This window comes from Mycobacterium sp. NGS29 (genome assembly GCF_059812965.1).
The window spans coordinates 57,117-114,787 of record NZ_JCALDR010000009.1; the positions used below are offsets into that span (position 1 = coordinate 57,117).

At 68.1% G+C, this 57,671-nt stretch carries 40 protein-coding genes and 1 pseudogene (2 of these 41 cut by a window edge); 22 read left to right on the forward strand and 19 right to left on the reverse strand.

Annotated features, from left to right (window positions below; genetic code table 11):
* Both AC5Y5Z_RS14310 and AC5Y5Z_RS14315 read right to left on the reverse strand, forming a co-directional pair.
* Positions 1–140, reverse strand: the start of a protein-coding gene (locus AC5Y5Z_RS14310; RefSeq protein WP_463826492.1) for a YbaB/EbfC family nucleoid-associated protein. Its footprint begins 211 nt before the window's first position; only the first 140 of its 351 coding nucleotides appear in the window; it begins with the start codon at positions 138–140; its stop codon lies off the left edge, out of view.
* Entirely contained in the window at positions 137–481 is a 345-nt protein-coding gene (locus AC5Y5Z_RS14315) for a hypothetical protein (RefSeq protein ID WP_499925730.1), read from the reverse strand. Before AC5Y5Z_RS14315 ends, AC5Y5Z_RS14310 begins: the two co-directional genes overlap by 4 nt.
* A 185-nt stretch (positions 482–666) precedes the next feature.
* On the opposite strand from AC5Y5Z_RS14315, the gene eccA reads away from it, so the two are divergent.
* The 3 genes from eccA to AC5Y5Z_RS14330 all read left to right on the forward strand — a co-directional run bounded on the left by eccA (position 667) and on the right by AC5Y5Z_RS14330 (position 4,386).
* Positions 667–2,502 (forward strand): type VII secretion AAA-ATPase EccA, encoded by a 1,836-nt coding sequence (gene eccA / locus AC5Y5Z_RS14320; protein WP_499925732.1) that lies wholly within the window; start codon positions 667–669, stop codon positions 2,500–2,502.
* Between the two features lie 140 nt (positions 2,503–2,642).
* Positions 2,643–4,082 carry a MinD/ParA family ATP-binding protein gene (locus tag AC5Y5Z_RS14325; RefSeq protein ID WP_499925912.1) on the forward strand — a complete coding sequence of 480 codons (1,440 nt, stop codon included), beginning with the start codon at positions 2,643–2,645 and terminating at the stop codon, positions 4,080–4,082.
* Positions 4,083–4,164: 82 nt separating this feature from the next.
* Complete coding sequence (locus tag AC5Y5Z_RS14330) at positions 4,165–4,386, forward strand: hypothetical protein (RefSeq protein ID WP_463826489.1); 222 nt, start codon at positions 4,165–4,167, stop codon at positions 4,384–4,386.
* On the opposite strand, the gene AC5Y5Z_RS14335 is transcribed toward AC5Y5Z_RS14330, so the two are convergent.
* The 6 genes and pseudogenes from AC5Y5Z_RS14335 to AC5Y5Z_RS14360 form a co-directional block, all read right to left on the reverse strand.
* Positions 4,383–5,933, reverse strand: coding sequence for a class I adenylate-forming enzyme family protein (locus AC5Y5Z_RS14335; protein WP_499925734.1), 1,551 nt, complete (start codon positions 5,931–5,933; stop codon positions 4,383–4,385). The two genes, AC5Y5Z_RS14330 and AC5Y5Z_RS14335, sit on opposite strands and share 4 nt — an antisense overlap.
* Complete coding sequence (locus AC5Y5Z_RS14340) at positions 5,930–6,874, reverse strand: acyl-CoA dehydrogenase family protein (RefSeq protein ID WP_499925736.1); 945 nt, start codon at positions 6,872–6,874, stop codon at positions 5,930–5,932. Before AC5Y5Z_RS14340 ends, AC5Y5Z_RS14335 begins: the two co-directional genes overlap by 4 nt.
* Positions 6,871–8,028 (reverse strand): acyl-CoA dehydrogenase family protein, encoded by a 1,158-nt coding sequence (locus AC5Y5Z_RS14345; RefSeq protein ID WP_463826486.1) that lies wholly within the window; start codon positions 8,026–8,028, stop codon positions 6,871–6,873. The genes AC5Y5Z_RS14340 and AC5Y5Z_RS14345 overlap by 4 nt, the downstream gene beginning before the upstream one ends.
* On the reverse strand, positions 8,025–8,474 hold the full coding sequence (locus tag AC5Y5Z_RS14350; RefSeq protein WP_499925915.1) for an acyl-CoA dehydrogenase family protein: 450 nt from the start codon (positions 8,472–8,474) through the stop codon (positions 8,025–8,027). Before AC5Y5Z_RS14350 ends, AC5Y5Z_RS14345 begins: the two co-directional genes overlap by 4 nt.
* A gap of 15 nt (positions 8,475–8,489) precedes the next feature.
* Positions 8,490–9,110, reverse strand: a pseudogene (locus tag AC5Y5Z_RS14355) (acyl-CoA dehydrogenase family protein); the annotation flags it as partial.
* Complete coding sequence (locus AC5Y5Z_RS14360; protein WP_499925738.1) at positions 9,107–10,156, reverse strand: acyl-CoA dehydrogenase family protein; 1,050 nt, start codon at positions 10,154–10,156, stop codon at positions 9,107–9,109. The pseudogene AC5Y5Z_RS14355 and the gene AC5Y5Z_RS14360, both read right to left, overlap by 4 nt.
* A 69-nt stretch (positions 10,157–10,225) precedes the next feature.
* Here AC5Y5Z_RS14360 and AC5Y5Z_RS14365 point away from each other — a divergent pair, with 69 nt between their 5' ends.
* Positions 10,226–11,083: an LLM class flavin-dependent oxidoreductase gene (locus tag AC5Y5Z_RS14365; protein WP_499925740.1), complete on the forward strand. Its 858-nt coding sequence runs from the start codon at positions 10,226–10,228 to the stop codon at positions 11,081–11,083.
* Here the strand turns inward: AC5Y5Z_RS14365 and AC5Y5Z_RS14370 are convergent.
* Both AC5Y5Z_RS14370 and AC5Y5Z_RS14375 read right to left on the reverse strand, forming a co-directional pair.
* Positions 11,040–11,774, reverse strand: coding sequence for an SDR family oxidoreductase (locus AC5Y5Z_RS14370; protein WP_463826482.1), 735 nt, complete (start codon positions 11,772–11,774; stop codon positions 11,040–11,042). The genes AC5Y5Z_RS14365 and AC5Y5Z_RS14370 overlap by 44 nt on opposite strands.
* Positions 11,771–12,592, reverse strand: coding sequence for a FadR/GntR family transcriptional regulator (locus AC5Y5Z_RS14375; RefSeq protein ID WP_463826481.1), 822 nt, complete (start codon positions 12,590–12,592; stop codon positions 11,771–11,773). The genes AC5Y5Z_RS14370 and AC5Y5Z_RS14375 overlap by 4 nt, the downstream gene beginning before the upstream one ends.
* Positions 12,593–12,679: 87 nt before the next feature.
* On the opposite strand from AC5Y5Z_RS14375, the gene AC5Y5Z_RS14380 reads away from it, so the two are divergent.
* From AC5Y5Z_RS14380 to AC5Y5Z_RS14415, 8 genes are all read left to right on the forward strand, one after another.
* Positions 12,680–15,088, forward strand: coding sequence for a CaiB/BaiF CoA-transferase family protein (locus AC5Y5Z_RS14380; protein ID WP_499925917.1), 2,409 nt, complete (start codon positions 12,680–12,682; stop codon positions 15,086–15,088).
* A gap of 11 nt (positions 15,089–15,099) precedes the next feature.
* Positions 15,100–15,291: a ferredoxin gene (locus tag AC5Y5Z_RS14385; protein WP_463826480.1), complete on the forward strand. Its 192-nt coding sequence runs from the start codon at positions 15,100–15,102 to the stop codon at positions 15,289–15,291.
* Between the two features lie 96 nt (positions 15,292–15,387).
* The gene (locus tag AC5Y5Z_RS14390) at positions 15,388–16,518 is read left to right on the forward strand and encodes an aromatic ring-hydroxylating oxygenase subunit alpha (protein WP_463826479.1); all 1,131 of its coding nucleotides are present in this window, start codon (positions 15,388–15,390) and stop codon (positions 16,516–16,518) included.
* Positions 16,519–16,526: 8 nt separating this feature from the next.
* Positions 16,527–18,092: an AMP-binding protein gene (locus AC5Y5Z_RS14395; protein WP_499925744.1), complete on the forward strand. Its 1,566-nt coding sequence runs from the start codon at positions 16,527–16,529 to the stop codon at positions 18,090–18,092.
* Positions 18,093–18,120: 28 nt separating this feature from the next.
* Positions 18,121–18,543, forward strand: a complete 423-nt coding sequence (locus tag AC5Y5Z_RS14400; protein WP_499925746.1) for a nuclear transport factor 2 family protein — start codon at positions 18,121–18,123, stop codon at positions 18,541–18,543.
* Between the two features lie 368 nt (positions 18,544–18,911).
* Positions 18,912–26,768: a PE family protein gene (locus AC5Y5Z_RS14405; protein WP_499925748.1), complete on the forward strand. Its 7,857-nt coding sequence runs from the start codon at positions 18,912–18,914 to the stop codon at positions 26,766–26,768.
* A gap of 17 nt (positions 26,769–26,785) precedes the next feature.
* Positions 26,786–27,322 (forward strand): FAS1-like dehydratase domain-containing protein, encoded by a 537-nt coding sequence (locus AC5Y5Z_RS14410; protein WP_499925750.1) that lies wholly within the window; start codon positions 26,786–26,788, stop codon positions 27,320–27,322.
* Complete coding sequence (locus AC5Y5Z_RS14415) at positions 27,315–27,782, forward strand: MaoC/PaaZ C-terminal domain-containing protein (protein WP_499925752.1); 468 nt, start codon at positions 27,315–27,317, stop codon at positions 27,780–27,782. Before AC5Y5Z_RS14410 ends, AC5Y5Z_RS14415 begins: the two co-directional genes overlap by 8 nt.
* On the opposite strand, the gene AC5Y5Z_RS14420 is transcribed toward AC5Y5Z_RS14415, so the two are convergent.
* Complete coding sequence (locus AC5Y5Z_RS14420) at positions 27,771–29,237, reverse strand: aldehyde dehydrogenase (protein ID WP_499925754.1); 1,467 nt, start codon at positions 29,235–29,237, stop codon at positions 27,771–27,773. The two genes, AC5Y5Z_RS14415 and AC5Y5Z_RS14420, sit on opposite strands and share 12 nt — an antisense overlap.
* 83 nt (positions 29,238–29,320) lie before the next feature.
* Here AC5Y5Z_RS14420 and AC5Y5Z_RS14425 point away from each other — a divergent pair, with 83 nt between their 5' ends.
* Positions 29,321–30,628, forward strand: coding sequence for a lipocalin-like domain-containing protein (locus tag AC5Y5Z_RS14425; RefSeq protein WP_499925756.1), 1,308 nt, complete (start codon positions 29,321–29,323; stop codon positions 30,626–30,628).
* 12 nt (positions 30,629–30,640) lie between these two features.
* Here AC5Y5Z_RS14425 and AC5Y5Z_RS14430 read toward each other — a convergent pair whose 3' ends face one another.
* Positions 30,641–31,783, reverse strand: coding sequence for an aromatic ring-hydroxylating oxygenase subunit alpha (locus tag AC5Y5Z_RS14430; protein WP_499925758.1), 1,143 nt, complete (start codon positions 31,781–31,783; stop codon positions 30,641–30,643).
* A 75-nt stretch (positions 31,784–31,858) separates the two neighbouring features.
* On the opposite strand from AC5Y5Z_RS14430, the gene AC5Y5Z_RS14435 reads away from it, so the two are divergent.
* The 5 genes from AC5Y5Z_RS14435 (at position 31,859) to AC5Y5Z_RS14455 (ending at position 45,823) form a co-directional block, all read left to right on the forward strand.
* Positions 31,859–32,722, forward strand: coding sequence for a MerR family transcriptional regulator (locus AC5Y5Z_RS14435; protein WP_499925760.1), 864 nt, complete (start codon positions 31,859–31,861; stop codon positions 32,720–32,722).
* Positions 32,723–32,902: 180 nt separating this feature from the next.
* Positions 32,903–33,622, forward strand: a complete 720-nt coding sequence (locus AC5Y5Z_RS14440; protein WP_463826468.1) for a DUF1906 domain-containing protein — start codon at positions 32,903–32,905, stop codon at positions 33,620–33,622.
* Between the two features lie 528 nt (positions 33,623–34,150).
* Positions 34,151–43,372 carry a fatty acid synthase subunit beta domain-containing protein gene (locus AC5Y5Z_RS14445; RefSeq protein ID WP_499925763.1) on the forward strand — a complete coding sequence of 3,074 codons (9,222 nt, stop codon included), beginning with the start codon at positions 34,151–34,153 and terminating at the stop codon, positions 43,370–43,372.
* 19 nt (positions 43,373–43,391) lie between these two features.
* Complete coding sequence (gene acpS / locus AC5Y5Z_RS14450) at positions 43,392–43,784, forward strand: holo-ACP synthase AcpS (RefSeq protein WP_463826466.1); 393 nt, start codon at positions 43,392–43,394, stop codon at positions 43,782–43,784.
* A 599-nt stretch (positions 43,785–44,383) separates the two neighbouring features.
* Positions 44,384–45,823, forward strand: coding sequence for a PE family protein (locus tag AC5Y5Z_RS14455; protein WP_463826465.1), 1,440 nt, complete (start codon positions 44,384–44,386; stop codon positions 45,821–45,823).
* A 51-nt stretch (positions 45,824–45,874) separates the two neighbouring features.
* Here AC5Y5Z_RS14455 and AC5Y5Z_RS14460 read toward each other — a convergent pair whose 3' ends face one another.
* From AC5Y5Z_RS14460 to macS, 3 genes are read right to left on the reverse strand one after another with little or no spacing between them, the layout of a single operon-like run.
* Positions 45,875–47,737, reverse strand: coding sequence for a DUF2339 domain-containing protein (locus AC5Y5Z_RS14460; protein ID WP_499925766.1), 1,863 nt, complete (start codon positions 47,735–47,737; stop codon positions 45,875–45,877).
* A 60-nt stretch (positions 47,738–47,797) separates the two neighbouring features.
* A complete protein-coding gene (locus AC5Y5Z_RS14465; protein ID WP_499925768.1) occupies positions 47,798–48,454 on the reverse strand; it encodes a response regulator in 657 nt (218 codons plus the stop codon).
* The gene (gene macS, locus AC5Y5Z_RS14470) at positions 48,447–49,589 is read right to left on the reverse strand and encodes a MacS family sensor histidine kinase (RefSeq protein WP_463826462.1); all 1,143 of its coding nucleotides are present in this window, start codon (positions 49,587–49,589) and stop codon (positions 48,447–48,449) included. The genes AC5Y5Z_RS14465 and macS overlap by 8 nt, the downstream gene beginning before the upstream one ends.
* Before the next feature lie 120 nt (positions 49,590–49,709).
* On the opposite strand from macS, the gene AC5Y5Z_RS14475 reads away from it, so the two are divergent.
* The gene (locus AC5Y5Z_RS14475; protein ID WP_499925771.1) at positions 49,710–51,053 is read left to right on the forward strand and encodes a dipeptidase; all 1,344 of its coding nucleotides are present in this window, start codon (positions 49,710–49,712) and stop codon (positions 51,051–51,053) included.
* A gap of 59 nt (positions 51,054–51,112) precedes the next feature.
* Here the strand turns inward: AC5Y5Z_RS14475 and AC5Y5Z_RS14480 are convergent, their stop codons facing one another.
* Positions 51,113–52,351, reverse strand: a complete 1,239-nt coding sequence (locus AC5Y5Z_RS14480) for an HNH endonuclease signature motif containing protein (protein ID WP_499925773.1) — start codon at positions 52,349–52,351, stop codon at positions 51,113–51,115.
* Positions 52,352–52,411: 60 nt separating this feature from the next.
* Positions 52,412–52,885 carry a thioredoxin-dependent thiol peroxidase gene (gene bcp / locus AC5Y5Z_RS14485; RefSeq protein WP_499925775.1) on the reverse strand — a complete coding sequence of 158 codons (474 nt, stop codon included), beginning with the start codon at positions 52,883–52,885 and terminating at the stop codon, positions 52,412–52,414.
* Positions 52,886–52,965: 80 nt separating this feature from the next.
* Between bcp and AC5Y5Z_RS14490 the strand changes: the two genes are divergently transcribed.
* Entirely contained in the window at positions 52,966–53,193 is a 228-nt protein-coding gene (locus tag AC5Y5Z_RS14490) for a DUF3618 domain-containing protein (protein WP_463826458.1), read from the forward strand.
* Positions 53,194–53,198: 5 nt separating this feature from the next.
* Here the strand turns inward: AC5Y5Z_RS14490 and AC5Y5Z_RS14495 are convergent, their stop codons facing one another.
* Positions 53,199–53,972, reverse strand: a complete 774-nt coding sequence (locus AC5Y5Z_RS14495; RefSeq protein ID WP_499925777.1) for an SDR family oxidoreductase — start codon at positions 53,970–53,972, stop codon at positions 53,199–53,201.
* Positions 53,973–54,063: 91 nt separating this feature from the next.
* On the opposite strand from AC5Y5Z_RS14495, the gene AC5Y5Z_RS14500 reads away from it, so the two are divergent.
* The gene (locus AC5Y5Z_RS14500) at positions 54,064–54,948 is read left to right on the forward strand and encodes a LysR family transcriptional regulator (protein WP_463826457.1); all 885 of its coding nucleotides are present in this window, start codon (positions 54,064–54,066) and stop codon (positions 54,946–54,948) included.
* A gap of 124 nt (positions 54,949–55,072) precedes the next feature.
* Here AC5Y5Z_RS14500 and AC5Y5Z_RS14505 read toward each other — a convergent pair whose 3' ends face one another.
* Positions 55,073–56,809 (reverse strand): DUF3556 domain-containing protein, encoded by a 1,737-nt coding sequence (locus AC5Y5Z_RS14505; protein ID WP_499925779.1) that lies wholly within the window; start codon positions 56,807–56,809, stop codon positions 55,073–55,075.
* A 362-nt stretch (positions 56,810–57,171) separates the two neighbouring features.
* Between AC5Y5Z_RS14505 and AC5Y5Z_RS14510 the strand changes: the two genes are divergently transcribed.
* Positions 57,172–57,671: the 5' portion of an ABC transporter ATP-binding protein gene (locus AC5Y5Z_RS14510; RefSeq protein ID WP_499925781.1), read on the forward strand. The gene runs 205 nt beyond the window's last position; only the first 500 of its 705 coding nucleotides appear in the window; the start codon lies at positions 57,172–57,174; its stop codon lies off the right edge, out of view.

Below are 57,671 nucleotides of genomic sequence, written 5' to 3' on the forward strand. Positions count from 1 at the left end.
AGGCCGTTGACTTCAGCGCTTACCGCGCGGTCGCGACTGGTCACCCGCGCCGAAATCGTCTTGGACTGCTCGGTCATCGACTGCAACAGGTCGCGCTGCTTGATGGCCCGCGCGATCACCGATTGGGCCAGGCTGGTCATACCGGCCTCAGCCAGGTCGTCGGGTTGTCGTCGTCCTCGTCGCCGAACAGCTCGAGCTCGGCGCGCGCCAGGTCGTCCTCGGTCGGCAGACCGATCTCGCGCAGTACCGAGGGGGTGAAGCCCTTGTCCACCAGGCTGCGTCGGTAGGCCACCTGAGACCGCAGTGCCGACAGCTGGCACAACGCCAGGATCTCGCCGGCCAACTCCTGCGGCGGTCTGGCCAGTTCACTGCGGTCGATCTTGAGCGCCGTCGGGAGCCCGCGTTCGGTCGTGACGACAGCGATGGTGCCGGTGCGAGACCGAACCGGTCGCGCTCGCTGTTGCGGATGTTCCGGGGGCACGTGTCCTCACATTAGGCGCGATATTGAAACCCGTCAGATCGGTACAATAACTTCCTATCGCCAGGTGTGGGGGAAAGGACGTTTTGTGCTTATTTGTGCGGTCCGTCATCCGCACCACCGGCAGCGGTCTCATTCGCGCGACTTTCGCCTAGCTCGTAGTCGCTAGTAGTAAGGACATCAAGCAGATGCCTGGCACCAGGGATGCCCAGCGCGTCTTCGACGCCGGTGTGTTGTCGTTGGGCATTCCCGTCAACGGACTGGAAGTCGACCGCGATGTGCAGTACGCGGCCCTGGCGTTCACACGTGCCACCGAGCACGATCCGCAGATGAGCGACGCGTGGTTGGGACGTGCCGCCGCCGGTGACACCAGCAGCGAGGTGATCTACAACCTCTGGCGCACCAGCAAGGACAACCTGTACCGCGAGCAGCGTCGCCTCGGGCTGCCCCGGCACGCGCTGGCCGGCCGCTTCCAGACCGGGTTGTACCTGGACTACACGCTGAGCACGCTCACCGAGGTGTGGCTGGGCTACGCAGCCAGCATGATCGCCGGCAAGGACTACGACGAGGCCGAGCGGGTGCTCGACGAGCTGGACACCATGCGACGATCCATGCCCGACGGCGACGCCGATTCCGCCGAGATCTGCGCCTACGTGCGGGCCGTGCTGCACTTCACCACCCAGCGCTGGCCCGATGTGCTTGCCGCACTGGCTAATTCGGCCTCGTTCAGCGACGACTACATCGCGGCTGGAGCACACCTGATGGTCGGTTCGGCGTGCGCGCAGATGGGCTTGTTCGGTGAAGGCATCCGGCGCCTCGACCAGGCGATCGACGGTCCGATTCCGGCTGCCGGCCGGGCCGCCGAATTCTGCAAGGGCCTCACGCTGCGCGAGATGGGCAAGGAGGCCGAAGCCCGGGTCATCTTCGAGCGGATCTACAGCGAAGAGCCGGGATTCGAAGCCAACGCGTCGGCGCTGCACGATCCCAAATTCCGGCTCATCATCACCAGCAAAGACGACATCGACTCCCGCACGGACAAGTGGGATCCCGGCACCGCCCGCAGTGCCCGGGAAGTCGACGTCGAGAGCATGAACGAGCGCAGCAACGAGTACCTGCGCGCGGCGCAGCAGGAGCTGGACCGGCAGATCGGTTTGACCGACGTCAAGCTGCAGGTGGCCAAGCTGCGGTCGGCCGCCAAGCTGGCCAAGGTCCGCGAAGGCAAGGGCCTCAACGCGGCTGCGCGCAGCCTGCACCTCGCCTTCACCGGACCACCCGGAACCGGCAAGACCACGATCGCTCGCGTGGTGGCCCAGGTTTACTGCGGATTGGGACTGCTCAAGACGCCCGCCGTGGTCGAAGCCAAGCGCGCCGATTTCGTCGGAGAACATCTGGGCAGTACGGCGATCAAGACGTCGGCGCTGATCGACACCGCGATGGACGGCGTGCTGTTCATCGACGAGGCCTACACGCTGATCCAGACCGGGCTGGCCGGCGGCGACGCCTTCGGCCGGGAGGCGGTCGACACGCTGTTGGCGCGGATGGAGAACGACCGCGACCGGCTAGTGGTGATCATCGCCGGCTACGACGCAGAGATCGACCGCTTCCTGGCCTCCAACGAGGGGATGGCCTCGCGGTTCACCAAACGGATCCGGTTCAATTCCTACACCCCGACCGAGCTGGGCGACATCGGCCGGCTGATCGCCAAGACCCGCGACTCTGAGCTCACCGAACCTGCTTACGAGGAACTGGTGACCGCCTGCACGGTGCTCTACGACAGTCAATCGGCCGACGACTCCGGGCAGTTGCGCCGCGATGTCGATCTGGTGGGCAACGGGCGGTTCGTCCGCAACGTGATCGAAGCGGCCGAGGAGGAGCGGGAGTACCGGCTCAGCGAGCGCCCGGACGTCAGCGTCGAAGATCTCGACGAGACCGAACTGATGCGCATCGAGCTCGGCGACATGCGCGCTGCGCTGGGAAATGTGTTGGGCATGTCCACCGGCCAGCTGACTTCGAGAACGCGATAGTGAGCCAATCCGACGCACCCAGGACCGGGTTCAAGCGCAGCAGTGACGCGGACACCAATCCCATCCCCGTACAAGCAATTCAGGCCAAGCTGGCGGAGGAATCCGACGGATCGGACGTCGACGAGGCGCCGCCGGGACCGATGTCGGCAGGCACCAAGGTGATGACTTTGCCGCCCGCGCCGCCGGCAGAACCGGAAGTGTCGGAGCCGGAGTCGTCGGAACCGCAGCCGTCGGAACCGGAGTCGTCGGAACCGGAGTCGTCGAAAACCGAGTTGTCGGAACCGGAACCGAAGGCGCACTCAGAGCCTGAGGCCGCGCCGGATCCAGCGCCGCCGCGTCCCGGCCCGATGGCGCAGAGCACGGCCGTCTTCCGGTTGCCGCCCCAGCCGCGGGTGCGCCCGGGTCCGCCGCGCCGGCCCGCTGCGGGCGCAGAGCCGCCGGTGGCACCGCCGGTGCGTCCGGCCCCACTACCCAGGCGGCCGGTGCCGCCGCCGGTGGCCGCACCGCCGCCCGCCGTCGCCCAACAGCCGGCCCAACCCTCCGCGGACCCCAGGCTGCAGCCGCCCGCATCCCCGCCGGTCGCGACACCGTTCACCCGCGCCGCCCCCAGCGCACCGGTTCCGCAGCCGGGCGTTCCCGACCCGCGCATCCCGTCGCACACCGATCTCGGACTGGTGCGCCGCGCCCGGCCGTTGCCGCAGCGCGGCTGGCGCAGGGTGGTGCACCGCTTCACCGGTCTCAACCCCGGCGAATCCGAACTGGAGAACACGCGCCAGAAGCTGGTGGCGCGGGTGAGTCAACCGGTGCGCGGCGACTACAGCATCGCGGTGTTGTCGATGAAGGGCGGTGTCGGCAAGACCACGACGACCGTCGGATTGGGGTCCACTTTCGCTGCCATCCGCGGCGACCGCGTCATCGCCGTCGACGCCAACCCTGACTTCGGCACCCTGGCACAGCGCGGGCCTGATCAGAGTAGGTCCACAGTGCGGGACCTGTTGTTGGACGACAACATCTTTCGGTATTCCGACATTCGCAGACACACGTCGCAGAGCACGAGCCGGCTGGAAATCCTTGCCTCCGAGCGTGATCCGGCGACTTCGGAAGCGTTCTCCGACGCCGACTACCGCGTGGTGATTCGGCTGCTGCAGCGGTTCTACAACCTGATCCTGACCGACTGCGGCACCGGCCTGGTGCATTCGGCGATGTCGGCCGTCCTCGATGAAGCCGACGCGATCGTGTTGGTCGCCTCGCCCGCCATCGACGCCGCCCGCAGCGCGTTCGCAACCCTGGATTGGCTGGAGCATCACGGTCGGGGGCATCTGGTCCCCAACGCCACGGTGGTGATCAGCGCCGCACGCCCCGGCAAAGCGTCGGTGGATCTGGACAAGCTGGCCGCCCAGTTTCTGACGCGTATCCGGTCGGTCCATGTCATCCCGTTCGACGACCACCTGGCACAGGGGTCCGAGGTGGTGCTGGACCTGATGGCCAACCGGACCCGCCAGGCGTTTCTCGAGCTGGCCGCGTCTATCGCCGACGGATTCGCCGATACCAAACGCAGTGATCGGATGTCGCGCGGCTGAGCCCGGGGGGATTCAATGCCGCGCCTGAGGTGCGGCGCTCTGATATAGCCATCAGGACGCCGTGGAATGAGCAGGGGGTGCCGTGAAAGCCGTGGTCGTAACACTCGTCGAGTTGCTCGTGATCATCGTCGCCATGGCGGCGTGGGTGTTCGTGGACGCCAGAGCCCATGCCGGACGCGGCCGTCCGATCATCTCGTCATACGGCTCGCTCCAACTGAACACGCCGATCGCGTGGTTCCTGGCCTGCCTGGTCATGTGGGAGACGTTCTTTCCGCTCTACCTGGACACTCGGGCCTTCACCTAGCAGCTGTCAGTGGCAGTGTGGTTCACCGGAACACCGGCGTCACCGCCCTCGCGCGCCGCGATCAGCGCCGAGCGATTCACCTTCGTCGCCGCGGTGCGGGGCATCTCGTCGACGAACTCGACGGTCTTGGGGACCTTGTAGGGGGCCAGACGGCTCTTGGCGTAATCGATCACCTGCTGCTCGGTCAGCGGCTCGCCGGCATGGGCCGATACCTGTACGACGGCGTGCACCCGGCGGCCCCACTGCGCGTCGGACAGACCGATGACGACGACGTCGGCGATGTCGGGGTGCCCGGAGAGGGCGGATTCCACTTCCGCCGGGAAGACGTTGGCCCCACCGCTGACGATCATGTCGGCGCGCCGGTCGGTGATGTACAGGAAACCGTCCTCGTCGAGATGGCCGATGTCGCCGGCGGAGCGGAAGCCGTCGTCGGTGGACGGCAGCGGTGGTGCGCCGCCCAGGTAGCGGTATCCTGCGCTCATCGCCGCCCGCAGGTAGATGTCGCCTTCCTCGCCCGGTCCCAGCGGCTTCTTGTCGGCGCCGAGAATCCGGATTTCGGTGTCGCGGAAACCACGTCCCACGCTGCCCGGGTGCGTCAGCCACTCGTCGCCGCGTAGCGCCGTGAGTCCAAGATTCTCAGTCATGCCGTAGGCGGTGATGATCTGCTCGGGGCTCAGCAATTCGAACCAGGTGCGCAACAGTGCCGGCGGCATGACCGCGGCGCCTTGCAGGATGAACACGACGCTGGACAGGTCGCGCTGCCGGATGTCGGGCAGCGCTGCCACCCGCGCCAGCATGGTCGGGGTGGCGGTGAAATTGGTGATCCGGTAACGCTCGATGGTGTCCACAAACAGTGGCGCGTCGAACTTTTCGAGGATCACCAGGCGGTCGCCGCCCAGCAGCATCAGAAAGGTCGCGAATCCGTTGGTGTGATACATGGGAGCCGGAACCATGATCCGCTGCGGCTTGGCCACCGGTGTCCAGTTCGACAGGAACGGCTCACCCTGCTGCGGAATCCACAGCGACGGCGCCAGGTTGAGGATGACCTTCGGCACTCCGGTGGACCCGCTGCTGCAGATCCCGTTCGCGGTGGGGGAAACGGCTGTGGGCAGCGGGCTTTGGGATTCGGCCGCGGCCACTGCGTCGAGTTCCCACCGGCTGGTGTCGTCGACCACGACAACCGGGTCGATCACTTCGCGCACCCGGTTACGTTCCCATTCGGGCAGATCCCAATGCATCGGGATCGGAACGGCGCCGATCTTCCAGCAGCCCAGCGTGGCCAGCACCAGGTGCACCGAGTTCGGAATGGCAATGGCGACAAAGGAACCGGTCCCGGCACCGCGGGCGGCCAGTGCACGTCCCCATTGGTTGGCGCGGGCGTCGAGTTCGCCGAAGGTCAGCGTTTCCGCGCTGCCGTCCAGCGCGACCACCGTCACCGCCGGGTCATCGTGCTGCTGCTCGGCCAATTGCTGGAGCTTGGTGCTGAAGGGGACGCCGTCGGCGAACGGGTTGACGGGCGCATCCGACGGTGCGGGCTGGGTGGTCATGCCGAGGCCCGCTCGCTGAACAGCGTTTCGAAGTGTCCCTCGCGCACATCGGCGATCAGCCGCAGGCTCAGCGCCTCCGGCCCCGCGGGCAACCGGATCAGCGGTTGGGTATGCCGGTCGAGCACGCTGACGTCGGATTCGTCACAGAATCCCAGCGCCCCGAGCAGTTGGTGCGCAGTGCGCAACACCTGCCGTGCGGTTTCGGCGGCCTTGAGCCGCAGTACCAGAGCGTCCGCCGAAAGAGTCCGTATGGCAACCGATTCCGGTCGGCAGATGGTGTACTTGGCCAGCTCGTGCAGTCCGCGCACCCCGACCGATGCATCCGCGACGGCGAATCGGACCGACTGGAAGTCCGCCAACGGCTTGCCGAACTGCACCCGGGCCTGCACATGCTCGGTGACGATGTTCAGCGCCCGCTGCACCGCCCCCAGAATCCGCCATGATCCCAGCACGAGATGAAGGTTAACGTCGGCGGCCGGCACGGTTTCGCCGGGTCCCTCGCACGCGCTCAAGGTCGCCGGCACCAGGAAGGGGCCGAGCTTGGCACCCGCGCGGGTTCCCGGCCGGGCGTGGTAGCTGTTGCCGTCCAGATCGGCGGCGATCCAGGTGCCCGCCAGATCGCCGTGGTCGATGCGCGCAGCCGCGGGGTCGACCAGCGCCAGCCGGGCGCCGTCGATCGCCAGCAGTTCCTCGACGAGCGGGTAAGGCAATGCCACCGCCCCGGCGACCTGGCACAACACCGCGGCAGCCAGCAGGTCGTCGGTCCCCGACCGCACGTCGAGGTCGAATGCACCGAGTTCGGCCAGAGCGTCGCGCGCCGCATGGCGGACGGTGTCGTCGGTTTCGGCGCGCAGTGCCGCCTGCGGCCCCCCCAACCGGGTCAGCCGCTTGGCGGCGACCGCTGCGAAATCGGCGATATCCTGCGGCAGTTCGGTATTCACCGGCGCTCTCCCAACACGTCGCGGGCCACCATCATGCGCTGGACTTCGATGGTGCCCGAGGCGACGGTGGCGGCCTGCGCATAGCGCCAATGGTCGTCGACCGCGCCGTGCAGTGCGGCGGTGGCGCCGCTGTCCAGCGCCGTGGGTCCCAGCACATCGAAGAGCAGCTCGGCGACCAGTTGATCGCAGGTGGTGGTGGCGATGCGGGCGGCGCTGGCCGCGGCGCCGGCCTGCGGATCGTCCTGCAGCGACACCGCGCGGTAAGCCATCAGCCTGGCCACCCGCAGATCGACGAGCGCCCGCACCCATCGGCTGCGGATCGATTCCGGTAACCGGTCCCAGTCATCGCCTAGCGCGGTCTGCATGCGGTCCAGCAGGGCCTCGCAGCGGGCGTAGCGCGCGATGCCGACGCGTTCGAACGCCAGCGCCTCGCGCATCACCCGCCAGCCGTCACCGGGCTCACCCAGGATGTCGTCGTCGGATGCCGGCACCCCGTCCAGGAACACCTCGTTGAGGTGATGCGGCCCGAGCATCGACGGGATGCCACGCACGGTGAATCCTTCGCGGTCCATCGGAATCAGAAACAGGCTGAGGCGCTTGGGTTTCGGCGCATCCGGGTGGGTGCAGGCCGCCAGCACGCACCACGACGCCATCCGGGCGTAGGAGGTCCACACCTTCTGCCCGTCGATGCGCCAACCGGTGCCGTCCGGCACGGCGCGGGTGCGCAGTGAGGCGAGGTCGGTCCCGGCTTCCGGCTCGGAGAATCCCTGACACCAGATCACCTCACCGGATGCGATGCCGGACAGGTGTTTTGCCTTCTGCTCGGCCGTCCCGTGCCGCATGATCGCCGGACCGACCCAGTTGATGCCCATGTACTGCGGTCCACGCGGCTCGTAGTTGGCCCACATCTCTTCACGCAGCACGGTCTGCTGCCAGATCGAACCGCCACCGCCGCCATGTTCTTTCGGCCACGCCAGCGCCAGCAACCCTTCGGACGCCAACAGCTTGCAGAACGACTCGGTGGTCGCCAGGTCGTCCGGATCGTCGGTGCAGGCGCCGAGAAAATCTTCCGGAATGTGGTCGGCTATCAACTGGCGCAACCGATTTCGCAGCTCACCGGCGTCGTCACCGAGATCGTAGTCCATCGTGGTCATCCCTTCGGCAGCCCGAGCACCCGCTCGGCGATGATGTTGCGTTGGACCTCGGAGGTCCCACCGTAGATGGTGGCGGCCAGCGCATCCTGGCGTTCGAACAGCAGGTCCGGGTCCGAGCTCGAAGCCGGACCGGCCGCGGCTGCGCTCAACTCCCAGACCCGTTGCAGCGTCAGCGATCCGAGGAGTTTCATGGTGTCGGCCTCCGGGCTGGGCCGCCCGGCGAGTTCGTTGGCCAGGGCGCGGTAGCCGGTGGCCCGCAGCGCCTCGGCGTCGGCGTGCAACCTGCCCAGTTCGGTGTGGACGTCCGGGTTGTCGCCGATGGAGGCCAGCCCGCGTTTGATCTCGACCCAGTTCATGATCCAGATCATCTGCCGCTCATGGTGTAACGACGCCAGCGCGACATTCCAGCCGCCGTTGCACGGACCCAGCAGGTTGGCTGCCGGCACCTCGACGTCGTCGAGGAAGACCTCGCAGAACGTCTCGTCGGAGATCGAGGCCATCCGGATGGTCTCGATCCGCACCCCCGGTGACTCCAGGTCGAGGATCAGGCAGGAGATGCCGCGGTGCTTCGGCGCGTCCGGGTCGGTGCGGGCATACAGGGTGCACCACCGCGACAGGTGGGCCTGGGTGGTCCAGATCTTGTGGCCGTTGACCCGGAACACCTCGCCCTCGCGCACGGCACGGGTGCGCAAACCGGCGAAATCGGACCCGGCCTCCGGTTCGGACATGCCCAGGGCCCACCATTCGTCGCCGCGCAACGCGGGAACCAGCAGGCGCTCGATCTGTTCGGGCGTGCCGAACTGGCGGATGCCCGCCGCCGCAACGTTGGGCCCGGCGATATTGGGTAGCTTGGGCGCACTGCGCAGTGCCGCCTCGATGCGGATCTCCATGGCGTCGCGCAGGCTCAGTGAGCGCCCGCCGTGCTCGCGCGGCCAGGTGGGTTGTATCCAGCCGGCCTCGAAGGCGGCCCGTTGATAGTCGCGCCGCAGCGCTATGTCCCAGCGGTACTCCCGATAGCGGTCGTGATAGTCGCCGGGCAGAAAATCGGTCAGCCACGCACCGAATTCGTCGACCACCGTCATGGCGCGCCTCCCGCCAGACGCCGGCCCACCTCGGTGTACAGCGCGCGGCTGTCACCCAGCAGCGACGCGTTCTGCCAGGCGTGCCGGACGAACAAGTGCGCGTCGTGTTCCCAGGTCTGACCTAGCGCGCCGTGCACCTGGACCGCTGTGCGCGCGCACTGGGCGGCGGCATCCGCGGCCGCCGCTTTGGCCATGGCCGCCGCGGTCCAGGAGGACGACCCGGCGGCGGCGTAGGTGAGGCTGCGGGCGCGCTCGAGGCTGACGTAGTTGTCGGCGAGCGCGTGCTTGATGCCCTGGAACGCGCCGATCGGGGTGCCGAACTGCCGCCGCGTCCTGGCGTGCTCGACGGACCGCTGCAGGGCTGCGCCCGCTACCCCGATCAGGTCGGCGGCGACCGCGACCAACGGTGCGGCCAGGGCGGATTCGATGCTGTCGACGGGTGCGACGGCCGCCGGTGCCGCGTCGATATCGGCGTCGGCGACGGGTTGGGCGGGATCGGTGGACTCGCCGGCCCGGATGGTCACCCCCTCACCGGCGCGCACCACGGCAGCGACCGGCCCGTCGTCGGAGGTCGCCAGTGTGACGATCAACTCCGCGCGGGAACCGTGCGGTATCGCGACCGCCCGTCCGTGCACGCGGCCGTCCTGAAATGTCATCGGTGCGCCCGGTAGCCGCACACCGGGGGAGTGCACGGCCAGGGTCGCCACTACCCCGGAGGTGATCTGCGCCAGCATCTCGTCGACTGCGGGACCCGCGGCACGCAAAACCCCTGCGGCCAGCCCGACCCCGCACAGCAGCGGCACGGGCGCGAGCGCCGCGCCGCACTCCTCGAGGACCACCGCGAGCTCGACCGGACCGAATTCACCGTCGGAGTCACGCGCTGCCAGTTCGGTCCAGCCGAGGTCGACGACCGTCTTCCACAGGACACGCCACCGTTCGGGGTCATCGAGGGCCTGCCGGGCGGCATCGGGCGGGCACTCGGTGCGCAGGATGGCGCGCACGGTGTCGCGCAGCGACAACTGCTCCGACGTCAGACCAACATCCATAAGACCCCTAACATAACAAAAATAGTAAACTAGCGACCCACGCGCAAACGGACATGGTGAGGTGGTCGGATGGTGGAGTGGTACCTGTTTCTGCCGCAGGTTCGGCTACCGGTGGCCGACATCGTGGACCGGGCGAAGCATGCCGAGGCCGGCGGGTTCGATGGGATCGCTTTCATCGATCATCTCGAGGCGCCCGGGCAGCCGGGTGAAAACATCTGGGAGGCAATGGGCGTCGCCGGCTGGGTCGCCGCGAAGACGCAACGGTTGCGGGTCGGTCATCTGGTGCTGTGTGACGCTTTCCGGCATCCGGCGGTGCTCGCCAAACAGGCCGTCACCCTGTCCGAGGCGTCGGAGGGCCGATTCGAACTGGGCCTCGGGTCCGGATCCTGGCCTGCGGAGTTCACCAAATTCGATGTCGGTCAGCAGGATCCGGTTGCCCGGGTCGAGCAGCTCGGGCGACACCTGGGACTGATCAAGCAGTACTGGGCCCGGGACCAGCATCCCCGGCCTACGTACCCGATACCGCTGGTCCTGGGTGGCAGCGGCCCGCGGATGATGAAACTCGTTGCTGAACACGCGGATTGGTGGAACCTGCAGGCAAATCACCTCGACCGGCTGGCCCGGCTGTCCGACGCCACCGGCTCGGCACGGATATCGGTCCAGCAGATGGTGGGCTTCGTCCGCTCGGGCAGCGATCCCGAGCAGGTCCGCGAGGTCAGCACCCGACGCTTCGGCCACCTCGGCCCTGGGTTGGTGTGCGGCGACGCCGACGAGCTGACCGCCCACTTCGCCGCGCTGGCCGCGCAACGGGTCGAACGCTTCTACGTGTGGTTCGCCGATTTCGCCGCCCCGCAGTCACTGGCTGAGTTCGGTGAATCGGTGATCAGGAAGTTCTCTGGGCCTTTGCTCGCCGGCGGGCTTCGGTAGGCACCACCGGGGCGCGGGCGTACGGCCCGCGCTGCACGGCGCTGAGCCGGATTTCCGGCAGGTCCACCGAGGGGTCCACGGTGTCCAGCCAGGCGACCGTCTCGGCGATGTCGGACACCTGGATCGCGTACATCTCGAACGGAACATCTTGCAGCATCTCGGTTTCCACCGGACCCGGCGTCACCAGGTGCACCGCGATACCGTCGCGGTCGACCTCCAGCGCCAAGGCCCGCGCGAACGCGTTCATGCCGGCCTTGGACGCGGAATATGCGGTGCGGCCCATCATCGGTTCGTGCGAGGCCGAGGACGAAATGAAGATCAGCCGCGACCCGGGCCGCATCCGCGGCAGTACCGCGGAGGTCAGCACGAAGCACGAGTCGAGATTGGCCGAGATGATGGTGCGCCACTGCTCGAAAGTCTGCTTGCGCGCGTACGTTCCACCCAGCGCGCCGGCCGCATGGACGACGAGGTCGATGCGTTCGAGTGGGCTCAGCGCGGCGGCGAACTCATCCGGGTCAGCCGCATCGGCGACGATGGCGCGGGCACCGACCTCGGCGGCCGCCGCACGCAACGGGCCTTCGCGCCGCGCCAGCACCACGACGTCATAGTCGAGCTGACAAAGCTTGGCGGCGCACGCTTTTCCAATGCCACCGCTACCGCCGGTGACCAGAGCGGTTCGTCGAGTGGTCAAGGGCGCCGGAGGTCCCGCGGCCGGGACAACGCTTGCGGCGACAACGCATAGATCCGCTGTTCGGCGCGGCCGGACAAGACGTAGGTCTGGGTGTCGGCGAGGTGCCGACCGGCGATACGGCGTGCCCGGTCCACGTCGCCCTCGGCGATCGTCTCGGTCAGCTTGATATGGGTGTTCAGCGCGGCCCGGCGCCTGGTCGGCGACGGGTAGGTGCCGCTGGCCGAACTTTCGTCGGCCCATTGCTGTTCGTGGCTGGACCACAGCGTCTCCAGGCTGCCCACCACCGCGATGATGGTGTGGTTGCCGCAACCCCGCACGATGAGGTTGTGAAATTTGCGGCCGATCTCGGTGAAGAGCCGCCCGTCTTCCAGGTTTTCCGCCATCTCGTCGTTGACCTGCTTGAGTTCGGGCACCAGGGTGTCGGCCCGGTCGGGCCGCTGGGCCGCCAGCGCCGCACAAGCGGGCTCGAGTTCCTGCAACGCGGCGCCCAGATCGCTGACGACGACGTTCTCACTCTGCAGCAACAGTCCCAACATGTAGGCGGCGCTGGTCTTGGCCGGTGCGTGCACGACCGCGCCGCCCCGGTTTCCGCGCCGCACCGAGACCAGTCCCTCGGTCTCCAGGATCCGTAGCGCTTCGCGCAGCGAGACCAGGCTGACCTTGAACTGATCGACGAGCACTTCCTGGCGTGGCAGCAGGTCGCCATCGGCGAGCTCACCGTCGATGATCTGGCGGCGCAACTCGTCGGCGACGATCTCGGCGATCCGCGGCGCGGACAGCCGGCGGCGGGCGTCGGGCCCAATACCCAGAGCAGTCATCCGGTTCCTCGCAACCTGCAGCAGGAGAGAGAACACGGTTGCTGACCCCGCGAACTCGTCTGGCTTAGCTATTTTAGCAGTAATGGTATAAATAGCCGCGTGAGTCACGGGGCCGATAACCGGCCGACGCCGCTCGACGATCTGCGAGTCGTCGAGATCAGTGACCGCCTGGCCGGCAGCTATTGCGGGAAGCTGCTGGTGGACGCCGGTGCGGTGGTTCGCAAAGTCGAACCGCCGCAAGGGGATCCGCTGCGGCGCTATTCCGCGACTTGCTCGCCGGTGCCGGACGGCGCAGCCGGCCCGTTGTTCAGTTACCTCAATGCCGGCAAGAGCAGCCTGGCCGTGTCGGCCGATTCCGAGCGCTTCCGCGCCGAACTCGCCGGCGCAGACGTCGTCGTGGTGGCCACCGGACGCGCCCGGGCGGCCGCGCTGGGGATCGACCCGCAGCGGCTGCTGGCACGATCCCCGCAGGCGGTCGTCGTCACCATCTCCGATTTCGGTTGGAGCGGCCCGTTCGCCGATCGCGCTGCCACCGAGTTCACCCTGCAGGCGTGGTCGGGGTGCACGGGTTTCCGCGGCGATCCGGCCGGTCCGCCCATCTCGATCGGGGGTGAGCTCGGGGAGTACATGGGCGGTGTGTATGCGGCATTCGGAGTGCTGGCCGTGCGTCGCCGCGTCGAGCACGGCGGACCGGGGGAGCACCTGGACCTGTCCATGCTCGAAGCGATCACGGCGATGCAGAGCAGCGAATGGCTGCATTCCCAACTGCTTCGGGTGCCGCCGATCCGGCGCACCCTCGAGGTGCCCTCCATCCTTGCCGCCCAGGACGGCTACGTCGGCATCACCATGGTCACCGGGCAACAGTGGCTCGACTTCACCGCAATGGTCGAATGCCCGCAGTTCGAAGACATTCCGCAGCTGCGCTTCCAGATCGGTCGCTGGGAGTACCGCGACATGATCTACGAAGCGATCGGGCCGTGGATGGCGCAGCGCACCGTCGCCGAGATCGTCGAACTCGGCCAGCTCTTCCGGCTGCCGATCGCCCCGCTGGGCAACGGCGCCACCGTCCGGGACATGGACTATATGACCGAACGGGGCGTGTTCGTCGCGAATCCCGCCGGTTTCCACCAGCCGCGGCCACCGTGGCTGATGTCGCGCTGTGCTCCGGCACCGCCGCGCACGTCGCCCGGACTCGGGGACGGGAACGGTCAATCGGCATGGCAACAAAGGGAATCCGGACCAGTGTCGCCCGGAGCCGGGCTGCCGCTGCAGGGTGTCCGCATCGTCGACCTCACCGCCTTCTGGGCCGGCCCGGCCGCCACCCACCTGCTAGCCGCATTCGGCGCCGACGTCGTCAAGGTGGAGTCGATCCAGCGTCCCGACGGCATCCGGTACTCGGGTGGCATGCGTACCGATGTCGACGACTGGTGGGAATACGGCTGGGTGTTCCATGCGATGAACACCAACAAGCGTTCCGTCACACTGGATTTGGGGTCGGCGGAGGGTCGGCGGCTGTTCACCCGGCTGGTTGCCCAGGCTGATGTGGTGATCGAGAATTTCTCGCCGCGGGTGATGGAGAACTTCGGCCTCACCGCCGACGTCATGCTGGAGATGAACCCTGAACTCGTCGTCGCCCGGATGCCGGCTTTCGGGCTGGACGGTCCGTGGCGGGACCGAGTCGGATTCGCGCCCACCATGGAGCAGATCGCCGGCCTGGCCTGGGTGACCGGTCTGCCGGAGACCCCGCCGGTGACCCCGCGCGGTGCCTGCGATCCACTGGCCGGTGTGCACGCCGCGTTCGCGGTGCTGGCAGCGTTGCATTTCGCCGAACGCACCGGGTCGGGACAGCAGGTCGAGCTGCCGATGGTGGAAACGGTGTTGAATACCACCGCAATTCAGCCGATCGAATACGAAGTTTTCGGCAAGACCCTGACCCGGCGGGGCAACCGTGGGCACGGCGGTGTGCTGCAGAACCTGTATCGGTGTGCGGGGCCGGACGACGAGTGGATCGCGGTCAGTGTGTGCGACGACCGGCACTGGGCGGGTTTGGTCGACGTGCTGGGCGCGCCCGCCTGGTCAGCCGACGGACTGTCCACCGCGGCGGACCGACGTGCGCGGGCCGACGAGATCGATGACAGGTTGCGGGACTGGTTCGCCGGCCAGCCGCGGGACAGCGTGGCGGAACGGCTGGCGGGTGCGGGTGTTCCGGTGGCACCGGTCGTCTCGCCGTCCTCGGTGACCGAGAACGTCCAGTTGCGGGAGCGCGGCTTCTTCGAGGCGCTGGAACATCCGCGAACCGGACCCGGCCTCTATCCCACGCCGCCGTTCGCGCTGCTGGCCGGTCAACAAAACTGGCTGAGTCGCCCACCGCCGACGTTGGGCGAGCACAATGAAGAAGTACTGCGCGATCAGTGCGGGCTGACCGAGGAGGAACTCGCGCACCTTGCCGCCAGCGGGGTGATCGGGACCCGACCGGTCGGCGTCACGGCAAAGTAAGGGGACATCTGATGCGCGTGATCGTTGATCCGGACATGTGCGAGGCCAACGGGTTCTGTGAATCGCTCGCCGCCGACATCTTCGAGTTGGGCGATGAGGACGTGGTGCAGATCGCCGACGGTCCGGTGCCCGCCGACCGCGAGATCGATGTGCGCGCGGCGGTGGACCAGTGCCCGCGGGCGGCGTTGAAGCTCATCGACTGAACCCCGATGAGCGGCCGCGTTGACGTTCAATGTCTAAGATAGTAAAAATAGACATTGGTCGTCGAACCGCGGTGAAGCGTGGGCAACGGAGAAGTCGTGACGGATACATTTTCAGACCTGGCCGCGGACTCGGCGGCCGAAGATCCCTCGGAACGGGAGTTCGGGCCGTCCGGTATCGCGCTATCCACCTATCGCTTTCCGACGGGTTGGTTCATCGTCGGGTTCGCCTCTGACCTGGCCGCCGGCGAAGTCAAGCGGGTGCACTACTTCGGTGAGGAATTGGTGCTCTTCCGCACCAAGTCCGGCAAGGTGAACGTGCTGGACGCCTACTGTCAGCACCTCGGCGCCAACATGGGTGTCGGCGGGACGGTCGAGGGCGAACACATCGTCTGCCCCTGGCACGGCTGGCAGTGGCGCGGTGACGGCACCAACGCCCTGATCCCGTACAGCAAGATCGGTTGCAAGAACAACGTCCGCATCCGCACCTACCCGACGACCGAGTGGTACGGATTCATCCTGGTCTGGCACGAACGCCACGGCCGCGCGCCGTATTGGCAGCCGCCGGTGCTGCCGGAGTTGGAGACCGACGAGTACTACCCGCTGCACCCCCACACCCGGATGGTCAACCGGGTCAAGGTGCACGCGCAGATGATCATCGAGAACGCGGCCGACCCATACCACGTCCAGTACGTGCACAAGGCGGCCAACCCGGCCAACACCGCGTCGTTTGAGGTGTCCGGTTATCACCTGCACGCCACCGTCAAGGCCCACTTCGGCGGCGGCCGGGCTAAAACCTGGCTGACGCCGAACGGGCCGGTCGACGCCAAGATCATCTACGACAACTACTCGCTCGGGTTGGGCATCGTGCGCTTCCCCAGTGACCTGGTGCAGACCTGTCAGGTCACCGGCCAGACGCCGGTCGACGAGGACTACACCGATTACTTCTATACCCAGGCCTCGCTGCGGGAGCCCGGCGACAGCGGCGACAAGCCCACCGGTCGCGCCGCCAAATTCCTTGCGCTGCAACAGGAAGTGATCAAGCAGGACTTCTTCACCTGGGAGAACATGAAGTACCTGGAGAAGCCGAACCTCGCGCCGGAGGAGGCGCATGACTATGCGGCCCTGCGTCGCTGGGCGCACCGCTTCTACCCCGGTGCCGCGCCGTCGCCCAAAGACTTCGGGTACACCGCCGACGGCGAGCCGGACCCGGCCGCCGCTCCGGCCTGATCCCGCCGGTGTCTCCGGGCCCGGGTGATTTCGGTGTCGACGAGTTCACGGTGCCTGCCGTGCTCGATCGTCGGGCCGAGCAGTTCCCGGACCGGGTGATGATGTCGGTGGCCGGTCTGGACATCACGTTCGCCCAGCTACGCCGGCGTTCTCTTGCCGCGGCGGCTCTACTCGCTGATCTCGGTGTGGGACAGGGCGATTGCGTCGCACTGTTCACTGCGACGTGCCCGGAATGGATCTACTTCTGGCTCGGTGCGGCCCGGATCGGCGCAGTGAGTGCCGCGGTCAACGCCGCCAACAAGGGCGACTTTCTGCTGCACAACCTGAAGTTGTCGCAGGCCAAGGTAATCGTCACCGACGCCGAGCGACGGACCCGCCTCGACGAGATCGCCGCGCAACTGAGCACTGATGTTGTGGTGCTTGACGATTCGCTCACCGGGGCACTGGACCGCGAGGTATCGGTGCCCGCGAAGCCCGCCGCTGCCGGCGACCTCGGCGCGCTGTTCTTCACCTCCGGCACCACCGGGCCGTCGAAAGCTGTTGCCACGTCCTGGCATTACCTGTTCACGGTGGCGGCGACCGCAGTGTCGGCCTGGGAGTTCGCGGCGGGGGAGACCCTGTGGACCGCGATGCCGCTGTTTCACCTGAGCGCGGCGCCGGTGGTGCTGGCACCGATGCTGGTCGGCGGTACCACGGTACTGGCCGAAGCTTTTCATCCGGGCGAGGTGTGGGACGACGTGCGCTCCCACGATGCCGTCGGGTTCGTCGGTGCGGGCGCGATGGTGTCCATGCTGCAGAACCTGCCCGCCGATCCGCGCGACGCGCAGTTGCCGTTGCGGTTCATCTCGGCGGCGCCCATCGATGCCGTGTCGTACCGGTCGATCGAGAAGCGGTACGGCTGCGCGGTCGTCACCATGTACGGCATGACTGAGGCATTTCCGATTGCGGTCAACGGCGTTGCCTACGAGGGTGTTCCGGGGACATCCGGGTGCGCGAATCCGAACTTCGAGGTCCGCATCGTCGATGCCGACGGCGTCGAATGTCCGACCGGATCGGTGGGGGAGATCAGTTGCCGGCCCCGGTATGCCGAAGTGATGAGTCAGGGCTACGTGCGGCCTGGCGACGACGCATTGCTCGTGGACCCCCATCCGGAGTGGTTCCGCACCGGTGACCTGGGCAGGTTCGACGACGGCGGCAACCTGACGTACGTGGACCGCGTGAAGGACTCGCTGCGTCGCCGCGGTGAGAACGTCTCCTCGGTGGAAGTGGAGGCCGTGCTGGCCAGTCATCCGGCTGTGCAGGAAGCCGCCGCCGTGGCAGTGCCCAGTGCGCTGGGGGAGGACGACATCCTGTCAGTTGTCATGTTAAGGCCGGGTGCGGCAATGGATTACGTGGAGCTGCTGGATTTCTGCGCCGCGCGCATGCCGTACTTCTGTGTGCCCAGGTACATCGATACCGTCGATGAACTTCCTAAGAACGTCATCGGCCGCGTCCGCAAGGACGTGTTGCGGGCCCGGGGCTTGACGGCGGGGGCGTGGGACCGGGAAAGCCACGGATACACAGTGAGCCGATGAATACACACCGCAGGAAAGGCGAACCAACATGCCGTTGACCTACCAGGAACAGCAGATGCTGCAGGCCGCGACCGGTCGCGGCGCGATTCTGGATCTGACCGCGCGGCACAACCGGGCCCACGCCGACGGGGACCGCGACGCGTGGATCACCACGTTCCGGCATTCCGGTGCCACCTATGTGCGCGACGGAGAGTCGTTCGACGATCTGCGTGCCGCGTTCGACGGCGGCGACGGGCGACGTCTGGTCACCGTCGACCACGAGATACACGTCGACGGCGTCCGCGCGACACAGCATTGTGTGGCAATCCTTTTCCACACCGCGGGCGGCGAAACCACGCTGCAGGCCACCGGTGCGTTCCGGGACAAACTCAGCTACGAGCGCGGCGGCTGGTACTTCACGTCGAGGGAACTGGTGTGGGATTCGGTGCCGAGCCGCCACCTCGTCATGTAGCCGGCAGTGATTCGTGGCCCACAAAGCTGCAAACCAGTGGACATGGCGCTGGATCGCGGCGTAGGCATGCGCTAAAGAGCCGCGACGCCTGAAGATTGCTCCTCAACACCGTCGAGCTGCTCTTTCGTCGGAGTCAGCGCGCGAGATCGTGCCCGAACGTGGTAAGTCGCTCGACAACTCCGGGACACTCATGGTTTCGGGCGCAGCTGCGCTTCGGAAGGCACGGTTTCTTTATTTGGCTTGTGCTGAATTTGGTTGCGTCTTCTGGCGTGATTGTGGCGCGCAGCGGAATTCGGTCGCGTACGTTTGGAGCCTGCCGTCGGGCGCTTACCGTTCAGTCAATTTCCCCCTAGAGATCGGGCCTCGTGATGTCTTCGTATGTGTTTGTTACGCCTGAGGTTTTGGTTGCAGCGGCTGCTGATTTGGGTGGGATTGGGTCGGCGGTGAGTGCTGCCGGTGCGGCGGCGGGGTTGTCGACGACTGGGGTGGTGGCGGCGGCCGGTGATGAGGTGTCGGCGGCGATTGCGGCGTTGTTTGGCACCTATGGCCGGGAGTATCAGGCAATCAGTGTGGCGGCGGCGGATTTTCACGCCCGTTTTGTGCAGGGGTTGGTAGGTGCCGGTGGTGTCTTTGAAGCTGCGGAGGCGGCCAGCGCGGCGTCGTTGCAATCGCTAGAGCAGGCGTTTTTGGGGGTGGTCAATGCGCCGACGAATGCGTTGTTGGGGCGGCCGTTGGTGGGGCCGGGTGCCGATGGTGCGGCGGGGTCGGGTGCCGCCGGTGGCGCCGGTGGATTGTTGATCGGGCGAGGCGGTAACGGCGGGTCAGGTGCGGCGGGTCAAGCCGGTGGGGCTGGTGGGGCAGCTGGTTTGCTGGGCCCGGGCGGCGCGGGGGGTACCGGTGGTCTGGGTGCTGCTGGTGGTGTGGGTGGTAGTGGTGGCTTGTTGTGGGGCGCCGGCGGTGCTGGTGGTGCCGGCGGTGTGGGTGGCGGCACTGGCGGCGCCGGTGGTCGTGCGTGGTTATTGGGCCATGGTGGTGCCGGTGGTGTAGGTGGGTCCGGGGTGGCGGGTGCGATGGGGTCTGCGGGTGCGGCGGGGACGCAGTTAGTGGCGGGCGGCACCGGTGGGTTGGGTACCGATGGTGGTGCTGCGGGGTCCGGTGGTGCGGGTGGTCGTGGTGGGTTGCTGTTCGGGGATGGTGGGACCGGTGGCGCTGGTGGTGTGGGCGGAGCAGGGGGCGCCGGCGGCACTGGTGGCGCGGGTTGGGCGGCGACTGCGCCGGGCGGGACCGGCGGCGTTGGCGGCGATAGCGGCACAGGCGGGCATGGCGGTGCCGGTGGTACCGGCGGGGTGGGCGGGCAGGGTCATGGGTTGTTTGGTCGCGCGGGTGTCAACGGTGCCGGGGGTGCTGGGGGTGCTGGCGGTGATTCGGGTGTTGCCGGTGATGGCGGGGCCGGGGGTGCCGGTGCTGAGTTGATCAAGGGTGGTGCGGGCGGGGTTGGCGGCAATAGCGGCGGTGTCGGCAGCGGCGGTGTCGGTGGCGCGGCGGGTGGTCCGGATGCTGGTGCGGGGGCTGCGGGTGCTGCGGGATCGGCGGTGGCCGGCGGCCACGGCGGTGCGGGTGGAGCTGGGTTCAACGCCACCGCGGCGGGCGGGTCCGGGACTGCCGGAGGTGACGGCGGCGCCGGGGGTAGCCGCGGCAATGGCGGCGCCGGCGGTGCGGGCGGCAACGGTGCGGCCGGTGACAACGGCGCCGCGGGCAAGGCCGACGGTGCCTCCGGCGGCAACGGTCAGGCGGGCGGTTCCGGTGCTGTTGGCGGGGCCGGGGGCACGGGCGGGTCACTCGCAGGTAATGGCGGTGCCGGCGGTGCCGGTGGGCATGGCGCCGATGGTGGTGACGGTGGAGTCGGAGTCAACGGCAGGGCTGCCACAGCGGCTGGTGAGGCGGGGCAGGCCGGCGGTTCGGGCGGCAACGGCGGTGTCGGCGGCAATGGCGGCAACGGCGGGGCCGGTGGTACAGCGGCGAATGGCGCCGTGGGTGTGACCGGTGCTGGGGGCAATGCCGGTGCGGGCGGTGATGGCGCGACTCCGGGTGATGGCGGTGCCGGCGGTGCCGGTGACGCGGCGACGCGTGACGGTGGAGCGGGCGGGGCCGGCGGGGACACCGGATTCGGCGCGGCCGGCGGTACGGGCGGGATCGGTTCCAGTGTGGGAACCAGTGGTGCGGCGGGCGCGACTCCGACGGGTGTGCTGGGCAACGGCGGGGCCGGCGGGGCCGGGTTCAACACGACTGTGGCGGGTGTCGATGGTGGCGACGGTGGGGCCGGGGGTGCGGGCGGTAATCGTGGTGATGGCGGCGCCGGGGGCCGCGGTGGCAACGGGGCTGTCGGCGGGAACGGCGCGGTGGGTGTCGCGGGCAACGAGTCCGGCGGGAATGGTCAGGCGGGTGGCTCTGGTGGTGCCGGCGGCGCCGGCGGTGACGGCGGGTCGCTGGCTGGTGTGGGTGGGGTCGGTGGCGCTGGTGGAAACGGGGCGCTCGGTGGTGACGGCGGGGCCGGACTCACCGGCGCCAGCGCGACAGAGGCCGGGGCGGCGGGAACGGCGGGCGGTAACGGCGGTGACGGCGGTGTCGGTGGCAATGGTGGGGCCGGCGGGCTGGGCGGGGAGGCCGCCGATGGCACCGCGGCCGCATCGGGTGCGGGTGGCAACGCCGGCAACGGCGGTAACGGCGCGACTCCCGGTGACGGCGGGGCGGGTGCGGCCGGAAGCAGCACGGTCCGTGATGGCGGGGCTGGTGGCGCGGGCGGGAACTCCGGTGTCGGCGGCCAGGGCGGCACGGGCGGCACCGGCGCCAGCACCGGCAGCGACGGTGTGGCGGGCAACGGACCGACCGCGCTGTTGGGCAACGGCGGCGCGGGCGGTAACGGATACAGCGCCACCAGTGTCGGCAGTGGTGACGGCGGCGCGGGCGGGGCAGGAGGCGCGGGCGGCAGTCACGGTAACGGTGGTGCCGGTGGTGCCGGCGGTGCCGGTGCAGTCGGCGGAAACGGCACGGCGGGTTTCGCCGGGAACGAGTCCGGTAGTGACGGTCAAGCTGGCGGTGCCGGCGGTGCTGGTGGTGCGGGTGGTGCGGGTGGGGCGCGGGCCGGTGCTGGTGGGGTTGGTGGCGCTGGTGGAAACGGGGCGCGTGGTGGTGATGGCGGGGCGGGGATTACCGGTGCCGACGCGACAGTGTCCGGGGCGGCAGGGACTGCGGGCGGTAACGGCGGTAATGGTGGTGTGGGCGGCAATGGCGGGGCCGGGGGGCTAGGTGGGAAGGCCGCTGATGGCACCTTCGCCGGATCGGGTGCGGGCGGCAACGCCGGTAACGGCGGTAACGGCGCGACTCCCGGTGACGGCGGTGCGGGGGCCTCTGGCGGCTCACTGACGGGCCGGGGCGGGGCTGGCGGGGCTGGTGGCAACACCGGATTCGGCGGTGCGGGCGGACTGGGCGGCAGTGGTGGGAGTGCGGGCTCTGATGGCGTGGTCGGGGCTACCCCGACCGGGGTGATGGGTAACGGCGGCGCCGGGGGGGCGGGTGCCCATGCCGCCGCGGCCGGTGCTAGCGGCGGTGATGGTGGCGCGGGCGGTGCGGGCGGTAACCGTGGCAGTGGCGGCGCCGGCGGCGCCGGTGGCGATGGTGCGACCGGCGCAGTCGGGGTGGACGGGGTCGACCGCGGTGACGCGGGCGGGGTCGGCGGGGTCGGTGGCACTGGTGGTGTCGGTGGGGCCGGCGGACTGGGTGGTGCGCTGAGTGGTAACGGTGGGGCCGGCGGTAAGGGTGGTGTCGGCGGAGTCGGCGGCACCGGGGGGGCCGGTGTTAATGGGGCGGACGCGGTCACGGCCGGTGGTAACGGGTTCGACGGTGGCGACGGCGGTGGTGGCGGTACCGGTGGAACCGGCGGTGCCGGTGGTGTCGGCGGCGGGCATCAGGCTCTCGGATACAGCGACGGTTCCCATGGTGTCGGCGGTACCGGTGGTGTGGGTGGCACTGCCGGCACTGGTGGCGACGGCGGGACCGGTGGTGCCGGCACTGACGCAGCGGTGCTCGGTGGTACCGGCGGAGCCGGCGGTAATGGTGGGGATGCGGGCGCGGTCGGTCAGGGCGGTGCTGGCGGTGACAGCGGCGATGGCAGTACTGGCGCCACGGGCGCGGCGGGTCAGCTGCCGGCCGGGACTTCCGGCAATGGTGGTGCCGGCGGTAAGGGCGGCAACGCGACCGTCCCGGCGCCGGGTGGTCCGCCCGGCACCGGTGGGCAAGGCGGTGCCGGCGGCAACGGCGGCAACCTGGGCACCGGCGGCACCGGCGGCACTGGTGGTAACGGTGCGACCGGCGCGACCGGTGGTGGGGGGGTCAACCCAGGCGATGGGGGCGCCGCCGGTGAGACCGGTGAGACCGGTGGGGCCGGTGGGGTCGGCGGAACCGGGGGACTGGGTGGTTCGGTCCGCGGTGACGGAGGTACCGGCGGACTCGGCGGTACCGGCGGCGGTGGCGGGACCGGTGGGGCCGGCTTCGACGGTGCGGACGCGACCACTGCGGGCGGGGCGGGGCAAAACGGTGGCACTGGCGGCACTGGCGGCACCGGCGGCGTTGGCGGGGCCGGTGGTAACGCCGGCGGGGTTGCTGAGGGTGGGTCGGGCAGTGTGGGCGTCAACGGCACCGGAGGACAAGGCGGTACCGGTGGTGCGGCGGGTGCAGGTGGTGATGGTGGCGCCGGTGGTGCCGGCGATAGTGCTGCTCTTAATGGCGGGCGTGGTGGTGATGGCGGTAATCCCGGCGCGGTCGGTGCCGGCGGCAACGGTGGCGCGGCCGGTACCGGTGGCACCGGTGGCGGCGGCGGCATTACCGGCGCCCAAGGTGCCGCGGCCACCGGCGGCGGTAACGGTGGCAACGGCGGCCAGGGCGCTGACGGTGTCCGCGGCGTCCAGGGCGGACAAGGCGGCAATGGCGGTGCCGGCGGTAACGGCGGGTCGGTCGGCAACGGCGGCCAAGGTGGTACCGGAGGCAACGGTGCAGCTGGTACTGCCGGCTCCTCCGGCGGCAGTGCGACCGGCAACCCGGGTGGTGGCGGCACCGCCGGCGGCAACGCCGGCGACGGCGGGGCCGGCGGTCTGGGCGGTGTGATCTCGGGTAACGGCGGCAATGGCGGGGCCGGCGGCAACGGTGGCAACGGCGGTAACGGCGGTAATGGTGGCTCCGGCGATTCGGGCAGCATCTTCAGTTCCGGTCACCCGGGTGGTGCCGGTGGGGCCGGCGCCGACGCAGGCGATGCCGGCGCTGGGGGCGCTGGCGGCACGGCCCTCGGGTCGGGTAACGGCGGGGCCGGCGGGGCCGGCGGTACCGCCGGTCAGGGCGGGCTCGGCGGCAACGGCGGGAACGGCGGCAACGATGGCGCCTTCGCCGAAGGGGCCTCAGGCGGATCCGGTGGTATCGGCGGCAGCGGCGGTAATGCTGGGGCCGGCGGGGCAGGCGGTGCCGGTGGCACGGCCAACGGATCAGGTGTCGGCGGGGTCGGCGGAGCCGGCGGTGCTGGGGCGGCCGGCGGTGACGGTGGCTTCGGTGGCACCGGCGGGAGCGACGAAAGCGGCACCGGCGACGGCGGCAACGGTGGCGCGGGCGGCGATTCCGGGATCGGAGGCAGCGGCGGTGCGGGAGGCCGCGGCGGCGACTCCGCTGCCGGTGCCGCCGGAGACGGTGCCGATGGCGGCCACGCCGGTGCCGGCGGATTCAGCGGTCAAGGCGGTAGTGGTGGCACGGGTGGTGTGGTGTCGGGTAGCGACGGCGCCAAAGGGGCCGCGGGTACGTCCGCTGCCGGAGGTACCGGAGGGGCGGGCGGCGATGGCGGCAACGGCGCCGCGGCGGCCGGCCCGTCCGGTCACGGCGGTAACGGTGGTTACGGCGGCGGCGGTGTTGGGCTCAGTGGCGGTGACGGTGGGGCCGGCGGTAACGGCGGGGCGGTTGGCAACGGCGGTAACGGCGGTAATGGTGGCGCATCCGGCAACCCCGGAGGCGTCGGAGGCGATGGCGGCAATGGCGGCTCGGGCGGTGTGGTCTCCGGCGACGGCGGTGACGGTGGCGCCGGCGGTAGTGGCGTTGCCGGTGGTGGACACGGCGGGCTCGGAGGTGACGGCAGGTCCGTCGGCAACGGCGGTGCGGGCGGTGCTGGCGGCTCCTCATCTGGTGGCGCCGGGGGTGACGGCGGCGACGGCGGCTCGGGCGGTTCAAATTCCGGTAATGGCGGTGATGGTGGCGTCGGTGGTCGCAGCACTGGCATCGGTAACGGTGGCAATGGTGGCGCTGGTGGAAACGGAGGACTGGTCGGCAACGGTGGCAACGGCGGTGACGGCGGCCGTGGAGGTACCGGTGCCGCCGGCGCACACGGTGCCAATGAGACGGGCGCTGCCGGCGGTGCCGGCACGACGGGCGGCAGCGGTGGTAACGGCGGTGACGGCGGCTCGGGCGGAGCTATCTCTGGCACCAGCGGCAATGGCGGCAACGGTGGTGCCGGCGGCGACGGCGGTACCGGCGGCGGCGGCGGTACCGGCGTAAACAACATCACTGATACCGGCGGGACCGGCGGCGGCGGCGGGACGGGCGGCAACGGCGGGGTCGGCGGAGTCGGGGGCGCCGGCGGCGCGGCCCAGGGGTCACGCAACGGCGGTGCCGGCGGTCTCGGCGGGTCGGCTGGTGCAGGCGGGGTCGGTGGCACCGGCGGCGACGGCGGGACCTCTGTCTTCGGCGGTGGTGGCACAGCGGGTGGCGGTGGCACCGGCGGTGGCGGCGGTACCGGCGGCCGCGGCGGAGTCGGTGGCGCGGCCCTCGGGTCAGGCACCGGCGGCGCTGGCGGCAACGGCGGCACCGCAGGCGGAGCCGGTGTGGGCGGCCAGGGCGGTGCCGGTGGGTATTCCTCCCTTTCAGCCAACGGTGCTGGCGGGGTCGGCGGTGCTGGCGGTATCGGAGGTCTCGGCGGTCAGGGCGGTGGCGGCGGCGACTCGGCCGCAGGTCTCGCCGGTGACGGCGGCACCGGCGCCCAAGGCGGCGCAGGTGCCATTGGCGGCACCGGCGGCGTGGGAAGCTACGACGGCTCTCGGGCCGCCTCAGGTATCGAGGGTGCCGGGGGTGGCGGTGGTGCCGGCGGAAACGGCGGCGATGGTGCCGCAGCCGCCGGCCCGTCCGGTCACGGCGGAAACGGTGGAGCTGGCGCCTACGGTGCCGGTGGTGGCGCCGGCGGTGCCGGTGGCAACGGCGGGCAGGTCGGCAACGGCGGTGATGGTGGTGCCGGCGGCAACGGCGCGGCCGGCAGGTCTGGCGGACCTGGCACCGTCGGGGATAACGGAGAGCCCGGTGGCCCCGGTGGAGGCGGCTCGGTTGGCTTTGCCGGCGGCAACGGCGGGGCTGGCGGTGCCGGCGGGTCCATCTCGGGTGATGGGGGCACCGGTGGGGTTGGCGGCACCGGAGGCGACGGCGGTGCCGGCGGGAACGGTGGCACGAGCTTCGGTCTCACCATCGGCGCCGGCCCACATACCGGAGTCGGTGGCGATGGTGGTGTCGGCGGGAACGGTGGTGCTGGTGGTGTTGGCGGCACCGGCGGCCAGGCACTGGGATCAGGCGACGGAGGGGACGGCGGTCGTGGCGGTAACGCCGGCGACGCCGGCAAAGGTGGCAACGGTGGCCATGGCGGCAGCTCTCCTGCGCAGGACGCCGAAGACGGCGCGCGCGGCGGCAACGGGGGAGTCGGAGGCACCGGCGGCACCGGCGGTCGCGGTGGGCACGGCGGCGCTGCCAATGGGACAGGCACTGGCGGTGCCGGCGCGTCGGGCGGCAATGCCGGCATTGGTGGCTACGGCGGCCTTGGCGGCGATGGTGGCAACGGTATTCAAGGAGATTCCCGTAGCCATGGCGCTGACGGCGGCACGGGCGGCAACGGCGGCACCGGCGGAGGTGGGGGCGGTGGCGGTGATGGCGGCTCCAGCCTCTCAGGCTACGGCGGTGCTGGCGGTAACGGCGCGAATGGCGCCGACGCAGCGTGGTACGGCGAGGGCGGCCTGGCCGGCACCGGCGCAGGCGGTAACGGGAACAACGGGGCGGACGGTCAGAAAGGCGCCGGTGGCGCCGGTGGCGCCGGTTCGGTCGGTGGCTCTGGCTTCCCACCCGGCCCCCCCGGAGCTCCCGGCAACGACGGCACGTGACGATAATCTGACTTTCGATGGCTGCCGACATCAGTTATAGGTACGCGTTCGGGACCTACGAAGACGCGCTGAAGATGGTGGGCTTTCGCGCCGAGGCCAGGGTGGCGGGAACTGTGGTGAGCGGGGCCCGGATCCAGCACTTCGCCGCGCTGGTGCGCGACAGCAACCCGGCCTACTGGGACCAGGACTTCGCGACCCAGACCTGGGGTGGGTTGGTCGGTCCACCCGCATTGCTGATGGGTTGGCTGATTCCGCCGCCGTGGTCCGCCGACGGTGTTCGGCCGGCGGCTGCACTGGTGATGCGGGTTCCCCTGCCGGGCAGAACCTTTGTCAACGCGTCCAATGAGGCCGAGTTCTTGATTCCGGTGGTGGAGGGTGATCGGCTCTCGATCGTGGAGGAGGTGGTATCGGTGTCGCCGGAGAAAACCACCAAACTCGGTGTCGGGCATTTCGTTCAGACGCTCGACACCTTCTACCGCGACGACGGAACCGAGGTCGCGTTGAACCGTAATACCTTATTCCGCTTCAATACGCGGGAGACGACGGATGGCTGATGAACCCCAAGAGCGCCGGTTCGACTGGCATGGGTTGACTGTCCCCGTCGAACTGCCTGATGTCGTCGACGAGATCAGCTACGAGCGAGTGGTGATGAACGCCGGCGCGACCTGGGATTATTTTCCCGGGCACTTCGATCCTGAATATGCGAAGCGCCAAGGTAATCCGACGATCTTCGTCAACACGATGCATCTCGCCGGCTTTGTCGACCGGGTGGGCACGGACTGGGCCGGCCACTATAGCCGAGTCCTACGGCGCAAGATATCGTTGCTGGGTTCGATCTATGCCGGCGACACGATGATCGGTCGGGGAAAAGCAATCGCCAAGCGGTGCAACACCTTCGGGGCAGATCCGCAATTTCTCATCGACCTGCAGGTTTGCGTCTACAACCAGCGCGGCGAGCTGTGCTGTCCCGCGGAGATCACTCTCGAGGTGCTGCTGGCAAGCTCAGCTGGGTAGCGGCGGCAGCTTTCCGTTGCAGGCCACCGACTGCAGCTCCACGTATTCGTGCAACCCCTCCGGACCGAATTCGCGCCCCAGCCCGGAGTGTTTGAAGCCGCCGAACGGATTACTGATGTCGAGCATGTACATGTTGATGCCGTAGGTGCCGGTGCGCACCTGCGCGGCGATCTCCAAGCCATGCGCGACGTCGGCGGTCCACACCGAACCGGCCAGGCCGTAGTCGCTGTCGTTGGCGATCCGGATCGCGTCGTCCTCGTCGTCGTAGGTGAGCACGGTCAGCACCGGGCCGAAGATCTCCTCGCGGGCGATCCGCATGTCGTTGGTCGCGTCGGTAAACAGGGTGGGGCGCACGTACCAGCCGCGCGGTGCGGGGCTGTCGTCCCCGCCGATCACGACGCGGGCGCCTTCCTGTTGCCCGGACCGGATGTAGTCCTGTACCCGGGCCTGTTGTCGTTGGGCGACAAGGGGTCCGATGTCGGTCTTCTCATCGTCAGGGTCACCCACCTGCAGTGAGGACATCATGTCGGCCAGCGCGTCCACCAGCTCGTCGTGGCGCCGTTGGCTGACCAGGATGCGCGTCTGCGCAACGCAGGCCTGCCCGTTGTTCATCAAGCTGGCCGTCTTCAATCCGCTTACCGTCCTGCCGATGTCGGCGTCGTCGAGGACGATCGCCGCGGACTTGCCGCCGAGTTCCAGGCTCACCCGTTTCAACTGCTCACCGCACAACGCGGCGATGCGCCGGCCGGTGGCGCTGGAACCGGTGAACGCGATCTTGTCCACGCCCGGGTGACGCACCAGCGCCTCGCCGACCTCCGGCCCGCCGGTGAGCACCGAGACCACACCTTCGGGCAGGTCGAGTTGCTCGATCATCTCGGCCAACCACAAAGCGTCCAAAGGGGTTTCGGGTGCGGGCTTGATGATCACCGGGCAGCCCGCCAGCAATGCGGGAATCAGTTTCGGCATGATCAGGCATTGCGGGACGTTCCACGGCACGATCGCCCCGACCACCCCGACCGGGGCGCGACGCAGGTGCGCTTCGCCGAGCACACCGCGACGGCGCTCCACCCACGGGAACTCCCGCGCGGTCGCCAATGCCAGGTGGATCATCGAGGCGGCTCCGGCCGCCTGGCCCAGTCTGCTGAAGCTGCGCGGCGAACCCATCTGTGCGGTGATCAGGTCGGCCATCTCCTCGATGTGCCGACCGTAGACGCCGGCCAGCTCCTCGACCTTGCGCATCCGTTCCTGCGGTTCCAGCCGCGGCCACGGGCCGTGATCGAAGGCTCGGCGCGCCGCAGCGACCGCGGCCTCGATGTCGTCGGGGCCTGCGGCCGGAACCTCGGCGATCGTCTCCTGGGAGTGCGGGGAGATGACGGAAATCCGTTCCGTTGCTGTGGGTTTGCGCCATCGACCGCCGACGAACAATTCGTCGTAAGAGCGGGGATTCGCCGTCATCGGGGCACCACCTCAGGGCAGGCGACGGTTAAATTCACTATTGATGCTAACATAGCAAAAATTCAGCAGAGGCAAGGCAACCTGTGACGAACGACTGGCGCAGCTACCCGTTCCAGCTGGTACCCGGTGACAGCCAACTGGAATTTCCCGCCGCCGAAGGCGAGCACCCCGGTCAGGAGTCCGACACCTGGTTCATCGCCGGTGAACTCGCCGCAGCCGACACCGGTAGGTCATTCGCGTTCCTGACCATCTTCAACAAGAACCGGCCCGGCGGCTCGATCGTCGCCGACTTCTACACGCTGGCGTTGTTCGATCTCGACACCGGTGCGTACGGCACCTTCACCGATTACGACATGCCGCCGGCCAGCATGGAACCAGGGGTCAAGCCCAAGATGACCACCGCTGTCGGCCATCTCGACCTCGCATACGACACCGGTGCCGGCACCGCCCGCTGGACGACGCGCGACGACGACGGAGAGTTGCTGCCCTACACCTACGACATCAGCCTGGTGGGCACCGACCAGCACGGGCAGCCCATGCACCTGGACCTGGCGGTCACGCCGACACGCGCACCGACCCCGTTGGGCGCAGCGGCTTACCACGGCAAGATCGCCTGCTTCGGTCAGGACGACACCTACTCCTACTTCCAGACCGGGATGGTGATGACCGGAACGCTGCGCTGGGGTGACAGCACCGAACGCGTCACCGGCACCAGCGGGCACGTCGACCGGCAATGGTTCCCGAAGTACGCGGGTGGGGGAACTGGTGAGCCGCCGCGCACCCGATCGCACGAATGGCGGACCATCAACTTCGACAACGGCGTCGACATGAGCATCTGGCGCCAGTTCCTGCGCACCGAAGGCAATGCGCTGCAACCGTTTACCGGCATCACCACCAGCTACCCCGACGGCAGGGCCCCGGAGTGCGTCGAGGATTTCGACGTCACCATCACCAGCTACGTGCGCTGGCCGGACGAGATCAGAGCGCTGATCCGCCCGCCCGTCAAGGCCCGCTATCTGCCTGATCGGCATCGAATCGTCTGTGCTCCACTCCAATTGGATATCGTCGGCGAGCCGCTGGTGCCGGCCCCGGCGCACGGCTTGCCAATCGAGTACATGGAAGGGCCCTACCGCTACCGGGGAACGCTGGCCGGTGAGCCGGTGACGGCGTTCGCGTTCAACGAGCGTTCGCTGGCGCTGTACCGGGATTGGGAGTTGCTGCAGGTGTTGGCCACCGAAGCGGCACCGGACCTGGTCGACCGGCTCACCCAGCTACTGGCGTCCGGTCGCCGCAGCGAGGCACTCGAGGTCGTCCGGGCGGCGATGGCCGACGCTCCGGAACACGCAGAGGTGCTCGAAGCTCTCGCCGAGGCACTGTCGCAGTCGGCGTAAATCCCGCAAGATTCAGCCGCGCGCGTCGACCGCCTGCTGCCAGGCAAGGTGTCGGTGCTGCAACCCCGGCTCGTTGCGCCCGAACAGAAGCTGTTCGCGCGCACCAGATTCCAGGTTGGCCTGCAGTTGCGCGACCAACCGGTAGTCCTCGTCGCGAACGGTGGCGTGGGCGTATTCGAAGACGGTCTGCGCGCCGGCCGCCACGGATTCCTCAGAGATGTCCAACGGCGTCGAATTCTGATGGACGGTGATCGACCGCCCCGGCTGATCACCCGGGTAGACCCGGAACAACTCACCGTTGGCGATGGTCACTGAGATCACGATGTTGGGGAACAACGCGTAGATGACCACCAGGTTGTTCAGCGGCACCCACTGCTGCTCAGGCACATCCTCCAGATCCAGAATTGTGTTGAGCGGGAAGATCAACCGGTGGTGGGGTCCGAACGCATCGAACACCGTGCAATTGCTGCGCGCCAGGGTCGCAAACGTCTTTTCGTGCACGGTGGCGAAGTGGTAGTTCTCCGCGAAGGTATCCACCGCCAGCTTCCAGTTGATGGGCGAATCGAGCACCTTCTCGCCCAGCGGAGTCCACCGTCCGATACCCCACGAATCCAGTTCGGCAGCCAATGGCCCCAGGTGGGCCGCGACATCCAGCTCCACTTCGGGATCCAGTGCTATCCAGAGGAATCCGGCGTATTCGGTGGCCGGCAGCTCGGTCAGCCCGTCGGACTTCAGCGTGGTGTCCGGGAATCCTTCCCGTCCCGGCAACGCAACCAACCGGCCGGTGTTGTCGTAGGTCCAGGCGTGGTAGGGGCAGGTGAACCGTTTGGCGACACCGCAACCCGATGCGACCGGCGCCTGCCGGTGCAGGCAGATGTTGTCGAATGCCTTGACCGAGCCGTCGGCGGTGCGGGTCAACAGGATGGACCGGCCCAGCACTGTCTTGGTGCAATAGGCCCCCGGCCGCGGCAGTTCGGAGACATAGCCGACCAATTGCGGGCTGGCCTGCACCATGACCTTATCGCGCTCGTGCCGCTCCCGTGCGGTGTACTCAGCCGCGTTGACCCGGTGCGGCGCAGATGCGAGGTCGGTCGTTTTGTCCCGCGCCAATTTGAGCGCACGACGGGTGAGATCGATGAGCTGATCGTGATCCACCGGAAGCCTCCTGCAGTCCTGTCTCCAAGCTTTCTGCTTCCAGTACAGACCTTATGACCGTTGTAAGGTCAAGACGTGGCTGACCAGTTGTTGATCGGCGAGGTCACCGCGTTGACGGGAATCGCCTCAGGTCGCATCCGCCACTACGAGAAAATCGGATTGTTGCGTGCCGAGCACCTCAGCAACGGGTATCGGGTCTTCGATGTCGAGCAGGTGCTCGACCTGCTGCGCATCGACCTGATGAGAAGCCTCGGCGTCAGCATCAACGACATCGCCCGGTTGCTGGATGACGGGCAGACGACGCTGTCCGACCTGCTCGACGAGCACCGCACACTGCTGGTGCGCCAGCGCGACCGGTTGGACCAGCTGATCACTGCGATCGATGCCGCCACCGACGCCGGCGGCGGCGACGTCAACGAGCACATCCTGCGCCGACTGGCGACCACCCACCGCGACAGCATCGGCGTGATGGGCAGACTGTCCGAGCCGTTGGCCGCCCCGGTGGCCGCGATGTATGCCGAGCTCTTCGACGAGTGGCAGTTGCCGGTGCCCGCTTTGTTCGGGCAGATGGTGCTGCCGCCCGCTGCCAGCACGTTGTTGGCGGAACTGTCCGGATGCCCGGGGCGGCGGGTGCTGTTCGATCGACTCCGGCAACTCGCCGCTGACGTGATCGCGCTGGGCGACAACGTCTCGGCGGTAGCGGAACTCGCAGGCAGGTGGATTGATGCGCAGGTGGCCGAGCCGTTGCCCGACGACGTGGTGGGTGCTCTGCGCAGGGTGCAACCGCTGTTGGAGAACGACCCGGTGATCGTGCAGGGCTTCCGCGCGTGGGCGCGCTCGATCAACCCCGCGGCGCCGATGTTGATCGACGAGATCGCCCAGCAGACGGCCCGGCGCGGACTCGAAGGGATCAGCGTGATCGTGCTGCCCGACCGCTGACCGGACGCACCGGAAGTGTCGAGCCTGAACTGGTGGCACCGAGACTGCAGTGAGGACGTCGGCGCGCACAGAATGCGGCGCTGAGTACAGGCTCGACAACCCAAGAACGATGCCAAGGTGATGCGTTGTGTCCAGTGTGGCCAACGTGATTTCTGGGAATAGTGAACTACTCTGTGCCGCATGTCGGTCTCTCGGCGTGACGTGCTCAAACTCGCCGCGGCGACACCCGGCCTGCTGGGGCTGGGTGCTGCGGCAGCGTCCCTGCGCGCGGCGCCCGCCGCGGCCTCGCTCGGCACGTTGCTGGACTACGCGGCCGGCGTCATCCCTGCCAGCGAGATCCGGGCCGCGGGTGCCGTCGGGGCGATCCGGTACGTGTCGGACCGCCGGCCCGGCGGTGCCTGGATGCTGGGCAAGCCCATTCAGCTGGCCGAGGCGCGCGACCTGCACGGGAGCGGACTCAAGATCGTGTCCTGTTACCAATTCGGCAAAGGCAGCACGTCGGACTGGCTGGGTGGGGCTGCCGCAGGCCTGCAGCACGCCAAGCGCGGCATGGAACTGCACGCCGCCGCCGGCGGCCCGTCCAGTGCCCCCATCTACGCCTCCATCGACGACGATCCCTCGCACGACCAGTACAAGAACCAGATCGTCCCCTACCTGCGGTCCTGGGAGTCGGTTGTCGGGCACCAGCGCACGGGTGTCTACGCCAACTCGAAGACCATCGACTGGGCGGTCAACGACGGCTTGGGCACCTACTTCTGGCAGCACAACTGGGGATCGCCGAAGGGGTACGAACACCCCGCCGCGCACCTGCATCAGGTCGAGATCGACAAGCGCTCGGTCGGCGGCGTCGGCGTCGACGTCAACGAGATCCTCAAGCCCCAATTCGGGCAGTGGGCCTGACCCCCGGTCGGTTCCCAGGCTCTGCCGCGGGCCCGCCTCGCACTTTCCAGCAAACACTTGTTCGCGCAGCGTCGGCGGTCGGCTACACGGATGAATCCGCGACAGCCCGCTGGGCGGCTCATTACGCGACGCTTGAGGGCGAAATTTTTCATATAACGATTTGATAACAATACTGCTTTGAACAGCGGAGTTATAGCTACTCGACCGTAACCACCTGCATGCAGGACGTTTGTCGGCGCCGCTCGCTCCGGCGGCCAAACGCGGTGTTACCCACGACACGGTTACCCGTGCGTAGAACTCGCCAGTAACCAATCGCTCCAAGAATTCGTGGAGATCCTCATGACACTCTTATTGGGACCGATGCCGATCGTTCGAGGTTCTGAGGCCGCCGCAGCAGCCCCGGACCGCACCGGTCACACCGACGATCGGCTGGCGATTCGGTGCGGAATCGCCCGGAAGTCGATGCGGCCCCGGGAAACCGGGCGATCGAACCGAGATGCGACACAGAGGTTTTGAGGGAGATACAAGGTGACGATCCACGAGAGGCACGACTGGGTGTCCGCCGACCGTGACGGCAGCGGTCCGCACAACGCACATGCTCTGGTCGATCGCCTGACCACCGGTGAGCCGTACGCCGTTGCATTCGGCGGCCAAGGCAGTGCGTGGCTGGAGACGCTGGAAGAACTGGTGTCCGGGGCGGGCATCGAATCCGAATTGGCGACGTTGGTCGGCGAGGTCGAGCTGCTACTCGAGCCGGTGGCAAAAGAGCTGGTCGTGGTGCGTCCGATCGGTTTCGAGCCGCTGCGGTGGGTGCGCGCGCTGGCCGCCGAAGATGCCATCCCCTCCGAGAAGCACCTGACGTCGGCGGCGGTCTCGGTGCCCGGGGTGCTGCTGACCCAGGTGGCGGCCATCCGCGCGCTCGCCCGGCAAGGCATGGACCTGGTCGAAACCCCGCCGGTCGCCGTTGCCGGACATTCCCAAGGTGTGCTCGCCGTCGAGGCGCTCAAGGCCGGCGGCGCGCGCGATGTCGAGCTGTTCGCCATCGCTCAACTGGTGGGTGCCGCCGGCACGCTCGTCGCCCGGCGGCGGGGGATCTCGGTGCTCGGCGACCGCCCGCCCATGGTGTCGGTCACCAACGCCGACCCGGAGCGGATCGGACGCCTGCTCGACGACTTCGCCCAGGACGTGCGTACCGTGCTGCCGCCGGTGTTGTCCATCCGCAACGGCCGCCGCTCGGTCGTCATCACCGGTACCCCGGAACAGTTGTCCCGCTTTGAGCTGTACTGCCACCAGATCTCGGAGAAGGAAGAAGCCGAGCGCAAGAACAAGCTGCGCGGCGGCGACGTCTTCGCGCCGGTGTTCGACGCCGTCAAGGTCGAGGTCGGCTTCCACACCCCGCGGCTGGCCGACGGCATCGAGATTGTCGGGCGCTGGGCCGAGAAGGTGGGGCTGGATGTCGCGCTGGCCCGGCAACTGGCCGAAGCGATCCTGGTCCGCAAGGTCGACTGGGTCGAGGAGATCACCAAGGTCCACGACGCCGGTGCGCGCTGGATCCTCGACCTGGGTCCCGGGGACATCCTGACCCGGTTGACCGCGCCGGTCATCCGCGGTCTGGGCATCGGCATCGTGCCCGCGGCAACGCGCGGTGGTCAGCGCAACCTGTTCACCGTCGGGGCCACGCCCGAGGTGGCCCGGGCCTGGTCGAGCTACGCGCCGACCGTGGTCCGACTGCCCGACGGCAGGGTGAAGCTGTCGACGAAGTTCACCCGGCTGACCGGCCGGTCGCCGATCCTGCTGGCCGGCATGACCCCGACCACCGTCGACGCGAAGATCGTCGCCGCCGCGGCCAACGCCGGGCACTGGGCCGAGCTGGCCGGGGGCGGACAGGTCACCGAGGAGATCTTCGCCGACCGCGTCGAGCAGCTGTCCGGGCTGCTCGAGCCCGGCCGCACCTACCAGTTCAACGCGCTGTTCCTGGACCCCTATTTGTGGAAGCTGCAGCTGGGCGGCAAGCGGCTGGTCCAGAAGGCTCGCCAGTCTGGCGCGGCGATCGACGGCGTGGTGGTCAGCGCCGGCATCCCGGAACTCGAGGACGCCGTCGACCTGATCGCAGAACTCAACGACATCGGCATCAGCCACGTGGTGTTCAAGCCCGGCACTATCGAGCAGATCCGTTCGGTCATCCGCATCGCCACCGAGGTGCCCACCAAGCCGGTGATCATGCACGTCGAGGGCGGCCGCGCCGGTGGTCACCACTCCTGGGAGGACCTCGACGACCTGCTGCTGGCCACCTACTCGGAGTTGCGCTCGCGCTCCAACATCACCGTCTGCGTCGGCGGTGGCATCGGCACCCCGGAACGGGCTGCGGAGTACCTGTCCGGGCGTTGGGCGGAGGCTTACGGTTTCCCGTCGATGCCGATCGACGGCATCCTGGTCGGCACCGCGGCGATGGCCACGCTGGAGGCCACCACCTCGCCCTCGGTCAAGCAGATGCTGGTCGAGACCCAGGGCACCGACCAGTGGATCAGCGCCGGAAAAGCCCAGGGCGGCATGGCTTCCAGCCGCAGCCAGCTGGGCGCGGACATCCACGAGATCGATAACAGCGCCTCCCGGTGCGGGCAGCTGCTCGACGAGGTGGCCGGTGACGCAGACGCGGTCGCCGAGCGGCGCGACGAGATCATCGCCGCGATGGCCGGCACCGCCAAGCCGTACTTCGGCGACGTCGGAGAGATGACCTACCTGCAGTGGCTGCGCCGCTATGTCGAACTGGCCATCGGAGAAGGCAATTCGACCGCCGACACCGCCGCACCCGGCAGTCCCTGGCTGGCCGACACGTGGCGGGACCGGTTCGAAGAGATGCTCAAGCGCACCGAATCCCGACTGCACCCGCAGGATGTCGGTCAGATCGAGACCCTCTACGCCGACCGCGAGTTGTTGGAAAGCCCGGACCGGGCTCTCGCGGCCCTGGTCGAGCGTTACCCGGACGCCGAGACAGTGCAGCTGCATCCCGCCGACGTGCCGTTCTTCGTCACGTTGTGCAAGAAGCCGGGTAAGCCGGTCAATTTCGTGCCGGTCATCGACAAGGACGTGCGCCGCTGGTGGCGCAGCGACTCGCTGTGGCAGGCGCACGACGCCCGCTACGACGCCGACCAGGTGTGCATCATCCCCGGGCCGGCGGCGGTGTCCGGCATCACCCGGATGGACGAGCCGGTCGGTGAATTGCTCGACCGCTTCGAGCAGGCCGCCATCGACGAGGTACTCGCCACCGGGGCCCAGCCGACGGATGTGACGGCGCGCCGCCTCGGTCGCGCCGATCTGCGCGGACCGCTGGCCCTCGTGCTCGACGCACCCGACGTGCGGTGGGCCGGGCGCACCACCACCAACCCGGTGCACCGGATCGCACCGCCGGCCGACTGGCAGGTGCGCGAAAACCGCACCGCCACACACACATCCACCGGGTCGCGGCTGGCGGTCGGCTCCGACGACAACGGCGTCGTGCTCAGTGTGCCGGTGTCGGGAACCTGGATCGATATTCCATTCGAGTTGCCCGCCAACACAATCGACGGTGGCATACCCGTGGTGTCCACCGAGAACGCCAGTGCGGCCATGCGTTGTGTGCTGGCCATCGCTGCCGGTGTCGACGGCCCCGAATCGCTGCCCGCAGTGGAAAACGGCGCCGCCACCGTCACCGTCGACTGGGATCCCGAACGGGTCGCTGACCACACCGGCGTCACCGCCACCTTCGGCGAGCCGCTGGCACCCAGCCTGACCACCGTGCCCGACGCGCTCGTCGGTCACTGCTGGCCCGCCGTCTTCGCCGCGATCGGCGCGGCTACCACCGACGATGGCGTGCCCGTGGTCGAAGGCCTGCTCAGCCTGGTGCACCTCGACCACGCGGCCCGGCTGGCTCAGCAGTTGCCGACGGTACCGACCGAATTGACCGTCGTCGCAACGGCTTCGGCGGCCACCGACACCGATATGGGCCGCGTAGTGCCCGTCTCGGTCCGGGTCTCCGACAATCACGGCGCGCTCATCGCCACCCTCGAGGAGCGGTTCGCGATCCTGGGACGCACCGGGTCCGCCGAACTCGCCGACCCGGCCCGCGCCGGTGGCGCGGTCTCGGAGAACGCCACCGACACCCCGCGCCGGCGCCGTCGCGACGTCACCATCGGCGCGCCCGTCGACATGCGCCCGTTCGCCGTGGTGTCCGGCGACCACAACCCCATCCACACCGACAAGGCCGCCGCGCTCCTGGCGGGGCTGGGCTCGCCGATCGTGCACGGCATGTGGCTGTCTGCGGCGGCGCAGCACGCGGTGACCGCCACCGACGGCCAGGCGCGCCCGCCGGCACGACTGATCGGCTGGACCGCGCGGTTCCTGGGCATGGTGCTGCCCGGCGACGAAGTGGACTTCCGGGTGGAGCGGGTCGGAATCGACCAGGGCGCAGAGGTTCTCGAGGTCACCGCGAAAGTCGGCGCGGAGCTGGTCATGTCTGCCAGCGCCCGGCTGGCCTCGCCCAGGACGGTCTACGCCTTCCCCGGCCAGGGCATCCAGCACAAGGGCATGGGCATGGACGTGCGGGCCCGCTCCAAAGCGGCCCGCAAGGTGTGGGACGAGGCGGACAAGTTCACCCGCGACACGTTGGGCTTCTCGGTGCTGCACGTGGTGCGCGACAACCCGACCAGCATCATCGCCAGCGGGGTGCACTACCACCACCCGGACGGGGTGCTGTTCCTGACGCAGTTCACCCAGGTGGCAATGGCGACGGTGGCGGCCGCGCAGGTTGCCGAGATGCGCGAGCAGGGCGCGTTCGTCGACGAGGCCATCACCTGCGGCCACTCGGTCGGCGAATACACCGCGCTGGCCTGCGTCAGCGGTGTCTTCGAACTGGAAGCGTTGCTGGAAGCCGTGTTCCATCGCGGGTCGAAGATGCACGACATCGTGCCGCGTGACGAACTGGGCCGCTCCAACTACCGCCTGGCCGCGATCCGGCCCTCGCAGATCGACCTGCCGGACGACGAGGTCACCGCGTTCGTCGCCCAGATCGCCGAGCGCACCGGTGAGTTTTTGGAGATCGTCAATTTCAACCTGCGTGGTTCGCAGTACGCCATCGCCGGCACCGTGCGGGGCCTCAAAGAGCTGGAGACCGAGGTAGAGCGGCGCCGCGAAATCACCGGCGGCAAGCGCTCTTTCATCCTGGTGCCAGGCATCGACGTACCGTTCCACTCGCGGGTGCTGCGCGTCGGGGTGGACGAATTCCGGCGGTCGCTGGAACGGCTGATGCCGCGCGACAAGGATCCCAAGGTGATCCTGGGCCGCTACATCCCCAACCTGGTGCCGCGGCCGTTCACGCTGGATCGCGACTTCATCCAAGAGATCCGCGACCTGGTTCCCGCCGAACCGCTCGACGAAATCCTCGCCGACTATGACACCTGGCGCAACGAGCGGCCCCGCGACCTGGCCCGTAAGATCCTGATCGAGCTGCTGGCCTGGCAGTTCGCCAGCCCGGTGCGCTGGATCGAGACCCAGGACCTGTTGTTCATCGAGGAAGCCGCCGGCGGCCTGGGCGTGGAGCGCTTCGTCGAGATCGGCGTGAAGACAGCGCCGACCGTCGCGGGTCTGGCCACCAACACCCTCAAGTTGCCCGAATACGCGCACAGCACAGTGGAAGTGCTCAATGCCGAGCGGGATGCCTCGGTGCTGTTCGCTACTGACACCGACCCGGAGCCGGAAGACGAACCGGTGGCCGATGAGCCCGGGACCGACGCGCCGGCGTCGGAAGCCGTCGCCGCCGCGCCGGTTCCCGCCGCGGCACCGTCCGGAGGCCCGCGTCCCGAGGACATCGGTTTCGACGCCGCCGACGCCACCGTGGCGCTGATCGCGATCTCGGCCAAGATGCGCATCGACCAGATCGAGCCGCTGGACTCCATCGAATCCATCACCGACGGCGCGTCGTCGCGGCGCAACCAGCTGCTGGTGGACCTGGGTTCTGAGCTGAACCTGGGTGCCATCGACGGCGCCGCCGAGGCCGACCTGGCCGGGCTGCGCGCGCAGGTCACCAAGCTGGCCCGCACCTACAAGCCCTATGGCCCAGTGCTTTCCGATGCGATCAACGACCAGTTGCGTACCGTGCTGGGCCCCTCGGGCAAGCGCCCCGGCGCCATCGCCGAACGGGTCACCAAGACCTGGGAGTTGGGCGAGGGTTGGGCCAAGCACGTGACCGTCGAGGTGGCGCTGGGTACCCGCGAGGGCACCAGTGTCCGTGGCGGCGCCATGGGCCATCTGCACGAGGGTGCGCTGGCCGACGCGGCGTCGGTCGACAAGGTCATCGACGCGGCAGTGGCTGCGGTCGCCGCCCGCCGGGGCGTGTCGGTGTCGCTGCCTTCGGCTGGCGGTGGCGGTGGCGCGACCGTCGACGCGGCCGCACTGAGCGAGTTCACCGACCAGATCACCGGTCGGGACGGGGTGCTGGCTTCAGCTGCCCGGTTGGTGCTGGGGCAGTTGGGTCTTGACGACCCGGTCGCCGTGTCGCCGACAACCACCGACGCCGAACTCATCGACCTGGTCACCACCGAATTGGGTGCGGACTGGCCACGTTTGGTGGCGCCGGCGTTCGACGGCAAGAAGGCCGTCGTCTTCGACGACCGCTGGGCCAGCGCCCGCGAGGACCTGGTCAAGCTGTGGCTGACCGACGAAGGTGACATCGACGCCGACTGGGTTCGGCTCTCGGAGCGTTTCGAAGGTGCCGGTCACGTGGTGGCGACCCAGGCCACCTGGTGGCAGGGCAAGTCGCTGGCCGCGGGCCGTCAGGTCCACGCCTCGCTGTACGGCAGGATCGCCGCCGGTGCCGAGAACCCGGACCCCGGTCCCTACAGCAGCGAAATCGCCGTGGTGACAGGTGCTTCCAAGGGATCGATCGCCGCGTCGGTGGCCGCGCGACTGCTTGACGGCGGCGCGACGGTGATCGCGACCACCTCGAAGCTCAACGACGAACGGCTGGCGTTCTACCGCACCCTCTACCGTGATCACGCACGCTACGGCGCGACGCTGTGGGTGGTGCCGGCCAATATGGCGTCCTACTCCGACATCGACGCGCTGGTCGAATGGGTCGGCACCGAGCAGATCGAAAGCCTTGGGCCGCAATCGATTCACCTCAAGGACGCGCAGAATCCCACGCTGCTGTTCCCGTTCGCAGCGCCGCGGGTGGTCGGTGACCTCTCCGAGGTCGGGGCCCGCGCCGAGATGGAGATGAAGGTGCTGCTGTGGGCGGCGCAACGACTCATCAGCGGGCTGTCGAAGATCGGTGCCGAGCGCGACATCGCCTCCCGGTTGCACGTGGTGCTGCCCGGTTCACCCAACCGCGGAATGTTCGGCGGTGACGGCGCTTACGGTGAAGCCAAGTCGGCGCTGGACGCCGTGGTGAGCCGCTGGCACGCCGAAACCTCGTGGGCCGAACGGGTCAGCCTGGCGCACGCGCTGATCGGCTGGACCCGGGGTACCGGGTTGATGGGTCACAACGACGCGATCGTCACCGCCGTCGAGCAGGCCGGTGTCACCACCTATTCGACCGACGAGATGGCGGCGATGTTGCTCGGCCTGTGCGACGTGGAATCCAAAGTCGCCGCGTCGAGTTCGCCGATCAAGGCTGACTTCACCGGCGGGCTGGCCGACGTCGAGCTGGACATGGCGGAGCTGGCCGCCAAGGCGCGCGAGGAGATGACCTCGGAGTCCGCCCCTGCCGACGACGCGCCGGCCGAGGGGACCATTGCCGCGCTGCCGTCGCCGCCCCGCGGGTACCGCCCGGCACCGCCGCCGGACTGGGACGACCTCGCCGTCGACCCGGCCGACCTGGTGGTGATCGTCGGCGGCGCCGAACTCGGGCCGTACGGATCGTCGCGCACCCGCTTCGAGATGGAGGTCGAAAACGAGCTGTCGGCGGCCGGTGTGTTGGAGCTGGCCTGGACCACCGGGTTGATCCGCTGGGAAGAGGACCCCCAACCTGGTTGGTACGACACGCAATCCGGCGATCTGGTGGACGAATCCGAACTGGTCGAGCGCTACCACGACACCGTGGTGGAGCGCTGCGGTATCCGCGAGTTCGTCGACGACGGCGCGATCGACCCCGACCACGCGTCGCCGCTGCTGGTGTCGGTTTTCCTGGACAAGGACTTCACCTTCGTGGTGTCCTCCGAAGCCGAGGCCCGAGCGTTCGCCGAGTTCGATCCCGAGCACACGGTGATCCGGCCGGCGCCCGACTCCGGCGACTGGCAGGTCACCCGCAAAGCCGGCACGGAGGTCCGGGTACCCCGCAAGACCAAGTTGTCGCGAGTGGTCGGGGCGCAGATCCCGACCGGCTTCGACCCGACGGTGTGGGGCATCAGCCCGGACATGGCCAACTCGATCGACCGGGTGGCGCTGTGGAACATCGTCACCACCGTGGACGCGTTCCTGTCCGCCGGGTTCTCCCCGGCCGAGGTGATGCGCTACGTGCACCCGAGCCTGGTGGCCAGCACTCAGGGCACCGGCATGGGCGGCATGACGTCGATGCAGACCATGTACCACGGCAACCTGCTCGGCCGTAACAAGCCGAACGACATCCTGCAGGAAGTACTGCCGAATGTCGTTGCCGCACACGTCATTCAGTCCTATGTCGGCAGCTATGGCTCGATGATCCACCCGGTCGCCGCGTGCGCGACGGCCGCGGTGTCGGTCGAGGAGGGCGTCGACAAGATCCGGCTGGGCAAAGCCGAGCTGGTGGTCGCAGGCGGGCTGGACGACCTCACGCTGGAGGCCATCATCGGCTTCGGTGACATGGCCGCCACCGCCGACACCGCGATGATGCGGGGCCGCGGCATCGACGACGCGAAGTTCTCCCGGCCCAACGACCGGCGTCGGCTGGGCTTCGTCGAGGCTCAGGGTGGTGGCACCATCCTGCTGGCCCGCGGCGACCTGGCGCTGCGGATGGGGCTGCCGGTGCTGGCGGTGGTCGCCTATGCGCAGTCCTTCGGTGACGGGGTGCACACCTCGATCCCGGCTCCCGGGCTGGGCGCCTTGGGCGCCGGCCGTGGCGGCAGAGACTCCGCCCTGGCACGGGCGCTGGCGAAACTGGGCGTCACTGCCGACGACATCGCGGTGATCTCCAAGCACGACACGTCGACGTTGGCCAACGATCCGAACGAGACCGAGTTGCATGAGCGGCTCGCCGACTCGCTGGGTCGCTCCGAAGGTGCGCCGCTGTTCGTGGTGTCGCAGAAGAGCCTGACCGGTCACGCCAAGGGCGGCGCGGCGGTGTTCCAGATGATGGGGATGTGCCAGATGCTGCGCGACGGCGTGATTCCGCCGAACCGCAGTTTGGACTGCGTCGACGACGAGTTGGCCGGTTCGGCGCACTTCGTCTGGTTGCGCGACGCACTGCGCTTGGGTGACAAGTTCCCGCTCAAGGCCGGGCTGCTCACCAGCCTCGGGTTCGGCCACGTGTCGGGTCTGGTCGCGCTGGTCCACCCGCAGGCGTTCATCGCGGCGCTGGAACCCGGGCAGCGGGCGGACTACCAGCGCCGCGCCGAGTCCCGTCTGTTGGCCGGCCAACGGCGGCTGGCATCAGCCATTGCCGGCGGCGAGCCGATGTATCAGCGGCCGCCGGACCGCCGTTTCGACCACGACGGACCGGAGAAGCCGCAGGAGGCGGCGATGCTGCTGAATACCGCATCCCGGTTGGGCGTGGACGGGGCGTACCAGGTCGTCGCGGATTGATCCGATAGCCTCACCACCCATGGGCATCGTCGGAATCGGGATTGACCTTGTCTCCATTCCTGATTTCGCCGAGCAGGTCGACCAGCCGGGCACGGTGTTCGCCGAGACCTTCACCCCGGGGGAGCGTCGCGACGCCTCCGACAAGAGTTCGTCGGCGGCGCGACACCTGGCCGCCCGATGGGCGGCCAAGGAGGCGGTGATCAAGGCCTGGTCTGGTTCGCGGTTCGCGCAGCGGCCGGTGTTGCCCGAGGACATCCACCGCGACATCGAGGTGGTCACCGACATGTGGGGCCGCCCGCGGGTCCGGCTCAGTGGCGAAATCGCCAAGCACCTGGCCGACGTGACGATCCACGTGTCGTTGACCCACGAGGGGGATACGGCGGCCGCGGTGGCAATCCTCGAGGCGCCCTAGGCCCCGCTTCTGCGCGAGCAGACACAGAATCGCATCACGCGACCCGATTGGATGCGATTCTGTGTCTGCTCGCGGGGGGTGGTGAGCGTTGTGGCCATGCTGCAGCGGACGGTTCGCACGGAGAAGCTATTGCACATGCGTCGGGTTGCGAGTTACCATCCGAAACGTACAACCTACTCCGCAGTAAGTTACTCGCTAGTTCGACCAAAGTACCGTGTCGAAGGGTCTGAGATGCGCAACCGTTGCCCGGTGAACCCGGTCGTCGCGGGCGAGACACCGCACTGGCGTGCCGCGTCACCGCCCTGAACAGTTGTCGCTCGGGCCGCGCGCCTGACGAATTCACTGCTGGCGGCAGCACCTAGTTAGTTCGGTCCCCGAACGGCCGAGTTGCATGCGATTTGGTTAATATTGCGCTCTGAATCCGGCGGATTCAGGGCTATTAAAGGTATCCGGATTTCAGCTATTTAGTAGAGCAAAATATGCTGTGAATTTCCTATGATACTTGACCCGATGTAGAAACAAGTGTTTAGTTTCGGAGTTGTACGGATGACCAGGGGTCATACCGGGCCTAGTCAAAGGAGACTGATATGTCGTATGTAGTGGCGATACCCGAACTCGTGCAGGCGTCGGCCAACGACCTTGCGGGTATCCAGTCAGCGCTGACCGAGGCCGCTGCGTCGGCTGCGACTGCGACCACTTCGGTGCTGCCCGCGGGCGCCGACGAGATTTCCGCGGCAATTGCTCAACTATTCGGCTCGCACGGGACAGAGTTCCAGGCAATCAGCAAGCAGCTCAATGCGTTTCATGCAAAATTCGCAGATCTGGTGGGTGCGAGCGCAGCGCAATACACTGCCGCTGAGGCCGCTGCGCAGTCGCTGCTCGGCGGGGTCAGCGCCGCCGCGGGAGCGTCTCCCCTGGAGGCGATTGCAACATTCGCCGGCGAGGTGGCGGCGCCGTACCAGGCGTTGTCGACGAATACCGCAGCGAACTTGCAGAGCCTGACTCGTGCCGTCTCGGCGAACCCGATGCCATTCCTACGGCAATTCATTGCCAATCAGGCCAGCTACCTGCAGACCATTAGTACCGGATTCGCCAGCGCCATACAGAACCTGCCCGCAACGCTGGGGAACCTACCGGTGGTAATTCACAACGCGCTCTCGGGTCTGGCTGATTTCCAGCCCGGTGCGCTGGCCCAAGGGTTCATTAATAACCAGATAGGCTATTTCAACACGATTTCGACGTCGTTGACAGCTGCCGCGCGCGACTTCGGCACCGGCGTGCAGGCCTTCCCGGCCAGTCTGCAGGCGGCTGGTCAGGCGTTGGCGGCGGGCGACTACACCAGCGCGGCGAACACTCTGGCAACAGGGTTCCTGGCGCCGTTCTTCACCGGCTTCAGCAGTGTGGTCCTGCCCACCGGTGTGGTAGTCGTCTCGCCGGTGGGTGCAGTCGGCGATCTCGGACCGATCTTCACCATCCCTGGGCAGATGGCACAGAACTTCACCAACCTGCTGCCGGTCGGTTCGATTCCCGCAGCGATATCGCAGAACGCCACCAACCTCATCACCACCATGACCGATGTCACTCAGTCGATCGACCTGGTAGCACCTACGCTCCCGCTGCATGTGGGCCTGCCGCTTGTGTTGGCGATTGACGCGATAGGTCCAGTGGTCACCACAGGTGCTGCGGCCCAGTCGAGTCTGGTGGCGGTCACGACCGCCCTCCAGGCGGGCAACATTCCGGGAGCGGCGGCGTCGCTGCTCGGCGCGCCGGCGGTGATTGCCAACGGGTTCTTGAACGGGCAATCGATGCTGACGCTCAATGTTCCGGTGGACATTGGTTTGGGAGTGCCGCTCAACACCTCGACCGGTCTGCCGTTGGGTGGACTGCTCACGCCGTTACAGGGCGGTCAATTGACACTCATAGAGGGCATCGATCCCTCGCCGCTCGGCGGCGCGCAGTTCGGCGGCATCATTCCGGGGCTGCTGAGCTACCTGCCACAGCAGCTGGCGCAAGCCATCGGGGCGGGGCCGCTCGCGTAACCGGTTGGCGCCCCGCCGAATTGCACTCTGTTCGGCGGGGCCCCGTGCGTTTCAGGTGCGTTGGTCTACGCCGGCCAGGCTGCGGGCATAGCCGGCGCCCATACCCAGCAACACCAGACCCACGATGATGAACGCCGCCACCCGAAAGATGCCGTCCAACGTGGCGAGGTCGAACAGGAACAACTTGGCGGTGGCTGCCGCGGTCAGCGCCAACCCTGCCGTGATCGACTCGCTACGGTGGTCCTGTCCAGACCGCAGGGCATACACGAAAAGCGCTGCCGCCATGCCGATCCAGCAGATGGTGGCCGCCATGTGCCCGGCCAGGAATCCGCCTCCGGTGCCACCGATCAGAACACCCGCAGTCACGGTGAACGCGGTCACGGCGTAGCCCACCGCTGCCGCCGCGATCGCAAGTAGTAGGCCCGCGCAGTCGGAGTTGAGGAAGGCCCGGGTCAGCACCGATGCCAGACCAACCACCAGCAGGCTGGCTGCCAGGGTGGACACCGCAACCGACGGCGGCGTCGTGCTGGCCCGCACCAAGGCCGTCAGCGGTGCGTAATGGTAGAACCATCCCACCCCAATGGTGCCGAATCCTGTTGCAGCCCAGCGTGCTACGTCATTCCGACGACCGGCGATCGCCACCACGATAGCCAGTGCGAGCAGTAGCGGGCCCGCGACGTAGCCGTCGAACGCAACGGTGACGGCCACCAGTGCCGCGATCGCCGACCAGGCTGACCAGATCTGGCTGACGATGCGGGGGTGGTCGCCCAGCAATGTGACGGTGAGCATCGCGGCCGCCACCGCGGCGGAAAGAACTGCTGCCAGAACGTGATTCACTCCGACTGCGCTGGCCAGCACCGGCAGGGTACCGGCGGCGGTCAACAGTGCCAGTGCGGTCGCGTTGGTGGTGCTGGGCAGCAGCACCACGCCGCCGACGATGGCGAGTGTCGCCGCCACTCCGCATGCTCCGCCGACCAACCAGGCGTTGTCGTGGTCGTTGACCGCGACCAGTGCGAGGAGTAACGGCAGCGTCGTCGCCGCGGTGCGGGCGGTGTGCATCCAGATCCAGTCCTTGCCCAACTGCACCGGCAACGCGGCCGCCGACAGCGCCAACATGAAGCTGACCAGGAGCAGGTCGATACCGCGGGTGAGGACGGGAGCCAGGCCGATCAGTGGGATCAGCACCAGCAGCGCGAGATGCTCGGAACCCCACCGTCGCGACACAGCCAGACCCGCGCCACCCACGACGGCGGCCAGTACCAGTCCCAGCGACGCGGGGACCCACTTGTAGATGGTGACGACCGCGATCACATCCAGGTATGCCGCGGCAATACCGGTGGCGGCCAGGGCGATCGCACCGATCCGGCCGCCCGGGCGGCTACGCAATCGGGCAGCGACGCCGACGAGCGCGAGCGCCAGTGCGCTGCCGCCGGCCACCCGGATCTCCGGTCGTAACAGTCCGGCCTGCGCGGCCAGCACGAGCAGCAGCACCACGCCGATCAGCGTGACAGCTACACCGGCGACGGCCAGAACCTTGCCGATCCAACCGGATTGGGCCGTGTCCGGGCTGGCCGGGGCGACGGGCCGCGGGGGAGTGGGCGGGGCGGACGGCACGGGTTTGGGTTGACGCGGTGGGCGCGGTGGGCGCGGTGCGACTGTCGCCGGCCGCCAGGATTGGTAGTAGTGCTGCCAGTATGTGCCGGCTTGGTGCGGCGGGGCGACGGGAGCCGGCGCGACGGGCGGCGGGACGTATTGCGGTGCCGGCGGGACGGCGGTTTCCGGCGGCGTGGACGCGGGGGCGGAGATCAGCCGATCCAGCTGACTGAGCTCACCGGAAACTCGCGACATCTGCCGGGCGAGAGAGTCGAATTCTTGCGACAGCCGACTGATCAGAGCCTGATGCGGTTGGGTCATGGTGACCCACCCTGCCGGGGATACCCCGGTGGTCGGATGAGTAGGACTACCCGAATCCGGTCATTGATCGAGCCCGTGCTCGATGGCGTAGCGCGTCAGCTCCACCCGGTTAGCCACCTGCAGTTTGCGGAAGGTGGCCTGCACGTGGTTTTCCACCGTCCGGTGGCTCAACGATAGTTTTTCGGCAATCTGCTTGGCGGACAAACCTTTTGCGACGAAGCGCAGTACTTCGGTCTCCCGCTCGGTCAGGCTGGGTCCCGCCGGCTCGGATTGCGGGCGCTGCGCGATGCGCCGGTATTCACCCAGCACCAGTCCGGCCAGACTCGGGGTGAACACCGCCCGTCCGGCCACGGTGGCCCGCACGGCATCGGCCAGTTCGGCCTTGGAGGCACTCTTGACCAGGTAGCCCGTCGCTCCCGCCTTGACCGCTTCCAGCACGTCGTCGCGTTCGTCGGAAGCCGAGAGCACCAGTACCCGGCTGTCGGGTGACGCTTCAAGGACTTCCATCGTCGCCTGCACACCGTCGCCGTCGGACAGGCGCATGTCCATCACCACCACGTCCGGTTTGACCACCGCCGCCCGGCGGCGCGCCGACGCCACGCCCTCAGCGGTAGCAACCACGTTGAACCCGTCGTCTGCGAGATCCCGGGCGACCGCGTCGCGCCAGATCGGGTGATCGTCGACCACCATCACCGTAGGTGCCGCATCCTCAGCCATGCCGTCCCTCTCCCCGTGGCACTCTCAGTTCCCATTCGGTACCGTCACCCGGCCCGGTGGTCAGCTCGGCGCTGCCGCCCAACGCTTCCAACCGCCCGATGATCGACTTCACGATCCCGACGTGTCCCTGACTGACCGCTTCCTCCAGCCGTCCAGGTGCGATGCCCACTCCGTCGTCGCGAATGCTGACCGCGACCTCGTCGCCGAGGTCCTCCAGCAGCACGAAGGTGCGAGCCTCCGGACCGGCGTGCAGCCGTACGTTGTCCAGCGCGTTGCCGACCGCGGCATCCAGTTCGCCGGCCACGGCACTGTCCAGGGTCACCGGGGTTCCCGGCAGGCTCATCGACACGTGGTCGCACTCCCGGCAGCGCAGCAGCGCACGCAAATCGACCGTCGCCTCCGACTCGCGCTGCATGTCGGTGGAGGTGACCCACTTGCGCAGCGCGCGTTCCTGTTCGCCGGCAAGTCTGGCGAGTTCGGCTGTGGCACCGCCAATTTCGTGCCCCCGCTTGGCGACCAGCGCGAGTACCTGGACGACGCCGTCGTGGACCTGGCGGGACAGCCGCTCGCGTTCTTCCACCGCAGCGGACAGACGGGCCGCCCGCTGCAATTCTTCATGGGCGCGGCGCGCGGTCCGAGCCGCTAGACCTATGGCCAGCCCGACAGCCAGCTCGACGATGATAGTGGCGTTGCGTCCAAAGTTGACGTTGAGGTAGCCCTTGACGAATTCGCTGGTCGCCGCCACAGCCAGGCCGGTCAGCATGCCGCCGGCCGGTCCGAACTGCAGCGCCGCCGAGATAGTGGCGTTGCTGGCCCACAAGGTCGTGGGCCAGGTCTGATTGTTGTGCGCCCACTGGCCGGACGCAACGACCTCGGTCGACAGCATCAGCATCACGACCACCACGAGTTCGGCGATGACCCAGGCCGGGCGACGGCCGAACCCGCGCAGGTAGGCGACCGAACATGCCACGCTCCACCCGATCAGCACCGCGAACAGCGTCCAACCCAGCGCCGGATGGCGCAGATCCGCGCTGACCGCGATGTGGAATCCCAGCGCGTACAGGCAGCTCAACAGCCGGAACAGTTGCGCGGCCCGCCACAGTGGGGTGGTGGGATCGGGCCCGTCGGTGCTCACCCGGCAAGCCTAGAGCGGGCCGAGGGGTCAGTCGGTCCTGCCGTGCCCTCGCCCGCCGATGATCACTGGTCACACGACTCACCTCACGTCAGTGACACGGGCATGGCTAGCCTCGGAACCATGACTGATCTGGTGGAGCGGGTGCGCGCGGTGCTGCCTGCGGTGCGGCGCGACCTCGAGGATCTGGTACGCATCGATTCGGTGTGGGCCGACCCGGCCCGGCGCGACCAGGTGCACCGCAGCGCACAGGCGGTATCAGACCTGTTGTCGCAGGCTGGTTTTGGCGATGTGCGGATTGTCAGCGAAGGCGGTGCCCCCGCCGTGATCGCGCATCATCCCGCTCCGCCCGGGGCGCCTACGGTGCTGTTGTACGCCCACCATGATGTGCAACCCGAGGGCGACCGCGGGCAGTGGCACTCGCCGCCGTTCGAGCCGACCGAGCGGGACGGACGCCTCTATGGACGCGGCACCGCCGACGACAAAGCAGGCATCGCAACACATTTGGCCGCGTTCCGGGCGCATGGCGGTCAACCGCCGGTAGGCGTGACGGTGTTCGTGGAAGGTGAGGAGGAGTCGGGGTCGCCGTCGCTGGGGCAATTGCTGGCCGCCCACCGCGACGAGCTGGCCGCCGACGTGATTGTGATCGCCGACTCGGACAACTGGAGTACCGAGGTGCCGGCGCTGACGGTGTCGTTGCGGGGGATGGCGGACTGCGTGGTGGAGGTCGCCACCCTCGACCACGGCCTGCACTCCGGGTTGTGGGGCGGCGTGATTCCCGACGCGCTGAGCGTGCTGGTGCGCCTGTTGGCCAGCCTGCACGACGACGACGGCAATGTGGCCGTCGAGGGTCTGCACCAGACCGACATCACCGGCTTGAACTACCCCGACTATCCGCCGGAGCGGGCCCGCACCGACTCGGGCCTGCTGGACGGGGTGAGCGAGATCGGGTCCGGGTCGGTGCCGCAGCGATTGTGGGCCAAGCCCGCGATCACCGTAATCGGTATCGACACCACATCCATTGCTGCAGCGTCGAATACGCTGATTCCGCGGGCGAAAGCCAAGATCAGCATCCGGGTGGCGCCCGGCGGTGATGCGAGAGCGCACCTGGACTCGGTCGAAGCCCACCTCAAGCGGCACGCTCCGTGGGGCGCGCACGTCAGCGTGACTCGCGGCGAACTCGGCCAGCCCTACGCGATCGAGGCCAGCGGACCGGTGTACGACGCGGCGCGGGCGGCGTTCCGCCAGGCGTGGGGTACCGATCCCATCGACATGGGCATGGGTGGGTCGATCCCGTTCATCGCCGAGTTCGCCGAGGCGTTCCCACAAGCCAAGATTCTGGTCACCGGGGTGGAGGACCCGGGCACCCAGGCGCACAGCGTCAACGAGAGCCTGCACCTGGCCGTGCTGGAGCGGGCGGCGATCGCGGAAGCGTTACTGCTGGCGAACTTAGCTCCGGACCGCTAACCGCGAGACGCGGGAATTTCCGCGCAGCTGTGTGCAGGCGAGTTCGGTTGATCGCCAACCTAATTCGGTGGCGCTTCGGGTTGGAAGGGTGTGTACCACCACCAGTCGGCGCGTTCGCCGAGGGGTCCTTGGCAGGGTGGGACATCCGGTGGTGGTGTGGTGGGGGGTCGGGCCAGTGATCCGGGTGGGAGGGGGTGTCCGTCGTCGTCGGTGACGATGAGGTTCTCGGCGGTGCCGGTGATGGTGATCCCGCCCTGGTGATGTAGGCGGTGGTGGTAGGGGCAGACCAGGGCCAGGTTGGTCAGTTCGGTGGGGCCGCCGTCTTCCCAGTGCCGCAGGTGGTGGGCGTGCAGGCCGCGGGTGGCTCCGCAGCCGGGCACCACACAGCAGCGGTCGCGGTGTTCCAGGGCGCGGCGTAGCCGGCGGTTGATCTGGCGGGTCTGCCGGCCGGTGCCGATGAGCTGCCCGTCGCGTTGGAACCAGGCCTCGAAGGTGGCATCGCAGGTCAGGTACTGGCGGTCGGCGTCGGTGAGCAGCGGACCCAGATGCAGCGCCGCGGCGCGCTTGTCGACGTCGAGGTGCACCGCCACGGTGGTGCGCTGCCCGTGCGGGCGGCGGGCGACCTCGGTGTCCCAGCCGGCCTCGACCAGGCTCATGAACCCATCCACAGTGGTGGGCAGGGGCGGCGCGCTGGGCGCGTCGTCCGCACCGTGGTCGCGTTTCCACGTCGCGACCAGCGCATCGAGATGAGCCTGCAACGCGGTGTCGAACACCGCGGCCTCGATGTGCGGCAACGTGATCCGCCACGTGGTCGTGTGTTCATCGCAGGTCTTGGTGATCCGCCGCCGCGGCTCGGGGGCGGGCCCGGGATCAGCTCGGGGTTCGAGCTTGACCGCGGTACGCAACTGGGTGACCGTGGCCACCGCCGCCAACTCCACATAATGCTCATCAGACCCGTCCGCGGCGTGCTGGGCGATCACCCCCACCTGATCCAGCGACAACCGGCCCTCGCGCATGCCGGCCGCACACCGCGGGAACTGCTCCAGTCGCCCGGCGATCGCCGCCACCGTCTGGGCATTGGCCGGCGACACCCCGGTCTTCCAGGCCACCATCGACGCCAGCGACCGACACCCGGTCATCCCCCACAACTGCTTACGGTCCACCTCAGCAGCGATCTCCACGATGCGCCCATCGATGGCATTACGCTGACCCGTCAGCTCCGCCAACTCCTCAAACAACACCTCCAAGCGCTCCTTGGGCATCAACCCGACAGGCTCAGCAACAGCGGCGGCAGACACAACACCATCACAGCACCGGGGTACGACAACTCCCGGCCGCCGGGGAAGGCTCGATCGGGCCTAAACCGACATGTCCCGCCGCAGCTTCGCCACGTGCCCGGTGGCCTTCACGTTGTACTGCGCGATCTCGATCTTGCCCTTGTCGTCGACGACGAAAGTGGACCGGATGACGCCGGTGACCGTCTTGCCGTACATCTTCTTCTCCCCGAAGGCGCCGTAGGCCGCCAGCACCTCGCGCTCGGGGTCCGACAGCAGCGGGAACGTCAACTTCTCCGCATCGCGGAACTTCGCCAGTTTCTCCGGCTTGTCGGGGGAGATGCCGACGACGTCGAGGCCGGCCCCGTTCAACTCAGCCAGGCTGTCCCGGAAGTCGCACGCCTGCTTGGTGCAGCCGGGCGTGGAAGCCGCCGGGTAGAAGTACACGACGACGCGGCGGCCCTTGTAGTCCGACAGCGACACCGTGTTGCCGTCAGCGTCGGGCAGGCTGAAAGCGGGCGCTGGGTCGCCGGGTGCCAGTCGTGTGGTCTCGGTCAAAGTGCATCCCTTTCTCGTCGCCGAAGCGTCGGCACTAGGGTAGTTGGTCAGTGCATCAGCTTGATTTGGAGGACAGACACGTGGCGGACCGCGATCCCGACACCATCAAGAAGGAGATCGATGTCGCCCGCGAGCAGTTGGCTGCCACGGTCGACTCGCTTGCTGAGCGGGCCAACCCGCGCCGCCTGGCCGACGACGTCAAAGCCAAGGTGTTCGAGTTCCTCAACAAGCCCATCGTGACGGTGTCACTGACCGGGGCCGGCGTCGTCGCCGTCATCGTGGTGATCCACAGGATCAGGAACCGCTGACCCGCTCAACGCGTGGAGTAACCGCCGTTGGCGAAGATGGTCTGTCCGTTGATCCACCAACCGTCACTGACCAGGAAGCGGATCAGCGAAACGATATCGTCCGGATCGGTCAAACCCGTCCTGGTGAATTTCGACAAATCGGCCGCCGTCTGGTTGAACTTCGCCGACTCATCGGTTTCCTGCCCGTAGAAGAAGGGCGTCTCCATCGGTCCGGGTGCGACGGCGACCACCGAGATACCACGTTCCCCGAACTCCTTGGAGGCCGCGCGGGTGAAGTGTTCGACGGGGCTCTTGGAGCCGGCATAGATCGAGTACAACCCGGTGTAAGCAGCCAGTAGCGAAGTGACCACGGTGACCAATTTGCCCTGGTCCGTGAGGTGCTTGCCCGCCTCCTGGATGAAGAAGAACGCGGCTTTGGAATTGACGGCGAAGATCGTGTCGTAGTCGTTCTCGGTGATGTCGGCGATCGGCTTCTTGATCACCATCCCGGCGGTGTTGACCGCGATGTCGATCGTCCCCAGGGCGGCCTTGGCGTCGTCGAACAGCGACGAGACCGCTGCGGCCGAGGTCAGGTCGCCCTGGAAGGCATAGGCCTCGGGTCCGGCGTCGGTGATGGCAGCGACCGTCTGGTCCGCGGCTGCTCTGGTGGCGTCGCTGTTGTAGTGGATCGCAATGGCTTGGACGCCTTGGGTCGCCAGATCGCGGGCGAGCAGTCCGCCCAGGTTCTTGGCGCCGCCGGCGATCAGCACTGTCTTACCGTTCAGGCTGTGGTTGCTCATGACGCGAAACTACGTCGGCGGATATACAAATCGCTAACAGTGTTTAATGGTCGAATAACAACCGGAAGTTGTCCATGGTGAGGGGTTGGCGGTGTCGGACCACCATGCACCATTAGACCTGTACCGGCTGTCCCAGTTCATCGCGGTGACCCAACACGAGAATCTGACCGCCGCCGCCCAGCGACTCCATCTCACTCAGCAGGCATTGAGTACGGCCATGCGCCAACTCGAGCACGCCATCGGCGTCAGCCTTTTCGACCGTCGCGGCCGGCGACTGCAGCTGACCCCGGCCGGGCAGAAGCTGCGCGAGGGTGCACCGCTGCTGTTGGCTGCCGCCGCCGCACTCACCGACGCCACGCGGCAGGTGGCCGCGGGCCGTCAGCCGCCCTTCGTCGTCGGACATACACCGGCGATCACTGCCGAGGAGATCTTCACGATCATCGAACCGGTGCGCGCGGCGCTGCCGGAGGTGTCGGTGACGGCGCGGCAGATGTTCCCCTCGGACATGCAGCAAGCGTTGCTCGATCGTTCCATCGACGTGGGTCTGCGGCGCGGCGCGACCACGCCACCGGAGTTCGCCGGGGCGGTCATCGGTTACGACGAACTGCGGGTCGCGGTAGCAGCCGGTCACCCGCTGAGCAAGCAGACCAGCATCGCGCTCACCGACATCGCCGCCTACCCGCTTGTTGTGTGGGCACCGCCAACGTTCTCGTTCTATACGGACTTCCTCGTAGCAGCTTGTCGCCGTGCGGGTTTCGAGCCGACGGTGGTGGTCAACAAGATGCAGGGCACCCCGCCGGTCACCGCGGTCGTCGGCAACGACTACGTCGCATTGGTGACCGCGCCGGCGGGCCCGGCGTTACACGGTCGTGTCGAAGTGCGGGCCCTGGACGACCCGCCGCTAGTGCCCATTCAAGCATTATGGTTGCCGCACACCACATCTGAGGCGCGGACCGCGCTGTTGGCGCGGCACTGAATCAGTGGCGCGCCACGAAAGTGCCCGGAGACCAGCGCCTTGAATCCTGCAATACCGTCGGCGGCGAACAGACCGGGCAGTTCGTGCCCCGGACCGGTCGACACGTCGGTGACCAGGGCGGTCGTCATGTGTTCAGCCCGGTGCTGCTGGTGACGTGTACCGGGAGATCGTCGTTCCAAGGTTGCGTGGTGACCATGTCGTCGACGTTGACGTAACCGCGCTCGAATTCACCCGTCGCCGCGTCGACCAGCCGGTACTCCTGACGCTGAATGTGGATCGGCTGCGCGTCGAGGATCACCACCCGAACCTCACCGGGGGCGAATCCGCACCGCTGCTGCAGTGCCTCGATGAGGCACTCGTTGTGCATGTGCCCGTCGCCGAAGTTCCAGCCAACCGCCACCGCGCACAACATCTCGCCTTCACACAGGTTGTAGTCCTGCTCGTCGTAGCCGGCCAGCGCCCGGTGGACCAGGGTGAACAACGCGCGCCCGTGGGTGTTCATCCCGCGGAAGGCGTAGGCCAGATGGATGGGGACCAGGGTGTCCTCTTTGCTTTTGTACAACCGCTCGAGTTGCAAATGCTGCATCGGTCCCAGCGCGCGGGCGCCGATGCGGATCTTCTCGTCGGCCGACGGCTTCACGCACCACACGGTGGTGTCCCAGTTGCCGGCGTAGTACCGCATGCCGGGCAGGAAAGACACCTTGTGCGGGAACAGGTTTCCGACGATGACGGTGCCGACGAGGACCACGAACAGCACGGCGACCGGCAGCGGGTTGATGACACTGGCAAGTCCGACCGGCGCGTGCGCCACGAACAGCCACAGCACGCTGAAGATCATGAACACGTTCCACTCCAGCGGCACTCCCATCGGAAAGGCCAGCAGGATGTTCAGGTGGAACACGATCATCACGAACGCAGCGACGGTCGTCGGCCAGCCGCCGTGTGAGAAGAGCAGCGCCAACGGCACCAGCCCTTCGATCGCGGTCGAGAAGTGCGCGATGAATCCCGACCACGCACCGGGCCGCAGATCGTCCGGGTAGTGCTTGAACAACGACGTCTTCAGGACGCCCGACGGGATGAACGGATTGTTGGCCAGCATGGTCGAGATCACGAACGGGAAGTGCCGGGTCAGCTTGGACGTGGCCGCGCCCATCCAGATCACCAGGCAGACCAGCTTCGCGGCGACCACGCTATCGGCACCGGAGAACAGGAACGCCAGCGCCAGCGGCGCGTAGACCTCGCCGCGCGCGGCCAGGAAGATCACCTTGTCCCGCAGGCCGAGTACGGCCAGCAGCGTCAGGATCGCGACACTCTGCCACCGCGGCAACACTCCGATCGCGGTGTGCAGGGCCGGGATCGGCCCACTCCCGTCAGACACCAGCGCCGTGACGAGCAGCGTGAGCAGTGCGCCGTAGAGTACCGCGTCGAGCGGAGTTCTGTTGTGGCCCTTGGTCAGCGGCACCCGGTCGGGCCACGGGGGCAACCGGATGGTGCCGGGCCGCAGCCAGTACAGGATCGAGCCGATGGGTGGGAAGTACCGTCCGGCCAGCGGTCCGAAGCAGCAACCGAGCCCGACGACTTCGAAGAGCATGGTGAACAACACGGCCTTCTGGAACACGATGGGTTCGGTCCACCAGGCGGAGACGTCGGTGAAATCGCCGATGCCCGCTGTGGACCACGCGCACACCCAGATGCCCAGGACGTAGAGCACGATCTTGACGCCGTACATCACATGCATCACCAGGGGAGTGCCGAAGCCGTTCTCAGCGATGTGGCGCATCATCGGGATCACCCGCTCGGAACGAGTCCGCTTGCTCCACTCCGCGTCGACGACGGGGAGGTTGGGCTGGATGAACCCCATAGCGACTCCTTCGACAGCGGCCGATTCTCGGTGAGGAAAAACTACCGGGTGTGGCGGGCCTGGGGTAGTGCGTGTCGACTCAGCGGGACGCTTTTGCACCGGTTGCGATCAGCACGATCCCATCTGGCCGCCGGAGTTGCGGACGCCGCGCCACCGATCTCGGACTGAGACACCTGAATGCACTGTGCTGGAACATCATTCGGGATCACACCTGCGCTGCTTCCGCTCGCTGCCGTCGTAGCTGCGCGCGAGCTGTCCACCGTCGCCGCGGCGACGTGCAGGAGCAATGCCCGCGCCGCAATGGCAGCGTGCTGCCTGTGCCGTGCCCTGCCGACGGCACAGTCGTCGAAAGGAACGCGAACGTGGGAGCTGCCACTGTACGAATAGTCGGTGGCCACAAGCGCTTTGACGCCGGCAGCCACGCGCTGGCCGACATCGACCTGACCGTCGAGCACGGCGATTTCCTGGCGATCCTGGGCCGCAGCGGCAGTGGCAAGTCCACTCTGTTGCGGGTGATTGCCGGGCTGGAACAGCTCTCGTCGGGAACCGTCGAATGGTCCACCGGCTCCACGCGGCCGCACGCCGGCGTGGTGTTTCAGCAGGCGCTGCTGCTGCCGTGGCTGACCGCGGGGGAGAACGTGCTGATCGCCGGGCGGTTCGCCGCCCAGCAGGCGTCGTTCAACCGGGATTACGCCGAGGACTTGTTGCGTCGCTTCGATCTGGAGCGGGTCGCCGACCGCTATCCCGACCAGCTGTCCGGCGGGCAGGCGCAACGGGTGGCGATCATCCGGGCGGTCGCTACCCGGCCCCGATTGTTGCTGCTCGACGAACCGTTCAGCGCACTGGACCCGGCCATTCGGGC

Bases quoted from the DNA above. Each gene is read 5' to 3' on its own strand.
- eccA (WP_499925732.1), top strand. From the start codon at position 667: ATGCCTGGCACCAGGGATGCCCAGCGCGTCTTCGACGCCGGTGTGTTG.
- AC5Y5Z_RS14325 (WP_499925912.1), top strand. From the start codon at position 2,643: ATGTCGGCAGGCACCAAGGTGATGACTTTGCCGCCCGCGCCGCCGGCA.
- AC5Y5Z_RS14335 (WP_499925734.1), bottom strand. From the start codon at position 5,933: ATGACCACCCAGCCCGCACCGTCGGATGCGCCCGTCAACCCGTTCGCC.
- AC5Y5Z_RS14345 (WP_463826486.1), bottom strand. From the start codon at position 8,028: ATGACCACGATGGACTACGATCTCGGTGACGACGCCGGTGAGCTGCGA.
- AC5Y5Z_RS14360 (WP_499925738.1), bottom strand. From the start codon at position 10,156: ATGGATGTTGGTCTGACGTCGGAGCAGTTGTCGCTGCGCGACACCGTG.
- AC5Y5Z_RS14365 (WP_499925740.1), top strand. From the start codon at position 10,226: ATGGTGGAGTGGTACCTGTTTCTGCCGCAGGTTCGGCTACCGGTGGCC.
- AC5Y5Z_RS14375 (WP_463826481.1), bottom strand. From the start codon at position 12,592: ATGACTGCTCTGGGTATTGGGCCCGACGCCCGCCGCCGGCTGTCCGCG.
- AC5Y5Z_RS14385 (WP_463826480.1), top strand. From the start codon at position 15,100: ATGCGCGTGATCGTTGATCCGGACATGTGCGAGGCCAACGGGTTCTGT.
- AC5Y5Z_RS14400 (WP_499925746.1), top strand. From the start codon at position 18,121: ATGCCGTTGACCTACCAGGAACAGCAGATGCTGCAGGCCGCGACCGGT.
- AC5Y5Z_RS14405 (WP_499925748.1), top strand. From the start codon at position 18,912: ATGTCTTCGTATGTGTTTGTTACGCCTGAGGTTTTGGTTGCAGCGGCT.
- AC5Y5Z_RS14410 (WP_499925750.1), top strand. From the start codon at position 26,786: ATGGCTGCCGACATCAGTTATAGGTACGCGTTCGGGACCTACGAAGAC.
- AC5Y5Z_RS14415 (WP_499925752.1), top strand. From the start codon at position 27,315: ATGGCTGATGAACCCCAAGAGCGCCGGTTCGACTGGCATGGGTTGACT.
- AC5Y5Z_RS14420 (WP_499925754.1), bottom strand. From the start codon at position 29,237: ATGACGGCGAATCCCCGCTCTTACGACGAATTGTTCGTCGGCGGTCGA.
- AC5Y5Z_RS14440 (WP_463826468.1), top strand. From the start codon at position 32,903: ATGTCGGTCTCTCGGCGTGACGTGCTCAAACTCGCCGCGGCGACACCC.
- acpS (WP_463826466.1), top strand. From the start codon at position 43,392: ATGGGCATCGTCGGAATCGGGATTGACCTTGTCTCCATTCCTGATTTC.
- AC5Y5Z_RS14460 (WP_499925766.1), bottom strand. From the start codon at position 47,737: ATGACCCAACCGCATCAGGCTCTGATCAGTCGGCTGTCGCAAGAATTC.
- AC5Y5Z_RS14465 (WP_499925768.1), bottom strand. From the start codon at position 48,454: ATGGCTGAGGATGCGGCACCTACGGTGATGGTGGTCGACGATCACCCG.
- AC5Y5Z_RS14475 (WP_499925771.1), top strand. From the start codon at position 49,710: ATGACTGATCTGGTGGAGCGGGTGCGCGCGGTGCTGCCTGCGGTGCGG.
- AC5Y5Z_RS14495 (WP_499925777.1), bottom strand. From the start codon at position 53,972: ATGAGCAACCACAGCCTGAACGGTAAGACAGTGCTGATCGCCGGCGGC.
- AC5Y5Z_RS14505 (WP_499925779.1), bottom strand. From the start codon at position 56,809: ATGGGGTTCATCCAGCCCAACCTCCCCGTCGTCGACGCGGAGTGGAGC.